General features: G+C 54.1%; 50 protein-coding genes (1 of these 50 cut by a window edge). 18 read left to right on the top strand and 32 right to left on the bottom strand.

Annotated features, from left to right (window positions below):
- Nucleotides 1-213 precede the first annotated feature (213 nt).
- On the top strand, nt 214-1,215 hold the full coding sequence (locus CA264_RS06175; RefSeq protein ID WP_211233382.1) for a cation diffusion facilitator family transporter: 1,002 nt from the start codon (nt 214-216) through the stop codon (nt 1,213-1,215).
- 15 nt (nt 1,216-1,230) lie between these two features.
- Nucleotides 1,231-2,175, top strand: a complete 945-nt coding sequence (locus CA264_RS06170) for a ketopantoate reductase family protein (RefSeq protein WP_025605519.1) — start codon at nt 1,231-1,233, stop codon at nt 2,173-2,175.
- Here CA264_RS06170 and dprA read toward each other — a convergent pair.
- Both dprA and CA264_RS06160 read right to left on the bottom strand, forming a co-directional pair.
- Entirely contained in the window at nt 2,167-3,282 is a 1,116-nt protein-coding gene (gene dprA, locus CA264_RS06165; protein WP_025605517.1) for a DNA-processing protein DprA, read from the bottom strand. The two genes, CA264_RS06170 and dprA, sit on opposite strands and share 9 nt — an antisense overlap.
- Before the next feature lie 23 nt (nt 3,283-3,305).
- On the bottom strand, nt 3,306-3,653 hold the full coding sequence (locus CA264_RS06160; protein ID WP_025605516.1) for a MerR family transcriptional regulator: 348 nt from the start codon (nt 3,651-3,653) through the stop codon (nt 3,306-3,308).
- Between the two features lie 202 nt (nt 3,654-3,855).
- Here CA264_RS06160 and alaS point away from each other — a divergent pair, with 202 nt between their 5' ends.
- The 3 genes from alaS (at nt 3,856) to CA264_RS06145 (ending at nt 9,156) form a co-directional block, all read left to right on the top strand.
- Nucleotides 3,856-6,492, top strand: coding sequence for an alanine--tRNA ligase (alaS, locus tag CA264_RS06155; protein ID WP_025605515.1), 2,637 nt, complete (start codon nt 3,856-3,858; stop codon nt 6,490-6,492).
- 77 nt (nt 6,493-6,569) lie between these two features.
- Nucleotides 6,570-8,027 carry an Asp-tRNA(Asn)/Glu-tRNA(Gln) amidotransferase subunit GatB gene (gene gatB / locus CA264_RS06150; protein ID WP_025605513.1) on the top strand — a complete coding sequence of 486 codons (1,458 nt, stop codon included), beginning with the start codon at nt 6,570-6,572 and terminating at the stop codon, nt 8,025-8,027.
- 10 nt (nt 8,028-8,037) lie between these two features.
- Nucleotides 8,038-9,156, top strand: a complete 1,119-nt coding sequence (locus CA264_RS06145; RefSeq protein WP_025605511.1) for a TlpA disulfide reductase family protein — start codon at nt 8,038-8,040, stop codon at nt 9,154-9,156.
- A 99-nt stretch (nt 9,157-9,255) separates the two neighbouring features.
- On the opposite strand, the gene CA264_RS06140 is transcribed toward CA264_RS06145, so the two are convergent.
- The 4 genes from CA264_RS06140 to CA264_RS06125 all read right to left on the bottom strand — a co-directional run bounded on the left by CA264_RS06140 (nt 9,256) and on the right by CA264_RS06125 (nt 12,423).
- Nucleotides 9,256-9,921 carry a hypothetical protein gene (locus tag CA264_RS06140; RefSeq protein WP_025605510.1) on the bottom strand — a complete coding sequence of 222 codons (666 nt, stop codon included), beginning with the start codon at nt 9,919-9,921 and terminating at the stop codon, nt 9,256-9,258.
- 6 nt (nt 9,922-9,927) lie between these two features.
- On the bottom strand, nt 9,928-10,461 hold the full coding sequence (locus CA264_RS06135) for an acyl-CoA thioesterase (protein ID WP_025605508.1): 534 nt from the start codon (nt 10,459-10,461) through the stop codon (nt 9,928-9,930).
- A 165-nt stretch (nt 10,462-10,626) separates the two neighbouring features.
- Entirely contained in the window at nt 10,627-11,559 is a 933-nt protein-coding gene (locus CA264_RS06130; protein WP_025605507.1) for a gliding motility protein GldB-related protein, read from the bottom strand.
- A 204-nt stretch (nt 11,560-11,763) separates the two neighbouring features.
- Nucleotides 11,764-12,423, bottom strand: coding sequence for a protein-L-isoaspartate(D-aspartate) O-methyltransferase (locus CA264_RS06125; protein ID WP_025605506.1), 660 nt, complete (start codon nt 12,421-12,423; stop codon nt 11,764-11,766).
- 210 nt (nt 12,424-12,633) lie between these two features.
- Here CA264_RS06125 and CA264_RS06120 point away from each other — a divergent pair, with 210 nt between their 5' ends.
- Both CA264_RS06120 and CA264_RS06115 read left to right on the top strand, forming a co-directional pair.
- Nucleotides 12,634-13,218 carry a riboflavin synthase gene (locus CA264_RS06120; RefSeq protein ID WP_025605504.1) on the top strand — a complete coding sequence of 195 codons (585 nt, stop codon included), beginning with the start codon at nt 12,634-12,636 and terminating at the stop codon, nt 13,216-13,218.
- Nucleotides 13,219-13,330: 112 nt separating this feature from the next.
- Nucleotides 13,331-13,636, top strand: coding sequence for a ferritin family protein (locus CA264_RS06115; protein ID WP_025605502.1), 306 nt, complete (start codon nt 13,331-13,333; stop codon nt 13,634-13,636).
- 23 nt (nt 13,637-13,659) lie between these two features.
- Here the strand turns inward: CA264_RS06115 and CA264_RS06110 are convergent, their stop codons facing one another.
- From CA264_RS06110 to CA264_RS06095, 4 genes are all read right to left on the bottom strand, one after another.
- Nucleotides 13,660-14,121: a DoxX family protein gene (locus tag CA264_RS06110; protein WP_025605500.1), complete on the bottom strand. Its 462-nt coding sequence runs from the start codon at nt 14,119-14,121 to the stop codon at nt 13,660-13,662.
- Nucleotides 14,122-14,194: 73 nt separating this feature from the next.
- Nucleotides 14,195-14,812: a trimeric intracellular cation channel family protein gene (locus CA264_RS06105; protein ID WP_025605499.1), complete on the bottom strand. Its 618-nt coding sequence runs from the start codon at nt 14,810-14,812 to the stop codon at nt 14,195-14,197.
- Nucleotides 14,813-15,020: 208 nt separating this feature from the next.
- Nucleotides 15,021-17,297 carry a TonB-dependent receptor gene (locus CA264_RS06100; protein ID WP_036775555.1) on the bottom strand — a complete coding sequence of 759 codons (2,277 nt, stop codon included), beginning with the start codon at nt 17,295-17,297 and terminating at the stop codon, nt 15,021-15,023.
- Nucleotides 17,298-17,484: 187 nt separating this feature from the next.
- Nucleotides 17,485-18,180: an SIR2 family NAD-dependent protein deacylase gene (locus CA264_RS06095; protein ID WP_025605496.1), complete on the bottom strand. Its 696-nt coding sequence runs from the start codon at nt 18,178-18,180 to the stop codon at nt 17,485-17,487.
- Between the two features lie 104 nt (nt 18,181-18,284).
- Here CA264_RS06095 and CA264_RS06090 point away from each other — a divergent pair, with 104 nt between their 5' ends.
- Together CA264_RS06090 and CA264_RS06085 are read left to right on the top strand one after the other, a co-directional pair.
- Nucleotides 18,285-18,740 (top strand): ATP-binding protein, encoded by a 456-nt coding sequence (locus CA264_RS06090; protein ID WP_025605495.1) that lies wholly within the window; start codon nt 18,285-18,287, stop codon nt 18,738-18,740.
- Between the two features lie 84 nt (nt 18,741-18,824).
- Entirely contained in the window at nt 18,825-20,039 is a 1,215-nt protein-coding gene (locus CA264_RS06085) for a pyridoxal phosphate-dependent aminotransferase (protein WP_025605494.1), read from the top strand.
- Nucleotides 20,040-20,177: 138 nt separating this feature from the next.
- Here the strand turns inward: CA264_RS06085 and CA264_RS06080 are convergent, their stop codons facing one another.
- The 3 genes from CA264_RS06080 to CA264_RS06070 form a co-directional block, all read right to left on the bottom strand.
- The gene (locus tag CA264_RS06080; RefSeq protein WP_025605493.1) at nt 20,178-22,007 is read right to left on the bottom strand and encodes a M2 family metallopeptidase; all 1,830 of its coding nucleotides are present in this window, start codon (nt 22,005-22,007) and stop codon (nt 20,178-20,180) included.
- Nucleotides 22,008-22,225: 218 nt separating this feature from the next.
- The gene (locus CA264_RS06075) at nt 22,226-23,551 is read right to left on the bottom strand and encodes a DNA recombination protein RmuC (RefSeq protein ID WP_025605492.1); all 1,326 of its coding nucleotides are present in this window, start codon (nt 23,549-23,551) and stop codon (nt 22,226-22,228) included.
- Between the two features lie 218 nt (nt 23,552-23,769).
- Entirely contained in the window at nt 23,770-25,146 is a 1,377-nt protein-coding gene (locus CA264_RS06070) for a DEAD/DEAH box helicase (protein WP_025605490.1), read from the bottom strand.
- Between the two features lie 136 nt (nt 25,147-25,282).
- Between CA264_RS06070 and CA264_RS06065 the strand changes: the two genes are divergently transcribed.
- Nucleotides 25,283-26,392: an AI-2E family transporter gene (locus CA264_RS06065; protein WP_119570427.1), complete on the top strand. Its 1,110-nt coding sequence runs from the start codon at nt 25,283-25,285 to the stop codon at nt 26,390-26,392.
- 150 nt (nt 26,393-26,542) lie between these two features.
- On the opposite strand, the gene CA264_RS22340 is transcribed toward CA264_RS06065, so the two are convergent.
- Entirely contained in the window at nt 26,543-26,668 is a 126-nt protein-coding gene (locus tag CA264_RS22340) for a hypothetical protein (RefSeq protein WP_119570426.1), read from the bottom strand.
- Nucleotides 26,669-26,696: 28 nt separating this feature from the next.
- On the opposite strand from CA264_RS22340, the gene CA264_RS21790 reads away from it, so the two are divergent.
- Nucleotides 26,697-26,846, top strand: a complete 150-nt coding sequence (locus tag CA264_RS21790) for a hypothetical protein (RefSeq protein WP_257791740.1) — start codon at nt 26,697-26,699, stop codon at nt 26,844-26,846.
- A 97-nt stretch (nt 26,847-26,943) separates the two neighbouring features.
- Here CA264_RS21790 and CA264_RS06055 read toward each other — a convergent pair whose 3' ends face one another.
- Nucleotides 26,944-29,727: an outer membrane beta-barrel protein gene (locus tag CA264_RS06055; protein WP_025605487.1), complete on the bottom strand. Its 2,784-nt coding sequence runs from the start codon at nt 29,725-29,727 to the stop codon at nt 26,944-26,946.
- Between the two features lie 413 nt (nt 29,728-30,140).
- Here CA264_RS06055 and CA264_RS06050 point away from each other — a divergent pair, with 413 nt between their 5' ends.
- The gene (locus CA264_RS06050) at nt 30,141-30,623 is read left to right on the top strand and encodes a DUF2062 domain-containing protein (RefSeq protein ID WP_418313993.1); all 483 of its coding nucleotides are present in this window, start codon (nt 30,141-30,143) and stop codon (nt 30,621-30,623) included.
- A gap of 82 nt (nt 30,624-30,705) precedes the next feature.
- Here the strand turns inward: CA264_RS06050 and CA264_RS06045 are convergent, their stop codons facing one another.
- The 4 genes from CA264_RS06045 to CA264_RS06030 all read right to left on the bottom strand — a co-directional run bounded on the left by CA264_RS06045 (nt 30,706) and on the right by CA264_RS06030 (nt 34,296).
- Nucleotides 30,706-31,584, bottom strand: coding sequence for an OmpA family protein (locus CA264_RS06045; protein WP_025605485.1), 879 nt, complete (start codon nt 31,582-31,584; stop codon nt 30,706-30,708).
- Between the two features lie 157 nt (nt 31,585-31,741).
- Nucleotides 31,742-32,614, bottom strand: coding sequence for a bifunctional transcriptional activator/DNA repair enzyme AdaA (locus CA264_RS06040; protein ID WP_025605483.1), 873 nt, complete (start codon nt 32,612-32,614; stop codon nt 31,742-31,744).
- Nucleotides 32,615-32,717: 103 nt separating this feature from the next.
- Nucleotides 32,718-33,446: a tetratricopeptide repeat protein gene (locus CA264_RS06035; RefSeq protein ID WP_025605481.1), complete on the bottom strand. Its 729-nt coding sequence runs from the start codon at nt 33,444-33,446 to the stop codon at nt 32,718-32,720.
- Nucleotides 33,447-33,567: 121 nt separating this feature from the next.
- Complete coding sequence (locus CA264_RS06030; protein ID WP_025605479.1) at nt 33,568-34,296, bottom strand: tetratricopeptide repeat protein; 729 nt, start codon at nt 34,294-34,296, stop codon at nt 33,568-33,570.
- A gap of 174 nt (nt 34,297-34,470) precedes the next feature.
- On the opposite strand from CA264_RS06030, the gene parS reads away from it, so the two are divergent.
- Nucleotides 34,471-34,899, top strand: coding sequence for a type II RES/Xre toxin-antitoxin system antitoxin (gene parS / locus CA264_RS06025; protein WP_025605477.1), 429 nt, complete (start codon nt 34,471-34,473; stop codon nt 34,897-34,899).
- Nucleotides 34,896-35,360 carry an RES family NAD+ phosphorylase gene (locus CA264_RS06020; protein WP_025605475.1) on the top strand — a complete coding sequence of 155 codons (465 nt, stop codon included), beginning with the start codon at nt 34,896-34,898 and terminating at the stop codon, nt 35,358-35,360. The genes parS and CA264_RS06020 overlap by 4 nt, the downstream gene beginning before the upstream one ends.
- A 112-nt stretch (nt 35,361-35,472) precedes the next feature.
- Here CA264_RS06020 and CA264_RS06015 read toward each other — a convergent pair whose 3' ends face one another.
- Nucleotides 35,473-37,344, bottom strand: a complete 1,872-nt coding sequence (locus CA264_RS06015) for a M1 family metallopeptidase (protein WP_025605473.1) — start codon at nt 37,342-37,344, stop codon at nt 35,473-35,475.
- A gap of 199 nt (nt 37,345-37,543) precedes the next feature.
- On the opposite strand from CA264_RS06015, the gene CA264_RS06010 reads away from it, so the two are divergent.
- The gene (locus CA264_RS06010) at nt 37,544-38,806 is read left to right on the top strand and encodes an alkaline phosphatase family protein (RefSeq protein WP_025605471.1); all 1,263 of its coding nucleotides are present in this window, start codon (nt 37,544-37,546) and stop codon (nt 38,804-38,806) included.
- Between the two features lie 74 nt (nt 38,807-38,880).
- Here the strand turns inward: CA264_RS06010 and CA264_RS06005 are convergent, their stop codons facing one another.
- The 4 genes from CA264_RS06005 to CA264_RS05990 form a co-directional block, all read right to left on the bottom strand.
- On the bottom strand, nt 38,881-39,507 hold the full coding sequence (locus CA264_RS06005) for a hypothetical protein (protein WP_237151182.1): 627 nt from the start codon (nt 39,505-39,507) through the stop codon (nt 38,881-38,883).
- Between the two features lie 293 nt (nt 39,508-39,800).
- The gene (locus CA264_RS06000) at nt 39,801-41,192 is read right to left on the bottom strand and encodes an MBL fold metallo-hydrolase RNA specificity domain-containing protein (RefSeq protein ID WP_025605469.1); all 1,392 of its coding nucleotides are present in this window, start codon (nt 41,190-41,192) and stop codon (nt 39,801-39,803) included.
- A gap of 120 nt (nt 41,193-41,312) precedes the next feature.
- Nucleotides 41,313-42,584: a cytochrome P450 gene (locus CA264_RS05995; protein WP_025605467.1), complete on the bottom strand. Its 1,272-nt coding sequence runs from the start codon at nt 42,582-42,584 to the stop codon at nt 41,313-41,315.
- Nucleotides 42,585-42,791: 207 nt separating this feature from the next.
- Complete coding sequence (locus CA264_RS05990) at nt 42,792-43,205, bottom strand: DUF4625 domain-containing protein (RefSeq protein ID WP_084196166.1); 414 nt, start codon at nt 43,203-43,205, stop codon at nt 42,792-42,794.
- A 268-nt stretch (nt 43,206-43,473) separates the two neighbouring features.
- Here CA264_RS05990 and CA264_RS05985 point away from each other — a divergent pair, with 268 nt between their 5' ends.
- Complete coding sequence (locus CA264_RS05985) at nt 43,474-43,860, top strand: hypothetical protein (RefSeq protein WP_025605464.1); 387 nt, start codon at nt 43,474-43,476, stop codon at nt 43,858-43,860.
- Nucleotides 43,861-43,937: 77 nt separating this feature from the next.
- Here the strand turns inward: CA264_RS05985 and CA264_RS05980 are convergent, their stop codons facing one another.
- Both CA264_RS05980 and CA264_RS05975 read right to left on the bottom strand, forming a co-directional pair.
- Nucleotides 43,938-44,972, bottom strand: a complete 1,035-nt coding sequence (locus CA264_RS05980) for an N-acetylmuramoyl-L-alanine amidase family protein (RefSeq protein ID WP_051364334.1) — start codon at nt 44,970-44,972, stop codon at nt 43,938-43,940.
- A gap of 140 nt (nt 44,973-45,112) precedes the next feature.
- Nucleotides 45,113-46,579 (bottom strand): M48 family metalloprotease, encoded by a 1,467-nt coding sequence (locus CA264_RS05975; RefSeq protein WP_025605460.1) that lies wholly within the window; start codon nt 46,577-46,579, stop codon nt 45,113-45,115.
- Between the two features lie 326 nt (nt 46,580-46,905).
- Here CA264_RS05975 and CA264_RS05970 point away from each other — a divergent pair, with 326 nt between their 5' ends.
- Complete coding sequence (locus CA264_RS05970) at nt 46,906-47,652, top strand: SDR family NAD(P)-dependent oxidoreductase (protein ID WP_025605458.1); 747 nt, start codon at nt 46,906-46,908, stop codon at nt 47,650-47,652.
- Nucleotides 47,653-47,953: 301 nt separating this feature from the next.
- The gene (locus CA264_RS05965) at nt 47,954-48,940 is read left to right on the top strand and encodes an aldo/keto reductase (protein ID WP_025605456.1); all 987 of its coding nucleotides are present in this window, start codon (nt 47,954-47,956) and stop codon (nt 48,938-48,940) included.
- Between the two features lie 94 nt (nt 48,941-49,034).
- Here the strand turns inward: CA264_RS05965 and CA264_RS05960 are convergent, their stop codons facing one another.
- The 6 genes from CA264_RS05960 to CA264_RS05935 form a co-directional block, all read right to left on the bottom strand.
- Nucleotides 49,035-50,120 carry an FUSC family protein gene (locus CA264_RS05960; protein ID WP_025605454.1) on the bottom strand — a complete coding sequence of 362 codons (1,086 nt, stop codon included), beginning with the start codon at nt 50,118-50,120 and terminating at the stop codon, nt 49,035-49,037.
- Nucleotides 50,121-50,353: 233 nt separating this feature from the next.
- Nucleotides 50,354-50,908 carry a hypothetical protein gene (locus CA264_RS05955; protein WP_025605452.1) on the bottom strand — a complete coding sequence of 185 codons (555 nt, stop codon included), beginning with the start codon at nt 50,906-50,908 and terminating at the stop codon, nt 50,354-50,356.
- Between the two features lie 65 nt (nt 50,909-50,973).
- Nucleotides 50,974-53,880, bottom strand: a complete 2,907-nt coding sequence (locus CA264_RS05950) for a PD-(D/E)XK nuclease family protein (RefSeq protein WP_025605450.1) — start codon at nt 53,878-53,880, stop codon at nt 50,974-50,976.
- A gap of 164 nt (nt 53,881-54,044) precedes the next feature.
- A complete protein-coding gene (locus CA264_RS05945; protein WP_025605448.1) occupies nt 54,045-54,479 on the bottom strand; it encodes a VOC family protein in 435 nt (144 codons plus the stop codon).
- 20 nt (nt 54,480-54,499) lie between these two features.
- Nucleotides 54,500-56,728 (bottom strand): ATP-binding protein, encoded by a 2,229-nt coding sequence (locus tag CA264_RS05940; RefSeq protein ID WP_025605446.1) that lies wholly within the window; start codon nt 56,726-56,728, stop codon nt 54,500-54,502.
- A 126-nt stretch (nt 56,729-56,854) separates the two neighbouring features.
- Nucleotides 56,855-57,393 carry the end of a UvrD-helicase domain-containing protein gene (locus CA264_RS05935; protein WP_025605445.1) on the bottom strand. 2,860 nt of this gene lie beyond the right edge of the window, so 539 of the gene's 3,399 nt are visible here — the last part of the coding sequence; its start codon lies off the right edge, out of view — the gene reads right to left on this strand; its stop codon occupies nt 56,855-56,857.

The raw sequence follows: 57,393 nt of genomic DNA, 5'->3' as shown, positions 1-57,393 counted from the left end.
CTGCTGCAGCTTTCCTCAGCTGGGGTTACATTCGCCTGCCAGGTCATAACAAACTCCGGCAAAAACAGCCACAGGGGGAACCCGGCAGCGCCACAATCATGTACAAAGGATACGTAAAGTATAAATTGCCGCCCCGGTTGCGTATCTTTAAGCCTGCGCTACATCCCGGTGCGGCCTCTTTTGTTCATCACGCAGACAAGGAAAGTTTTAAAATTGATCAAGAAGAAAATAAACAGCCTGAGCGATAACATCCGACTGCAGCTCTTTGTGGTGCTGATAGGGGTGCTGTTGCTGGTGGGCAAGTTCACCGCCTTTGTACTTACCAACTCCAACGCCATACTTACCGATGCCCTGGAGTCGATTATAAATGTCGTGGCAGGAGCCTTTTCGCTTTACAGCCTGGTGCTTTCGTCGCGCCCACGGGATGAGAACCACCCCTACGGCCACGGCAAGATCGAGTTTGTTGCAGCTACGCTGGAGGGCTCCCTGATCCTGGTGGCCGGCGGTGCGATTATCATCAAATCAATCTTCAACCTAATCGACCCGGTGCCGCTTGAGCGGCTCGATATCGGTATTATCCTGATTGCCGCCTCCGGTGTTATCAACTATGTGGTGGGCCTGATGACGGAGCGGAAGGGCCGACAGAACAACTCCATGGTGCTGACGGCGGGAGGGAAGCACCTGCAGACAGATGCCTACTCCACCGCCGGTATCCTGATTGGCCTGCTGCTGATTTACCTCACGGGCCTGATCTGGCTGGACAGCGTGGTGGCAATCATCTTTGGGCTAATGATCGGCTACACGGGCTACCGTATCCTGCGGAGCTCTATTGCCGGCATCATGGATGAAGCAGACTATGAGCTCCTGCAGCGTATCGTGAAGGTGCTCAACGAAAACCGGCGCGAAAATTGGATTGACATCCACAACCTGCGGGTGATCAAGTATGGCTCCACGCTGCACATCGACTGCCACCTTACCGTGCCCTGGTACCTCAATGTGCTGGAGGCACACGACGAAGTAGAGGCAGTGGGCAAAGTAGTGCGCGAGAAAATTGACCCCAGTATAGAACTCTTCATCCATACAGACCCCTGCATTGTGGAATCCTGCGCTGTTTGCACGAAGCCGGGCTGCCAGAAGCGCCGAAACGATTTTATTGAGCGGGTGGAATGGGATTTTGACAAGGTAATAGCCGACCGCAAGCACGGCACTTACTAAAAGCAGGTACAGACGATGGAAAAATACCGAATAGCTATAGCAGGCATCGGCGGGATAGGCGGCTACTATGGCGGAAAGCTTGCCCGGCGCTTTGCAGCCGATGCGGCGTATGAGGTTATTTTTATAGCCAGAGGCCCTCACAAAGCAGCCATAGCGCAGCAGGGGCTTAAGCTGGAGCTTGATTCAGAGACACTAGCGGCAAACCCAAGCACAGTTGCAGAAAGTGGCGAGGCCCTCGGAAAGCTGGACCTCATCCTTTTTTGCGTGAAAAGCTACAGCCTGGAGGAGGTGGCAGAGCAATTAGCCGCCAGTATAGGCCCTGACACGGTACTGCTGCCGCTGCTCAATGGCATAGAGGGCATAGAGTACCTGCAAAGGCGCTTCCCGCAGGCACAGGTGCTGTGGGGCTGCGTGTACATTATCTCCAGTGTAAAAGCGCCCGGTGTGGTGTGGGTGCAGGGCAAGTACAACCGGCTGGTCTGGGGCAATCCACAGCTGCCGCCACAAACACGGCAGCACCTGCAAGGGTTGTTCGAAGCAGCAGGCATTAACCAGGAGCCGTATGGCGAGGAAATAAAAGAAAGGGTTTGGGAGAAATTTTCCTTTATCTCACCTGTGGGCAGCCTTACCTCGCTCACCAACAAACCGATGGGGCAGCTCCTGCAGCAGCCGGCTCTAAAGCAACAGCTCGCACAGCTGATACAGGAATTAATGCAGGTGGCACAGGCCAAGAGAGTGGCGCTGCCAGTCGACTTGGTGGAGCGCAACCTGGCTGTGGTCGGGAAGCTACCGCAGGGTGCCACCAGCTCTATGCAGCGCGATTTTGCTGAGGGCAAACTGACCGAGCTGGAAACGCTTACAGGCTATATCGTGCGCGAGGCAGAGAGGCTGCAGGTGGCAGCACCACAATACCGCCAGGTGTATGAGGCGCTAAAAAGCCGGAGATCTCTGCTACAGTAGCATAAAGCGCTTGCCCGGCACTGCTTTCACTATCCCTTTAAACTCGAGCCCTAAGAGCACCGAGGCTAAGGCACTTACCGGCACCTGTGCTTTCCAGCTCAGGTTATCCATGTGCTCCTCCCGGCTCTGCAGCAGCACCTGCAACACCTTCACCTCCTCTTCATTAAACTCAGAAAGGTCTAAGGGCGGTGCCTTCGCCTTCGCGGCGGCTTCGTCCTGCAGGTCCCAGTTGAGGAGCTCCACCAGGTCCTGCACCGAAGTATAGGCAACGGCTTTCAGCGACTTGATCAGGTAATTTGTGCCTTCCGAAACAGGGGAGGTGATGTTGCCGGGTACGGCCATCACCTCTTTGTCGTAGCTGTGCGCGATATCTGCGGTGATAAGGGTGCCGCTCTTCATGGCTGCCTCCACTACGATGGTGCAGTCGCTCATGCCGGCGATAATGCGGTTGCGGGCCGGGAAGCGTGGGGCATCGGGTTTGGTGCCGAAAGGGTTTTCGGTAAGCAGCCCGCCCTGGGTCAGCATGCGGTCGGCATACTTGCGGTGCACCGCGGGGTACACAATATCGGGGCCGCTGGCCATCACGCCGATCGTTGGCAGCCCCGCCTGCAGCGCCGCGCGGTGCGCCACCACATCCACGCCATAGGCCAGGCCACTCACCACCATAACCTTAAACGGCTTCAGTTCCTCTACAATCCGCTCCGTTACCGCCTGGCCATAACTCGTTATCTGCCTGGTGCCTACCATGCTTACGATGCGGTGCTGGTTCAGGTCTGCGTTGCCCCTGTAGTAGAGCAAAGTGGGGGCGTCGGGTATCTGCTTCAGGCGGTCCGGAAACCGGGGCGACGTATAGAAAAGAAGCTGTACCTCCAGCTCCTCGGCACGCTTCACCCACTCCTCTGCCTGCAGTAGTGCCGTACGGGCATTCTCCTGAATGCTCTTGATGAGCTTTGGCCCAACGCCCGGGATCTTCAGCAGCTTGCCAGGGGGAGCCTGGAAAACGGCCCGGGCTGAGCCGCAGTAGCTTACCAGCAGGCGTGTGAGCTGGCTACCCACACCGGGCAGGCGGGTAAGTGCGACTTCGTACAGGTTCTGATCATCTCCCATATGGTACAGAACTTACGAGGTTTTTAGGCTTTGGTGTTCAGTTGGTCCTTAATCCCCTGCAGAAACGCCCTCACTTTCACCAGCGACTCCACCATCTCCATCTTGTCCTTGGCCTGCACCGGCTTGTTCTTCATCACTTCTTTGGCGCCCTGAATCGTATAGCCGCGCTCTTTTACCAGATGGTACACGGTACGCAGCGTTTCAATGTCTTTCGGGGTGTACTGGCGGTTGCCTTTCTTGTTCTTTTTAGGCTTGAGCTGCTCAAATTCAGTCTCCCAGAAGCGGATCAGGGAAGGGGCAACGTCAAACATGCCGGCTACCTCGCCGATGGTATAGTACTGTTTCTCTATCTCTTTTTCTTTGTATGGCATGGTTCAGGTTTCATTGTAGCGCAGTTGCAAGAGTAATTTTCCGGCAAATGCTACTGATTACGGCTAAAAATGCTACTTTTGCCTCTAATGCTTTGATGGAAGTACGCCAAATTTTCAGCGTTTCCGTTTGACAAAAATTCGATATTTTTCTTTCTTAAACAACAAGTATAGCACTAAGTATCTAAAGGCTTAATTCTCATACATGAACTCAGCTGAAATAAGACAAAAGTTCCTGGACTTCTTCGCTTCCAAACAGCACCAGATCGTACCTTCTGCACCCATCGTGGTAAAAGATGACCCCACCCTGATGTTTATCAACTCAGGCATGGCTCCTTTCAAAGATTACTTTCTGGGCAACAAACCTGCGCCCAACAAGCGCGTGGCAGATACACAGAAATGCCTTCGGGTAAGCGGGAAGCACAACGACCTGGAGGAAGTAGGCTACGACACCTACCACCATACCATGTTCGAGATGCTGGGCAACTGGTCTTTTGGCGACTACTTTAAGAAAGAAGCCCTGGAATGGTCGTGGGAGCTGCTGACAGAAGTATACCAGCTGCCGAAAGACAGGCTGTACGTATCCGTGTTCCAGGGAGACCAGTCGGAGAACCTGCCGATGGACCAGGACGCCTTCAACATCTGGAAAAGCATGATTGCCGAAGACCGCATCTTGATGGGCTCCAAGAAGGATAACTTCTGGGAAATGGGTGATACCGGCCCTTGCGGACCCTGCTCTGAAATACACATCGACCTGCGCACCGAGGAGGAACGCGCACAGGTAGACGGCAAGGAGCTGGTGAACAACGACCACCCGCAGGTCGTGGAGATATGGAACAACGTATTCATGGAGTTCAACCGGCTGGCCGACGGCTCGCTGGTGAAACTCCCTGCGCAGCACGTGGATACCGGCATGGGCTTCGAGCGCTTGTGCATGGCGATCCAGGGCAAGCGATCCAACTACGATACCGATGTGTTTCAGCCGTTGATCCAGTTTATCGCCAAAGAAGCAGGCGTAACGTACGGCGAAGACGAGAAGAAGGACATTGCCATCCGTGTTATTGCTGACCACATCCGCGCCATTTCCTTTACCATTGCCGACGGACAGCTGCCGTCTAACAACAAGGCCGGCTACGTCATCCGCCGCATCCTGCGCCGCGCCGTGCGCTACGGCTTTACCTTCCTCGACTTTAAGCAGCCATTCCTGTACAAACTGACGGAGGTGCTGGCTGAGCAGACGGCGCATGTGTTCCCGGAGTTGAAGCAGCAGCTGGGCTTTGTGCAGCGCGTAATCGAGGAAGAGGAGAACGCTTTCCTGCGCACGCTGGAAAACGGCCTGAAGCGCCTGGACGCGCTGGAGGATAGCTTTAAGCAGAACAACAATACCATCGACGGCAAAACGGCCTTCGAACTTTACGATACCTTCGGCTTCCCGCTGGACCTGACGGCGCTGATTGCCCGTGAGAAAGGCCTGAGCGTTGACGAGGCTGGCTTTGGCAAAGAGATGGAGCAGCAGAAAAACCGCTCCCGTAACGCCTCTGCCACCGAGCAGAGCGACTGGGTGATTCTGCAGCCGGACGTGGTAAATGAATTTGTAGGCTACGACTGCGATATTTCTGAGGCGCACATCGTACGCTACCGCCAGGTAAAGGCAAAGAACAAGAGCGAATACCACCTGGTGCTCGACAAAACGCCTTTTTACGCCGAAAGCGGCGGACAGGTGGGAGACACCGGCTACCTCATTTCTGACACAGAGCAGGTAGAGGTGCTGGACACTAAGAAAGAGAACGACCTCATCCTGCACATAACGGCGAAGCTGCCGCAAAACGTGGAGGCTGGCTTTAAGGCTGAGATTGCGGCGGAGCGCCGTAACTTTATCCGGAAAAACCACTCGGCCACGCACTTGCTGCATGCCGCCCTGCGCTCGGTACTGGGAGAGCACGTACAGCAGCGTGGCTCTTTGGTAAACGAGAAGCTGCTGCGCTTCGACTTTTCGCACTTCGCCAAGATAGAGGACGCAGAGCTGCGCCAGATTGAGCACATCGTGAACGAGCGCGTGCGCCAGGCTATCCCGTTGGAAGAGCGCCGCAACGTACCGATTGACGAAGCCAAGAACATGGGCGCCACGGCGCTGTTTGGGGAGAAGTATGGCGAGTTTGTGCGCGTAATCACCTTTGGCAGCGACTACTCGGTGGAGCTTTGCGGCGGCACCCACGTGTTTAACACCGGCAACATCGGCTATTTCAAGATCATCTCCGAAAGCTCTGTTGCAGCCGGCGTTCGCCGGATCGAGGCCATCACGGCCACTGCCGCAGAAGAGTACATGCAGCAACAGCTCAACGAACTGAATGCCGTTCGCGAAGTGCTCAATGCCCAAAGCAATGTATCCGGTGCCGTGCAGAAAATGCAGGACGAGCTGAAGGCCATGCAGAAACAGGTGGAGCAGTTTGAGCTGAAGCAACTCACAGACTTAAAAGAGGAGCTGGCACAGCAAGCCGTTCCGTTGGACGGGGTGAACCTGGTAACCGCCCGCGTAGCGCTTAACTCTGCCGATTACCTGAAGAAATTAGCCTTTGACATGCGCCAGGTAGTGGACAACCTGGTACTCATACTTGCTGCCGAGATTGACGGGAAGCCGCAGATCGCGGTAATGCTATCGGATAACCTGGTGCAGGACAAAAACCTGAACGCACGCCAAATGGTACGCGAGCTCGCCAAGGAAATTAAAGGCGGCGGCGGCGGCCAGCCGTTCTACGCGACTGCCGGCGGTAAAGACGCGGCAGGTTTGGATGCCGTGACGGCAAAGGCACAGGAACTTGTGAAATCTATGATTAACGGATAATGATTAAATAACCGTGAAGGACAGCCTGTAAATACCAACCAGTATTTGTGGACAGTCCTTCATGTTTCATTAAAGAAATGGATAAAGCAATAAGAGATAAGTATCAGGCCATTATTGGCTTAGAGGTACACGCACAGCTGCTTACTAACAGCAAAGCCTATTCATCAGACGCTACGGAGTACGGCATGCTGCCAAACACCAACCTGAGCGAGATTACCCTGGCACACCCCGGCACACTACCGCGCGTAAACAAGCGCGTAGTAGAAATGGCCGTAAAAATGGGATTGGCCACCAACTGCGACATCACGAAGTATAACGTGTACGCCCGTAAGAATTACTTCTACCCGGACCTTCCGAAGGGATACCAGATCACGCAGGACAAAACCCCTATCTGTACCCAAGGGCACCTTCTGATAAAGGATGCAGCCGGCGAAGAGAAACGCATCGGCATTACCCGCATCCACATGGAGGAAGACGCCGGCAAATCCATGCACTTGCCGGGTGAGACAGAAACGCTGGTAGACTTTAACCGTGCCGGTGTTCCGCTGATCGAGATCGTTTCGGAGCCGGATATCCGCGACTCGGAGGAAGCTTACAACTACCTGATCGAAATTAAGCGACTGGTGCGTTACCTCGACATCTGCGACGGCAACATGGAGGAAGGCTCGTTGCGTTGCGACGCCAACATTTCGGTGATGCTGAAAGACTCGCCACTGTGGGGCACCAAGGTGGAGGTGAAGAACATGAACTCCTTCCGTAATGTGCAGCGCGCCATCGAGCACGAGATAGAGCGCCAGATCATGGTGCTGGAGAACGGCGGAAAGGTAGACGGCGAAACACGTAACTTCGATGCCAACACCGGTTCTACCACTGCCATGCGCTCGAAGGAAACGCTGAACGATTACCGCTACTTCCCGGAGCCGGACCTGCCGCCACTGGTAATTGAGCAGGAATGGCTGGATGCGGTGAAGAAAGCGATGCCAAGCCTGCCGCAGGAGCTCTACAACCGTTTTGTTAAGGAGTTTGGCCTGCCGGAGTATGATGCCGCCGTGCTGACCGATGCCAAAGAGATAGCTTTATACTTTGAGCAGCTGGCGCAGCACACCAAGAACTATAAGGCCGCCTCTAACTGGGTGATGGGTCCTGTTAAGTCTTATCTGAATGAACTGCAGCTGCACATCAAGGACTTCCCGCTGAAGCCGGAACAAATTGCGCAGCTGATCGCTTTAGTAGATGAGAACAAGGTGAGCCACTCCGTAGCATCCAAGCAAGTGTTCCCTTACCTGCTGGAGCACCCAAACATGACGGCGCAGCGCGTTGCCGAGGAGCAGAACCTGTTGCAGGAGTCTAACGCCGATGAGCTGGCGCAGATTGTACAGCAAGTGCTGGACGAGAACCCGGCCAAGGTAGAGGAGTACAAAGCCGGTAAACAGTCGCTGATTGGCATGTTTATGGGCGAAATCATGAAGAAGACAAAAGGCAAAGCCGACCCGAAGGTAACGAACCAGTTGCTTCGCGAGAAGTTGAATGCTTAAACCAAACCAGATGAAATTAAGAAACATGCTAGCGGTAGCCTCGGCTGCCGCTTTTCTTGCCAGCTGCCAGGGCAATAAAACGGCCACCAACGGCGAAGACAGCTACACCATTGAGGGCAAGCTGAACAATGCCTCCGAAGGCCAGGTGTACTTATTTGAACTGGCAAAGGAAAACTTCGTGCCACGCGATACAGCAGCACTCGGCAAAGACGGCACCTTTACGTTTGAGGGCAAGGTGGAGGAGCCCACTTTCTACCGTATCACCATGGATCAGCAAAGCGGGCTGATGCTGGTGGTTGACGAAGGAAAGATACAGGTGGAGGCGGATGCAAAAGACATTAACGGCACGGCCAAAATCGAAGGTTCAGAAGACTCCAGGCTGTTCCAGCAGCTCAACAAACTCGTAAACGAGAACCGCCAGAAGCAAATGGCGCTGGAGCAGCAGTTTATCCAGGCGCAGCAGCAAGGCAACGACGCAGAAATGGAAAAACTGCGCCAGCAGTACCTGAACATGCAGCAGGATGTGAAAAACCTGATCGCACAGCATCCTGCCTCTGTTGTTTCAGCGTTTGGCACAGCCAGCCTGATAGACCCTGTGAATGATTTCGCCTTTGCAGACAGTATGGCAACGCTGTTCAACCAGAATATCCCGAACTCAAAGTATACTGCCATGCTCAATGAGCGCCTGCAGCCTTACCGCAGTACAGCCATCGGCCAGCTGGCACCCGACATTACGCTTCCCACACCGTCCGGAGAGACAAAATCTCTGTCGTCGCTGCGCGGAAAGTACGTGCTGGTAGATTTCTGGGCAAGCTGGTGCGGCCCGTGCCGCAAAGAGAACCCGAATGTGGTGAAGATGTACAACAAGTACAAAGACAAGGGAAAGGGCTTTGAGATATTTGGTGTGTCGCTCGACCAGTCGGAAGACAAGTGGTTAGCCGCCATCAAAAAAGACAACCTCACCTGGCCGCATGTTTCCGACCTGAAGGGATGGGAGAGCGCTGCCGCCCAGCTGTACAATGTTACCGCCATTCCGCAGACGGTACTGGTAGACCCGGAAGGAAAAATCATTGCCAAAGGTTTGCGCGGCGAGGAACTGGAAAATAAATTGGAGACACTGCTGAAGTAAGACGCAGCTTGTCCTGTATAAAAGAAGAGGCCCGGCTGGTTAGCGGGGCCTCTTCTTATTTGGTTCTGTTTATACTTACCGGAAACAGTAAGAAGTAGCTTACAGGAAAACCTTCTGCAGCGCTCCCCACAGGTGCTTTTTATGCTCCACATTATTCTCCAGCATAGAGAGGGCCTGCGAAAACACCACCGGCACAGTTCCCACCGTTACCGGGTTATAGAGGGTAAATTTCTCGTGCGGCAGGTCTGTCTCCACGCGGCTGGCAAAGCTGATGATGTAGTTTACCTGTAGCTCCTGCTGCAGATCCTCGAACTGCGCCAGCTCGCCAGACACATTGTTAACGTAGGCTACATCGTCTGGCTTGAGGCCGATGGCTCCCAGTATCTTGTTTAAAAACGTAAGCTGGGGCAGCTGCACAAAATTTGCGTCCGGCAGCGTCACCAGCACCACCACCCCTTTACGGTTCTGGCCGATGACCTTATACTTCTGCTGCACCGGAGCAGCTTCCATTTTAGGAATCTTCGGAAGGGCAGGAGCAACTTTGCGTTCAGGTGCTGCCTCTGGCGCCGGCGGAACCGGGGCAGGTGCAGCTACAGTGGCCGGAGAGGTTGCCGCCGTTTCTCCCGCAGCCGCGCCTTGATCAGGCTCTCCTTCAGCAGGGCTGGCAGAAGAGGGCAGCACCATATCCTCCTCTAACAGATAAACTGTTTCGGGGATAAAGCTTTTCAAAAACTCGTTGTTGATATCTGCCTGTAGTCCTGCCATTTATACTTAGTCCTCTGTGTCTTCTTTAATATCAAAAAGAGAGCGCAACTCGTTTGCCTCGCTTGGCTTCATACGGCCAGCCAGCACCAGGCGCAGCTGGCGACGGCGCAATGCACCTTCATATAGTTTCACCTCTTCTTCAGTTTCAGGAATGGCATCAGGCACATCAATAGGGTTGCCCAGTTGGTCTACAGCCACAAAAGTGAAGAATGCCTGGTTCGACATCATCTTTTTGCCGCTCGGTATGTCTTCGGCGTACACAACGATGTGCACTTCCATAGAGGAGTTAAAGGCACGTGTCACCTTAGCCTCCAGCGTTACCACGTTGCCTAGCTTTATACTTTCTGAGAATGAAACGTTGTCGACTGACGCAGTAACCACGATTCGGTTGGAGTGCTTTTGTGCAGCAATAGCCGAAACAATATCCATCCAGTGCATCATACGGCCGCCCATCAGGTTATGAAGGGTGTTTGTGTCGTTTGGCAACACCAGCTCCGTCATGATAACGTAAGAGTCTTGTACTTTCTTTTGTTTACGCATTGTGTTAGCAATGATTTTGGCGCAAAGATACGCTTCTAGGCCCAAACCGTAAAATATAGTTTCTGACGCCGCAAAAGCATCACCCAAAGGTAACACAGGAAGCACGTACCATTTCTGCCACCGCTACAAGAGCAGCGGCGGAGATCGAGCTGGCTTTTAGCGTCTCTACTGAAACGACAATGCGTAGCCGCTTTGCTCCAGAAAAGCGGCATAGTCCTGGATGTTCAGGATGTCGCGCACGGCTTGCTTCTTGTCGGTGGCCTTGCTGTAGTAGGCCTCGCATATTTTGTAGCCAACATAATAGCCGAGGTCGGCGGGCCTGTCTGGGCTATTTTGCCCGTTGTACAGCCACCTGCTGTAGTCTTGCCCGTGCATCTGGGCTTTAAACTCCTCCCACAACTCGCGCTCGTGCCTGCTGCCGTAGGCGTGTACCTGCTCGTTAACATGGCTGTCGGCGGCAAGTTTGGCAACAAAGTCGGCAGCGCCTTCCCCTATACTTAGCCCCAGCAGGGTGTCCTCTTCCTTAGATCCCTTCTGAAGGATGTGAATCATTTCGTGGATCACGATCAGATCTATCTGCTCCATGGGTTTGAGCACGGCCTTGAGCCAGTCGTTTAGCTCATCCACAGGGGTATTGGGGTACAGGCCAAACATGTCCACGCCTACCACGGGGTCCTGCACGATCGTGCCGCCTGAATTAAGGGCACCCACTACAAAGTACACCCTCGCAATGTTTGTTTCCGGGTAAAGCTCCTGCAGCCGTTGGTAATGGGCCTGCATTTTAGGGACAGCCATTTTGAGTTTACGCGTGTGCGACCGGAGCTGTGTGTAGTACCTGGGGTGCCTGCTAATGACGCGCTGCAAGTACGCGGCACTGCGAATGCGGGAAGGGGTGAATTGCGCCACCCCTGGCGACCCTTTCTGTATGTACTCCTGCTCCAGCACTTGCACGGAGTCCTCTTTGGTAGGGGCTGTTTTCAGTTTGTCAAAGGCCTGCCAGAAAAGATCAACGTCGGAGGTAATCAGCTCAAAGCCGGACTGGCTATAGGAGGCCGTGCTGCAAAGCAAAAGCGACAGAAACAAGAGTGTCTTTTTCATAGGCCGATAAGTGGTGGGGTACATGGCTTCCGTTTACAGTAATCAATATAAATAAAATATTATTTATTGCCACCATAAACACAGAAATGCAGCCGCGCCTACACTGCCTTATACTGGCACAAGAACATTTTATACCAGCTGCCGCAGAAACAGGCAGAGACTAGCCAGTAAAACTAGCGAAGAAAGAAGGGGAGAAGGCTGGCTTTACATACCCCCGTCCCAGCCGGAGCGGCCCAGTAGCGGCACAAACTTAAAATCGGTGAACTCTTCTTTTGTAAACTCCTCCTCGGCCACACGCGTGATGCGCAGCATTTTCTGGCTCTGCTCATTACCCACCGGTATCACCAGAATACCACCCACTGCCAATTGGCGCAGAAGCTCCTTCGGCACGATGGGGGCGCCGGCAGTTACAATAATCTTATCGTACGGGGCATAGGTAGGCAAGCCCTGAGAGCCGTCGCCATGAAAGGTGTGCGGGTTAAGGCCGTGCTTCTTAAAGAAGATGCGCGCCTTTTCGTACAGCGCCCGCTTATACTCGATGGTGAAAACATTAGGCGTAAGCTGCAGCAGCACAGTGCACTGGTAACCGGATCCGGTTCCGATCTCCAGCACTTTATCCGTGGGCCTGAGCTGCAGCAGCTCCGACTGAAACGCCACGGTATAGGGCTGGGAGATGGTTTGGCCTTCGCCAATGGGAAAAGCCTTATCCTGGTAGGCCTGCTCCAGAAAGGCCTTATCAAAAAAGTAATGACGTGGTACAGTTTCGATTGCCGCCAGCACACGTTCATCGCGGATACCTTTCTCGCGCAGTTGCTTTACAAGTGCCCGGCGCATGCCTTTGTGTCTGTACGTGTCTGTTTGCATCAGTTGTAAGTAAGTAGTGACGGTCTTTATGGTAGCTGTACTGTCCAAGTGAGGGGCAGGTTTGCGAAAATAAGCATCTGTGGGCAAAAAGCCGCTATTTTTATACTTTACCGGTTAAATTTAGCTTCTGCAGCAAAAAACGCGCAAAGCTGTTAACTTTGGTCTTAAATCACAGCCGGTTAATTTCGGTTTAACCATTCGCAGAACCATATGTTTACAGGAATTATAGAGGCCCTGGGCCGTGTCACAGACATCCGGGAGGAGCAGTCCAACAAGCACTTCACCCTCACGTCCCCTTTCACCCATGAGCTACAGATAGACCAGAGCGTGGCGCACAACGGCGTGTGCCTGACGGTGGTAAGTATAAACGGAGACGAGTTCACCGTGACGGCCATTGATGAGACACTGAAAAAAACCAACCTGAACAGCCTGAAGGCCGGCGATGCGGTGAACCTGGAGCGGTGCATGGTGGCTAACGGGCGCTTTGACGGCCATGTGGTGCAGGGCCATGTGGACCAGACCGCCGTGTGCGAGGACGTCAGAGACGAAAACGGCAGCTGGGTCTTCACCTTCCGCTACGATCCCGTGCCCGGAAACGTGACCGTGGAGAAAGGCTCTATCTGCGTGAACGGCATCAGCCTGACCTGCTTTAACTCACAGCCGGACCGCTTTTCGGTGGCCATTATCCCGTACACGTACGAGCACACCAACCTGCACCAGGTAAAGCAGGGCGATACGGTAAACCTCGAGTTCGACATCATCGGCAAGTACGTAGCGCGGCTGTTAGGCAAGTAGAGAACCCTGCTGTAGGCAAAACGGCGGCTGCAGCCACAGTTGCTGCTTTTTTGCAAACTCTGCTGCTGCGCCTGCGTTACACATGGTATTGTCAAACAAAAAACATGATACCATGCCTACTGAGCAGTACCACGAGCCCGCACAGGAGCTATCGCAGGAAACCCGCACTTTCGCCCGCATGATCACCTCCGTTATAGAGGAGGCAGAAGCCATCAGCTGGTATGAACAGCGCATTTCCATAGAGAAGGACGAGCAGGCCAAAGCCATTATGCAGAATGCCCAGAACGAGGAGTTCAAGCACTTTGGAATGGACCTGGAGTTCCTGCTCCGTAAAAAGCCGAAGTGGCGCGAAATGATGCAGAAGATCCTCTTTACCGAGGGAGACATCGTAGAAAAAGGAGAGGAAGCGGAAGATTAAACGTCTTCCGTTTTTTTTTGCCGCTAAAACCGGCGCTCCTGGCTGGCCATGCTATGGTCTATGCTCAGGCGCCCGGCCCCGCCAACCACCAGTGCCCAGGCCATACCTATCACAAGCAAGTGGTACTCAAAGCCTTCCCCGGCCTTGTCACCGTTCCAGTTCATAAAAAAGCCGTAGGGGAGATGCACCGTCAGGATGATGCCGACAAAGAGGCAGATATAGCAGAAAGCCCAAATGCGGGTCCAGAAACCCAGCACCAGGCAAATACCGCCAATAAACTCCAGAATGATGACCAGCCACCCTAACCAGCCCGGCATGCCCGACATTTGTTCAAAGGCCTGCATAAAGCCTGCGGGGCCGTGCCCGCCAAACCAGCCAAGCAGTTTTTGTGCGCCATGCGGAAAAATCACCAGGCCCAGAAAGATGCGTACGATCGTCAGGCTCCAGGTGTCGTGGGTGTAGAGTACTCTGTCTTTAAAAGTCATCGCTTATACTTTTCACTTGCTGATACCTACCACTACGAGAAGTACAGCCCATATGATAAAGCAGGAGCGGGACTTACCGCAGGCGATTGAACTTTGGCAGGCTCAGGTTATAGCGCACCGCCACGAGGCGAATCACGATAATCAGCGAAACAGAAGCGATGAAATTGACGTTCCGCTCCACCTCAAGGTACTCCAGCCCAAGGTAGAAACCAGCCCCGAGCAGACAGGCACTGGCATAGATTTCCTGGCGGAACAGCACCGGCACTTCATTGGTCAGCATATCCCGGATCACACCGCCCATCACTGCCGAAAACATCCCCATGATAGCTGCAATTTCGGGGCTGGCCCCCAGGCTAAGCGCTTTTTCCATGCCTACGATGGTAAAAATGGAAATGCCCAGCGTATCGAACAGCAGGAACGTACGGCGCAGCTGCAGCATCCATTTATAAAACAGACCGCTGCAGACAATGGCCGCGATAATCGTATAAAGCACGGTCACGTCCTGTATCCAGACCAGCGGATAGCTGCCTAACATGATATCGCGGAGGCTACCGCCGCCGATGGCCGTTACAAAGCCAGTGAAGCCGGCCCCAAACCAGTCCTGTTCCTTGTCTTTTTCACTCACTGCCAGCGCCCCGGACATGGCAAAAACTACTGTCCCAATTAACTCTAAGATGTATTGTATACTCACGTGTGCCTGTTCTAATCCGGCAAGATAAGGCTCTTCCGGCTCAGAAGAAAATATTCCTCCACCTGGCCCTTAACTTTAGCGCTGTAGCATCCAGATAGCGAAGTCAATCCCCTTTTTCCATAGCGCAGAAAGCCGTTTGGCATGTATAGTCCGCCGATGCGGCGCAGAAGCGCAACCACAACTGCACGGCCTTTACACCTGCCTGCCGTTACATCAGCCCGAACTTAAGGCCGACGAAAAAGGTGCGGGGCCTTGCCGGGCCATACACGTAGTTGCTGTCGCGGTACTTGCTGGTGTCGAAATCGCGCTGATAAGCCTCCAGGATGTTCTGCACCCCGGCGCTTATCTGCAGGTCGTTTTGAATACTGGGGAGGGTAAAGCGATAGGCCAGCTTCAGGTTGTTCTCCACGAATGTTGGCGAAGTATACAGCACGTCCTCCACCACACCTGGCGCACCGGCAAAATGCGGTACTTGCATCGGGCCCGTCACCACGCCGCTCAGCGCCATGGTGAAGCGGCGCTCAGGCCACAGCGTAAGCACATAGTACCCGTAGGCCTCAGGGGTTCGGAGGTAGTTGCTTGTGCCCGCAATATCCGTGGACCAGGCCACCGGCTCATCGTACCTCGACTGCTGTACCGTCAGCCCCGTCTCCAGCTGAAAAAGCTGATCATAGTTTAGCCGCCCCTCCAGCGTAAGCCCCTTTACAGTAGAGTTGCTCCCGTTTTTGCGCAGCAGCTGCTGGTTTCCCTGTTGGTCGGCACCGATTTCTTCCAGCACAAAGGCATCATATAAACGGGTATGGAAGGCATCCAGCGTAAAGCCGAAGATCATGTGCTCACTGGCTTTATTAAAGTCTACAGAGGCATTAAAGGCATCGGAGGTTTCTTCCTGCAGGCTGGGGCTCAGTTGCACAAGCGATACGCCACCACCCGCAAAGGCAATGTGCAGGTCTGCCTCAAACGCCTGCGGTGCCTTAAAGCCACGGGCGTAGGAGGCACGAAGCTGCGTGGTGGCCCCCAGCTTGTACAGCGCGCTTAGCCGCGGCGTCAGGATCAGCTTGTTTACATTACTGTGCTTGTTGGCCCGCACCCCGGTTAGCAGTGTCAGGTTGGGGTTAAGCTCCCAGTCGCTTTGCAGGAACAGGCCTGTGAGGTGTGTTTTCTGGTCTACAAGGTAAGCGTAGGCTTCAATGGCATCAAAGGTATTGTCGTACTGATGTTCTGCACCAGCTGTAAGGGTGTTGGTGCCCCCCAGAAAGTTTCGCAGGCTGTAGTTAAACTGAAAGCCCCCCTGCAGGGTATGGCTCTTTGTTTTTCCCCAACCATCCGACTGGTCCAGGCCGGTGTAGTGCGTGCGCCCGGTATGCTGGCCGGAGCCGTACAGGCTATAGGAGGCCCGGCTGTTCTTTAGGCGATGATCCCAGTTAAAGCCGCCCACCAGGATATTATGCAAGCGGTACTCCGATTGATCTGCCTGGTCGGCAGGTTTATCCAGCTTATTCCCGCCCTGGCGCTCTTCATAGATACTCCAGCCGTTTATGTCCACTTTATCCTGTTCTGTTGGCGTAAAGAAGGCGCTAAAGCCGAAGGAGTTGTTCTTTAGCCGGGCCATTTCAGAAAAACCGTCCCCGTTGGCATCGTAGGCCTGCCTATCACGGTGCGAAGCGAAGAAGGAAGCACCGGCGCGCCGCTCAGGGTTAACTGCGTTTACGTTGGCGTTGGAAAAGCTGTCCCAGGCCTCTCCGCCGATAAGGGATGTGTTAGAGGCAAGCGTAAAAGAGCTTTCCTCCGGCTCCTTGGTAATGATGTTGACCGTGCCGGCTATGGCGCTGGAGCCATAAAGCACGGAGCCGCCACCCCGCACCACTTCCACACGGTCCACCATGTTTACCGGTATCTGCTCCAGCCCATACAGGCTCATGATGGACGTAAAGATTGGGCGGCTGTTAACGAGCACCTGCGAGTAAGAGCCCCCCAGGCCATTCATACGCAGCTGCGAATAGTTACAGGTTTGGCAGTCGGTTTCCATGCGCAGGCCAGGCTGAAAGCAAAGCCCCTCCGCCAGCGTGTTCGATTGGGTGAGGTTAAACGTGCGGCTGTCCAGCACATTTACGGCAACCGGGCTCTCCAGCCTGCGCCGCTCCAGGCGTGTGCCGGTTACCACCACCTCGTTTAGGGCTTCATTCCGGCTTTCGAGCGTAATCAGCAGCGAGAGGACCATGCCATCCTTAACAACTATTGTTCGGGTGGCGGGCCTGTAACCTATCGCCGAAACAACTAGCTCATACCTGCCAGGCTCCAGCCCTGTAAGCTCGAAGCCGCCCGATTCATCGGTAGGTGTACCGTGGGCGATGTTTTTAAGTACGACGCTGGCGTAAGGCACCGGCAGTTGAGCTGCGTAAACACTGCCTTTTATTCCTGTTTGCTGCGCCAGGGCAGTAAGCGTGAGAGCCAAAAGAGTCCAGGTAAGTAATAAATGCTGCATAGTTTCAGTTTTTGTACCGTTATTAACATGACGCAAATTATATTTTAGGTTTATCTAAACAACATATATATACTAGTCTTGTTAATTTATATCATATATCTAAATCATGAATTTAAGAGCAGCCTAAAATAAAAAGCCCCAGCAGGCGCAAAGGCTGCTGGGGCTTTTTGTTTACTTGTAAACAGAATCAGCGGTACGTCTCCCTTAGGATCTGCGCGACTTTCTGCATACCTGTGCTGGCTTTCTCTTCAAAGCGGTGGATGTTGTCTCCCTTCCTCATGCTGGGCAGGTTCGGGTCCACTACAAAAACAGGGACACCAGCCCCTACCACATCTACCAGCCCAGCAGCAGGGTATACCATCAGGGAAGTGCCTACCACCAAAAAAATATCGGCCTGCATGGTCTCTTCCAACGCTTTTTCCATCATAGGCACGGGCTCGCCAAACCAGACAATGTTCGGGCGCAGTTGAGAGCCTTTTTCACACTTGTCCCCGATATTCAGTTCCCAGCCCTCCATGTGGTACACCAGCTTGGGGTCCAGCGTGCTGCGGCTTTCGAACAGCTTGCCGTGCAGGTGGATTACCTGGCTGCTGCCGGCTCGCTCGTGCAGGTCGTCCACGTTCTGCGTGATAATGCGCACGTCAAAATCGCTCTCCAGCTCCGCCAGTATTTTGTGCCCCTGATTCGGCTGCACGTTAAAAGCGTTTTTGCGGCGCTCGTTGTAAAAATCCAGCACCACCTTCGGGTTTCTGGCCCAGCCCTGCGGCGAAGCCACCTCCATCACATCGTGCCCTTCCCAGAGGCCGTTGGCATCTCGAAAGGTGGCAATACCACTTTCTGCGCTTATACCGGCACCTGTCAGCACCACCAGTTTCTTTTTCATAGTTAACCTTTCTGTTTGCTTTGTTTAAGACGGAAGGCCCCGTGCGTCCTTACCCGGGAACCATTCTTCCGTTTTATACTTATACCTGCTAAAAGAGAGTATCCATGCACGCCATTATTTTCTGCGGCATCCAGGCCAGCGGCAAGTCTACGTTTTACAGAGAACACTTTTTTAACACGCACATGCGCATCAGCCTTGATCTCCTGCGTACGCGCAACCGCGAAAACCGGTTCCTGGAGCTCTGCCTCCAGACACAGCTACCGTTTGTGGTGGACAACACGAACCCAACAGCGGCAGAAAGAGCCCGTTACATTGCCCTGGCAAAGGCAGCCAGGTATAAAGTTACCTGTTATTTTTTTGAGTCAAGTTCAAAAGACGCACTGCTTCGCAACAGCACGCGCACCGGACGCTTCCTGGTGCCGCCGAAAGGCATCTTCGGTACGCATAAAAAGCTGCAAACACCCCAGCTAGAAGAAGGCTACGACAGCCTGTACAGGGTAAAGCTGTTGCCTAGCGGCAATTATGAGGTCGACCTGATTGCCACGCAGGAAGCTTTGTAAGGAGCAGGGCGGGGCAATACAAAAACAGCCTGGGCCGGTGTACAAGCAAACCTCCTGCGGGCTATATTCGCTAAATTTTTTTAGATGATACAAAGAAGCGAACGCCTCAACAACGTGTCTTACGACCTGTTCGGGCCACTGTATGAGCGGGCAAAGGAGCTGGAGCAGGAGGGGCACCCTATCATGAAGCTAAACATCGGCAATCCTGCGCCCTTCGGTTTTCAGGCGCCGCCGGAAGTTGTGCAGCACGTTATTTCAAATCTGTCAAACGCACAGGGCTACTCCGATCACCGCGGGCTTTTAAGCGCACGCGAAGCAGTAAAAAGGCACTATACCACCAAAGGGGTGGCGCATGTCCATACCGATGATATTTTCCTGGGCAACGGCCTGAGCGAGCTGATTATGTATGCCGTGGAGGCCCTGCTGAATGAGGGCGACGAGGTGCTGGTACCGATGCCGGATTACCCGCTGTGGACAGCAGCCGTGCGTTTCTCCGGTGGCAAGGCGGTGCATTACCTTTGCGACGAAGAGGCCGACTGGTACCCTGATGTGCAGGATATCAAGCGCAAACTTACGCCCCGAACCCGTGCGCTGGTACTCATCAACCCTAACAACCCCACCGGGGCGGTATACTCCAGAGAGGTGCTGCAGGAGCTGGTAAAACTGGCGGAAGAGCACCAGCTTGTGATTTTTTCAGACGAAATCTATGATAAGATTCTCTATGATGCCACAGCCTTTACCTCTGCCGCCACACTCTCCGACAGCGTACTTTGCGTAACGTTCAGCGGGTTGTCGAAGAATTACCTGGCGGCTGGGTACAGGGCTGGGTGGATGCTGGTGAGCGGGGCAAAGCATAAGGCGCAGTCGTACATCGGCGGCTTAAACACACTGGCGAGCCTGCGTGTGTGCAGCAACGTTCCGGCGCAGTTTGCCATAGAAGCCGCCCTAAACGGGCAGCAGAGCATTCACGAACTGACCAAACCTGATGGCAGGCTAGGGCAGCAGCGGGCAATCTGCTACGAAAAACTAACGGCAATACCCGGGATAACCTGCGTGAAGCCGAAAGGCGCGTTTTATATGTTCCCTAAGCTGGATGTAAAGAAATTCAACATAAAGGATGACCAGCAGTTTGCGCTGGACCTGTTAGCAAACCAGCACGTGTTGCTGGTTCAGGGCAGCGGCTTTAACTGGCATCAGCCAGACCACTTCCGGGTAGTATACCTGCCGGAGAAGCTGGAGCTTAGCCGCACGTTAGACAAAATAGCTGCTTTCCTGCAAAGCTACAGGCAGGTTGTTTAACAGGAGGCTGGTAAAAGAGCAAGTATAAACTCCTGCCCATCCGAGCTGCCAAGTATAAAAAAAGCCGCTGCGATAATCGCAGCGGCTTTTTTTATACTTGCCGAACCACCCCTGTAATTCAGCTTTCAAAATGTTAGCCTAAAGCGTGTACTTTCTTCCTTTGTTCTGCTCTTTCAGGTAGTCCATCAGCGGCTGAAAATAGGCTACCATGGCACGGGCACTAAGCTCCTCGCCGGTTTTCTCTTTCAGCATTTCGCGCCAGTCGGCAGACGCGCCCGGATACATGATATCGCGGAGGAAATTGCCTACCTCTTTGCTGCCGTAATAATTGGTGGCATGCGGGTCCTGCTTCAGGATGTTTCTGGCGATGTGGTCGTGCAGCTGGAACAGGATGACATAGCTCATGGCGTAGTCGTAGTACTGGGCCGCGTCGTCGTTGATGTGCGTCTTGGTGGCCGGGTCCAGGTAGTTCTCGCCGCGGTCCGTTGGCGGCACAATGCCCTGATACTGCTTTTTAAGCTCCCACCAGCGCTTGTTCAGCTGGTCTGCCGGGAGGTTGTTGGCATAAAAGTCGTTTTCCCACTCACTCATCACACCGGAAGAGAAAGGAATAAACACCACGTAATTCAGCGCTTCCTTCAGCAGTGTCTGCACCTCGTCTGTCTGGGTGTTCTTGTCGATCAGGTTCAGCTCAGCCAGAAACGGCTTTTGTGTGGCAGCCAATCCCATCAACGAGCCAATAGCCTCATGGTAGGCACGGTTTGCGCCCTCCCGCAGCAGCACCGGCACATCGGGGTTGGTGTAGGTCATGTAGTAGTAAATGTGGCCCAGCTCATGATGCGTTGTTTCGTACCATTCCGAGTTCGGCTCCACGCTCATCAGGCTGCGCACGTCCTTGTCCAGGTCCATGTGCCAGGCAGAGGCATGGTTGTTCTTTTTATAGTTGGCGTTAGCCGGAAGCGGGTAGAGGCTGGACTTTGTGTAGAATGTCTGCGGGAGGCTCGGGAAACCAAGGCTGGTGTAAAAGCGCTCCCCCTGCTGCACGAGCCACTCCGCGCCCTTTGGCTTCAGGGCCGCATCCAGGTCAATGCCCTCCACGTTTACCATCGAGCTCCAGTCCTGGCCCCAGCGGTTTGGCAGCCAGTGCGCCGGCAGGTAGTCAGGCACCTCTTTGGCCCCGTACTTCTTCGCAAGCTCATAGCGGGCGTAGGTGTGCAGCTCGCGGTAAAGAGGCCGAAGCTCCTTGTTTATCTGCTGCATCAGCTCCATCATTTCGGGGCGCGACATGCCGTAGTCGGAGGCCTGGTAGGTAAAGTAGTCATCGTAGCCCAGGCTCTGCACCGTTTTGTTGCGCAGCTCGCGCAGGTCCAGCAGGCCTTCTTTTAAGCCGGGGCCAACCTCCTTGCTCGCCTGCCATGCATCCAGGCGCTTCTTCAGGTCCTTTTCATCTTTCAGGATATTGTCGATATCATTGGTGCTGACCGACTTCTCATAAATGCGGTAGTCAAAGCCGTAAAGCTTCTCCGTCTGCTCCGTTTCGGCCTTGATGCGAGCCTTCACCACTTCCGGTATAATCTGCGGGTTATTGGCGCCGGCGTAAAGTATGGCTTCAAACTGCTTTACCTGTAGCGGCGTCAGCTGGTCTTTTTTCTTCAGCATCGCCTTCGCCTTCTCAATATTCTCGGCGCTTCCGGTAAAGGCAGCAAAGGCTTCGTTGGCGCGGCGGGTAGCAGCGGCGTTGGTGGTGTCGCCTTCTACAATGCGGGTGTTAGAGGCCCACTCTGCCTCTGCAGACTTGGTGTAGAGGTCCTGATAGGTTTGGGAGTACTGGTCCAGGAAAGTCTGTGCCTCCTGCTGCACTTCCGTCATTACGGCAGTGGCCTCTGTTCCAGCGCCCTCCGTTTTCTGGCTGGAGCAGGAGGAGAGGAGCACCGCGGCTGTCAGGCCGGTAAAGATTAGTTTTTTCATGGGTTTAGGTTAGTAATGATCCTCCTAATATACTATTCTGCCGGAGCAGAAGCAAGCGCCTTGCTGGCGCAGCACGTATGGAGCGGCCTAAAACAGGGAAGCACCATCGCTTGACGGTGCCTCCCTGTTATTCCTATAATCTCTAGCTGTAAGAGCTCTCTCACGGATTCTTTTCCGGTGAGGCTTGCCCTTTCGGCAACGACAGCGAAGAAGAAATCTTATTCCGTCTCCTCTGTCAGCTGTGCCTCCTGCAGCAGGTTTTCGTCTAGCGTTTTGCTTGTTTTAGCCCCTAATTCGCGCAGAATCTCTACCCGGCGAATCAGATTCCCGCGCCCCTCGGTCAATTTGTTCATAGCGCTGTTGTAGGAGCTTTGGCTGTTTTCGAGGTGCTTGCCCACGGTTTTCAGATCATCCACAAAACCGACGAACTTATCGTACAGTTTCCCGCTTTCCTCGGCAATCTTCAGCACGTTTCGCTTTTGGTCCTCCTGGCGCCACACACCGGCAACCGTGCGCAGCGTGGCCAGCAGGGTAGAGGTGGTTACCAGAACGATGTTCTTATCAAAGGCATCTATAAAGAGATCGTGGTCGTGCTGCACCGCCAGGTTGAAGGCCGGCTCAATCGGAATGTACATCAGCACGAAGTCCGGTGAGTTGATGCCGTTCAGGCGGTGATAGTTTTTGCGGCCGAGGTCTGAAAAGTGGGTGCGCACCGAGTTAATGTGGCCACGCAGGTATACTTCCTGCTGGTGCTCGTCCTCGCAGCTGCAATACGCCTCATAAGCCACCAAAGACATCTTCGAGTCGATGATAAGGTGCTTTCCTTCGGGCAAGCGAATGATCACATCCGGGCGGTATACTTTGCTTTCGTCGTTCTGGCGCACCTCCTCGCGCTCGTAGTGAACGCCCTTACGGAGCCCCGACTTCTCCAGCAGGCTCTCCAGCAGATATTCTCCCCAGTTGCCCTGTGTCTTGCTTTCGCCTTTCAGTGCTTTGGTCAGGTTGATGGCATCCTGGCTCATCTGCTGGTTCAGGGCCGCCAGTTGCGTAATCTGCTCTTTAAGTGAAACACTGTCTTTCAAGCTCTTCTCATAGGTCTGCTCCACCTTTACCTCAAACTCTTTGATGCGGTCTTTTAAAGGGGAAAGGATGCGCTCCAGGTTTTCTGAAGAGGCCTTGTTGAAGTGCTCGGCATTGGTCATCAGCACCTGGTTAGAGATGCTCTGAAACTGCTGCAGAAACTTCTCCCGGAGCAACTCCAACTCGCGCCCCTGCTCCTGCAGGCGGCTCTTCAGGTGCTCGTAATCGGTTTCTGTTTTGGTGAGGGCATTGGTCAGCTCCAGTGTTTCGGTCTGTGCCTCCCGCAGGAGAGACTTTAGCTGTTCTGCCTCCTGCGAGCGCTGCTTTGCCTGCCCCTCCAGCACACCCTGCATAACAGCGGCCTGGTTGGCAACTTGTTGCAAGGAGTTCAGCTTCCCCCTCAGCGCCAGAAAGGCCACCACAAGGCCACCCAAAAAGGCGGCTATACCTACAATTATCTCCATAGGGTAAAGGTAAAGGATTTTAGCAATGGCACCAATGCTTTTGCTAATGAAATTAGTTTAAGAATAGACCAGATCTCCAGGATAAGGGGTGGCTACAGCTGCAGCTACCTCAGTTGGCTGAGGCTATACTTGCGCTTTTACCGCAAAGCCTTCTTCGCTAGTAGTACCGCAAAAGCAGGAAAGATGTCCACTCGGCCTGCTATACTTTGAGCAGCGGCTTACTTGACGTAGCTTACCTTGTAGCGCCGGCCTTTTATCTTTGCGTCGTTCAGTTTGCGCACGGCGCGGCTGGCGGCGCCTTCGGGCACGGCAACAAAGCTGTGGCGGTCCTGAATTTCGATTTTACCGATGTCAGTAGCAGCAAGTCCCACTTCCGCAATAAGGGCACCCACAATATCGCGCGGGCTGAGCTTGTCTTTGCGGCCTCCGCTGATGTGCAATGTTGTAAGGGCAGAGGCAGCTACAGCGGGAGCCGAAGTCGCCGGCGCCATGTCTTTCTGGTTAAGCCATTTATCTACCTGCACCTCCTGCCACTGCTCCAGTTTCTGGGCTTCGCGGGAGTTTACGAAGGTATACACCGTTCCCGATTTTCCGGCCCGGCCAGTTCGGCCGCTGCGGTGCAGGTAAGCATCTTCGTGTTGAGGCAGCTCGTAGTGCACAATCTGCTGCAGCACATCTATATCCAGCCCACGGGCAGCCAGGTCGGTAGCGACCAGCACGGAGGTGGTGCCGTTGCGGAAGAGCGTCATGGTTTTATCCCGCTCCATCTGGTCCAGTTTTCCGTGCAGGGCCCTGGCCGCAAAGCCGTACTGCTGCAGGTAGTCAGCAATCTCCTCAGTGGTCAGGCGGGCGTTGACGAAGACCACCGTTCCGGCCGCGTCTATACTTTGGAGCAACTGTGCAAGCGCCTGCTTTTTTTGCTCGTCCTGTACCTGCACCCCATAGTAGGTGATGCGGTCAGGCAAAGCCGTAGCGGTAGCCTGTACAAATTTCGGATCCTTCAGGGAGTTTGCGATCAGCTGCTTGACATCGTCGGCCATGGTAGCAGAGAACAGCACGGTCTGTCGGTTGCGCGGCAATGCCCGCAGCAGCTCGTCCAGCTCCTCCTCAAAGCCCATCTCCAGCAGTTTATCCGCCTCATCTAAAACCACTTGAGCCGTGTTGCTTAAACGCAGGGTTTTGCGGCTCAGGTGATCGGTCAGGCGGCCCGGGGTACCCACCAGCACCTGCGGCGGATGCTCCAGCGAGGCTTCCTCCATTCTAAAGGAGTGGCCACCGTAAAAAGCGCTGATCTTCAGGTTCGGGATGTGGCGGGCATACTGCTTTAGCTCCTGGCGCACCTGCACAGCCAGCTCGCGCGTAGGCACCACCACCAGGGCCTGCACCTGCTGTAGCTCCGGTTTAATGCGCTGCAAAAGCGGCAGGCCGAAGGCCGCCGTTTTACCGCTTCCGGTTTCTGCCTGCCCCGCCACGTCTAGGCCTTGCAACAGCAGCGGAATGGCCTGCTCCTGTATCGGGGTAGGTGAGGTATAGTGCAGGTCGTGCAGGCTCTGCAGGAGAGCGGCGGATAGGTTCAGGTCTTTGAAAGTTGCCATGTCTGGATGTACGTAAGCCACAAAGGTAGGGTAATTCCACGTCTTAACGGCCTCACCCGTGGGTATTGCGCGTTTTCAGAAGCAGTTTAGCACCATTTTTATAACATAAACAGGTAAAACAGCAGTAGTAGGAAGTATGGGAAAAAAAACCAAAGAACTGCAACGCCTCACTTTCATACTTCTTTTTTTTATCCTGCTGGTATTTGTGCTGGTAAAGGCACGCGACTTTTTGTACCCGATCTCTATGGCGGTGCTTTTCGCCTACCTGCTTTACCCGGTCGAGAAGAAGCTGGAGCAGTGGGGGGTGCCGCGCATCCTGGCCAACTTCATCACCATCATTACGGCAGTGGGCGTCTTTTCAGGGCTGCTGATCCTGCTGTACATGCAGCTGTCCTCTTTCCTGACGGATTTCCCGGCCATGCAGGACAAAGCCTTGTCCAACCTCGACCGCCTGCAGCGAACCATCGACCAGCGCTTCGGGGACAGCAGCCCGCAAAACAAGCACTGGCTGCGGACACAGGTGGTAGAGGGGCTGGAGCTGAGCAGCAGCTTTCTCAGTGAGTTGCTCATGGCCACCACCAACACTCTGGTAAAATTCGGGCTGATGCCGGTTTACGTTTTTCTGGCCCTCTACTACCGCAACAAGGTCGAGAACTTTATTTACCGGCAGCTGCCCTCGTACCAGCATTCCAAGGCACAGCAGGAGATAAACGAGATTTCGAACGTGACCAAGCATTACATGGCCGGCGTCGTCATCGTTATACTTATACTTTGCGTGATCAATACCACAGGCTTGCTGTTGATAGGCGTGGAGTATGCCATTTTGCTGGGCATCCTGTCAGCCTTCATGAACTTTATTCCCTATTTCGGCACGCTTATCGGCGGGGCCATTCCCTTGCTGTACACGTTTGTCATTCAGGGCGACCCGAACAAGGCACTGGCGGTACTGGGCTTTTTCCTGGTGGTGCAGTTCACGGAAAACAACATCCTTACGCCCAACATTACGGGCGGCAAGGTAAACATCAACCCCATGTTCACCATACTAAGTATAATTGTGGGCGGGATGATCTGGGGGTTGCCGGGCATGTTTGTGGCAGTGCCGTACCTGGGCATGTTCAAGATCTACTGCGACCACAACCCAGACCTCTCCTCCTGGTCTTTCATGCTGGGCACCGAGGGCACAGAGGAACACGCCTTAACCTTTGGCAAAATCAAAGACGCGCTGGGCTTTGGCAAAAAAAAGTAAAGGCTGATACTCCTGCAACAACCGCAACCGCATTGGACGCTATCCCTTTGGTTTGCAGCTACCTGCTACTGCGTATAGCAGGTAGTACTCGCACTGCGCCAGCTAAACTTTTGTGGTTGCGCTCAAGCCGTTTTATACTTTATTCTGCTCCTAAATTATGTTCCAGAAGCTGGTACTGTACGTTTCGCCTACCGGTGTGGACGTTTGACCGATGTAGACTGTGTTGCCATCCACCATACTTACTTTGTCAATGGAGATGATGCTGGAGCGGTGCATGCGGTAAAAAGGCGGTTATAACCGCAACATCAGGATGTGCCCAAACCTGCAGCGCCTCCCCGAGAAAAACGCCCATACTTTGGTATTGGTGGGAGCAGGGCCGGTGCCTATACTAAAGCACCTGCTGGAAAATGCACCTGACATGAAAATGCGCCGGCTGGATGAGATTGTAAAGTAGGCGAATCAAAAGCGTAACATTGTAGCATGCCTCATCAAAGTATAAAAGCCCGCAGCTTAAATTAGCTGCGGGCTTTTATACTTTGAAACGAAGAATGCTAGTTGCGGCGCGGGCCTCCCCAGTTGCCTCTTTGCTCTTCCGTGGCCGGAGCCTCCCCGCCGTTAAACTTGCGGAGGTTGTAGCTAAAGGTCAGCATAAAGAAACGCTGCAGTACCGACGACTGTACGTCCTCCACATAATCGGAGGCAATGTTACGCTGGATGCTCACATTCTGCTGCAGCAGGTCGTTCACGCTCAGGCTAATCTCGCCTTGCTGGTTCTTGAACACCTTCTTGCCGATGCTCATATTCCAAAGCAGGAAGCTTTTGTCTACGCCAGCCGAAAGGCCGCCATTGTACTGGTGGTTAAGCTCCGTGCGGTAAACCAGCCCCTTCCACAGCGTCCAGTTATAGCGCAGGCTGGTGCTCTGGGTAAAGTAATTGTTGCTCTGGTTACCGGCCTGGTTACGTGTATTGTCTACGATGTTGTAGTTAGAGTGGGTAGAGACGTTAAAGTCTACCTTCTCGCTGATGTTGCTGCTGATGTTAAGGCCGCCCCCAAAGTTGGTGGTGTTGGCATAGTTTACCTGGTCGTTTATCATACCCGGTATTCTGGTGTAGCCAACACCAGCAAACACGTTAAAGTTAGAGCTGATAAAATTCAGTGGCTGGCCGTAGTTCATGAACGAGCGCACGCTCCAGTAACCATCCAGGTTTACCGGACGGGAGAAACGGGCACCCGGCTGCAGCTCGTATCCCTCAGGCAGCGCCACAGGCACCGTACCGTTGGTGTACACGCTGTTGGCAATGTAGTTCTGGGTCATTGTACCGAAAACACCCATAAAGAACACCCGGTTAGTTTCTGCATTGAAGTTTCTGTAGCGCAGGTTCAGCCTGTTCTGGTAGGCCTGGTTCAAATCCGGGTTTCCGGTCGCGAGCTGCAGCGGGTTAGATATGTCCAGCACTTGCTGCAGCTGCCCCACGCTAGGCACATCCGTGTTAGTTCGGAAATTAATGCGCAGGTTCTGAGAGCGGGAGAACTTGTACTCATACTCTAAAGATGGCAGCACATTGGAGAAACTGCGCTTCAGCGAATACGGCTTCGGGTACTCGTTGTCGCTCTCCAGGGTGGCATACTGGTAACGGGCGCCAAACTGCAGGCTGGTGTTCTCTGTTTTATACTGGTAGCTGGGACCCACGCGCTGAGACAGGTAATCGCTCTGGAAGGTGTTGCTCAGCGGCGCAATCAAGTCGGCAAAGGTGCCGGTGCTTTCCACAAAATCATAGGTCCTGCGGTCAGCGTCGTTGTTCTGGTTGCCGATGTTGTACTCCAGCTGCAGGCGCGAGTTCTCGCCAAGCCGCTGCGAGTAATCCAGGTTACCGGACCAGGCAAAGTTATCGTTGTCCTGGCTGACGTATTGGTTTCGGTACAGGTCACGCGCCGGGTTCACCAGGTTATCGGTGTTCTGCAGTTGGTACGTGTCACCGTCGGTGCTGCTGTAGCTGGTGTTCAGGTCAGCCGTTAAGATGCGGCCGGAGTCGCCAAAGCGGTGGGAGTAGAGGATGTTGTTGGAGATGTTCAGCGTTGTTTTATCCGCAGCGGTAGAGTTCAGGGAGCGGGTCAGTGTATCGGCGCCGGCGACGGTGTTGGCGTAGCGCTGCACAAAGTCATTGCTCTGCTGCAGCGTAATGCTGGGTGTAACCAGCAAGCGGTTGTTTTCATTCATGTTGTACTGCAACCTGAAGTTAAAGCGGTGGTTGTCTTCCTTGCTGCGGTTGTTGCTGTTCTCAACATAAGTCGTGTCGCTGTTCACGTAATCCCGGAAAACGTACTGGTCGTTTACGATATCCCGGTTAGAGTACGTGTAGTTTCCGCTTACCTCCACCTTTTTGCCCCACATATCGTTGTAGTTCAGGCTGAAGGTGTTCGTGTTAATGATGCCGGTCGGATTGCTGCGGCCCCAGCCGCCCCTGCGGCCACGCATGCCGCCACCCGGTGTTTCGCCCACCGAGAAGTCAAACATGTTGATGTTGTTGGTCAGCCCCGTCACGGTGATCCGCCTGCTGTTGTTGAAGTAGTTCAGCGCAGCGCCAACCATGTAGCGCTCATCCGTGCCGTAGCCAGCGGAGGCTTTGCCCGTGTAGCCCTGGCGCGCTTCTTTCTTGGTGATAAAGTTGATGGTTTTCACCCGGTTGCCGTCATCAAAGCCGCTGAAGGCAGCACGGTCGCTTTGCCCGTCGAATACCTGCACGCTCTCCACCATGTCGGAAGAGATGTTGCGCATGGCCGAGCTCACGTCCTCCCCGGTATAGCGCTTGCCGTCGATCATCACCTGCTTCACATCCTCTCCCTGGGCCTGTACCTTGCCATCCTGAATGGTTACGCCCGGCATTTTCGTCACCAGGTCTTCTGCGCTGGCATCGGGTGCTGTTTTAAAGGCCTTGGCATTAAACTGGGAGGTATCGCCTTTCTGCTCGCCAAGCGGCGCGCGCCCCACGATCTGCACTTCTTTTATAGCCGTGCTGGCATCCTGCAGTTGCAGCGCCCCCAGGTTTACCGGGCCGTCCTGCACCTGAAAGGATCTGGAAAACTTCTCAAAGCCCAGGTAGTTGATCTCCACCTTATACTGCCCCTTTGCCACCCGCTCAAAGCGAAAGCGCCCCTCTGTGTCGGTTACGGTAGCGGTCTGGAAGGAGTCGGTGGTACGGGAAAGCACCACGTTGGCGCCCGGGAGGGGTGTTTTATCACTGTTGCTTTGCACGGTGCCGAAAATGGCCGGCGTCTGGGCAAAGGCCTGCACCACTGCCACCAGTAGCAGGAGTGCCGAAAGTAAGCTCTTCATGTTTCTCTATGGAATATATTTTATATCTGGAATTAGACATCCTTCTGCTGCCATAGTTTAAAACTGGGTATAAATTTTCTTTGGCAGCTACCCCGGTGAAATTCACCTGTTGCCGGGCGGCAACTAATTGGCAGCCAACGCTGTTCTCACCAAGCAGGCAAAACCCCTGGGAGGCAGGTGCAATAAACCAGCTGCTCTGGCGATACAGGTAAAACAAACTTGCGTTTGGCAGGTTACTTTGCTGCTGTTTTACGTATTAAAGTTACTACAAAGAAACAGTTCGACTTAGCCCGCCAGGCATTGCCTAGCCTTCCGGTTTTCGCCTTGTCGCAACACATCATACTTTAGCCAGGATCAACTTGTCAGCGATTCGTGTCATATCTTCCTTCTTCAGGCGCAGGCTCTTACAGCCAGTGCTAAACCTGCTGCGGCAGGGCATGACACCGCGCAGCCTGTCGGCAACAGTGGCCGTTGGCGGTGTGATCGGCGTGGTGCCGGCCATCGGCGTTACCACCATTCTAAGCACGGCCGTTGCTGCGCGCTTCCGGCTGAACATTGCAGCGACAGTGCTGGTAAGTTACCTGGTGCAGCCATTGCAGCTATTGCTGGCGATACCGTTCATCCGTTTGGGCATTTCCCTGTTTGGGCTAGGGGAGTTGCGCCTGTCGCTGGGGGAGATGCAGCGCATGTTCAAGGCCGACTGGCTGGACGCGCTGAACAAGCTCTGGCTGGCCAACCTGGCCGGCATAGCCGCTTGGGCCATGCTTGCCATCCCTGCGGGTGTTTTACTTTATTTTGTGCTGATTCCCCTCCTCGGCAAGGTGCTGCCGCGGCCGCGCGTAGATGCCGGAGTCGCGCAGGGTACTCCCGTAGAAATATCAACCGGCAAAGAATAAAAGCATGAGCCGGAAATAATTAAGCAGCAGAGCCAGCCCCTTACCGAGGCTGGCTCTGCTGCTTAAATGCACTAGCTGTTTATCAGGTCGTCTCCAGAATCTGGAAGAGCTCATCCAGCTTTGGCGTCAGGATGATTTCGGTGCGGCGGTTTTTCTGACGCGCCTCCTTCGTTTTTGACTCATCCAGCGGCACATACTTTGAGCGGCCTGATGGGGTAACCCGGGTCGGATCTACACCGGCATTTGCCAGGATACGCGTGATCTCAGTGGCACGGAGCACACTCAGGTCCCAGTTATCCTGCATGCCAACCGTTCCTTTTGCGATCGGCACATCGTCCGTGTGTCCCTCCACCAGCACGTTCACGTCCTGTTGCTCCTTCAGCACAGAGGCGAGCTTGCGCAGGGCCTCCACACCTTTGGGGTCAACTTTGGTAGAGCCAGAGTTAAACAGCAGCTGCTCTGCCAGCGACACGTATACTTTGCCGTTGCGCACATCAATGGTCAGGTCCTTATCGTTGAAGCCGAGCAGGGCGTTGCTCACGCGGTTACGCAGGTTAGCCACGGCCGCTTCCTTTTCGTCCAGCACGCGCTGCAGCTCAGCCAGGCGCGCCTCACGTGCCTTCAGGTCAGCGTTCAGGCGCTCAATCTGCGATTTGCTCATGTTTAGGTTCTCGCCAAGGGCTTTGCCTTCTTTCAGGGCTTTTGCCAGGCTCTCCTCATAGGCACGCTTCTGCTGCTCCAGCTGGGCGCGCTCCTGCTCCAGGTCAGCCTTCGCTGATTCCAGGGCGGCTTTTTGCTGCTCCAGTGTTGCCTTATCTTCCTCCAAGCCTGCCTTGTCTACCTCCAGGGCATTCTTGCGGGCCATCAGGTCGTCATACTTCTTTTTGGATACCACGCAGGATGAGAGCGCCATGCTGCCAGCCAGCAAAAACACAGAGGCTCTTACCAATTGTTTTTTCATATGCTTAAGCTAAATTTTAATTGCAAAGGGTGTCTAGCAAATATAGCAAAATTGAAAGATTATCAACTCCCGGCACAGCAATTCACAGATAATTAGCGTCAGCTCTTGCTAAAGTAATAACCTGCAGCTAACACGCACCCCGCTAAGGCTTTATGTGCTACCGCTGCTGAAAGAGCGGCAAGTCACGTGCCGAATCTGGTTCAGCGTTGGCCGCCTGGGCCGCCTCCCAACCGATCATGGCCATTTTGCGCGCGCTTCCCCAGCGGTATTCGCCTATGCCGCCCACACTTTTTATAACACGGTGGCAGGGGATCAGGAAACCGACAGGGTTGCTACCGATAGCCGTGCCCACGGCTCTGCTGGCCGTGGGCTGCCCAATGCGGTGGGCCAGCGTGGCATAAGACGTCAGCTGCCCCTCGGGGATACGCAGCAGCGCCTCCCACACTTTGAGTTGAAAGGGGGTGCCGCGCAGGTGCAGCTTTAGCTTCGGCGCGTCCGGCTTAAGCCTGTTGTGCAGAAAATCGGCAACCTGCGCATGCAACTCATCAGGTGCCAGCGCCAGGGTTGCCTTTGGCCAGCTCTGCTGTACCTCCTGCAGCGCGGCCGCGGCCTCCTCGTAAAAATGCAGGTGGCAGATGCCCCGGTCCGTAGAGGCAACAAGGTAGTTGCCAAACACGCAGCTCCCGAAGCTATAGTTCAGCTGCAGCTGCTCTCCCTGCTTTTTAAACTCGCCGGGCGTCATTCCTTCCAGGCTCAGAAACAGGTCGTGCAACCGGCTCGCGCCGCTAAGGCCTGTGTGAAAGGCCGCATCGGCAAGGCTGCTGTTTCGGGCCAGCACGGCTTTGGCATGGTTCAGGGTGAGGTACTGCAGAAACTTTTTAGGGCTCACACCGGCCCACTCGGTAAACAAACGCTGAAAGTGAAAGGGGCTCATGTGCACATGCGCCGCCACCTCCTCAAGCGCCGGCTGCTGCTGCACGTGGTTCCGGATGTAGGCCAGGGCCTTTGCCACAGTTTCGTAATGGTTCATACTTCAAAAAACAGCAAAAGCCCCTGTACTACCAACCCGAATCTTGCGGTTTTGTGTGGGGGCGAATAAAAAAATCCCCCGCAGGAAGGGCGGGGGACAGTGCTTAATTTTGGGCGGTATCTGTGTTGACGTCCGGGGCCATTTGCTTAAAGAAGCCCTGCGGGTCCGGCATCTGGGCGACCAGCTCCATGATATACCCATAGTCGATCTGCGTCATGTTGATGGCGCGGCTCCGGTGCAGGTAGTCCCAAGCCTCGCCGTATTTCTTCTCATAGAACTTCACCAGCGACGTGTTGTACAGCGCATAGGCATTGCCGGCGTCCGCGGCAGTGGCTGTATTAACATAGCCGGCGGCTTTTTTCAGGTACTTTTTCTTTTTGTTCTCTTTATAGACAGCCAGGTAGGCAGCAGCCACATCCGAGAGCAGGAGCGAGTTTTTAGGGTCCAGCTCCAGTGCTTTTTCGTACAGGCTAATGGCCTCCTCGCTTTGGCCCTTTGCTGATGTAACCAGGCCGAAGGCCCAGTAGGTGTCTTTGTTGCCCGGGTTGAGGAGCCAGGCCAGGTTAAAGCGGTACATGGCCGTGTCGGTCTGCCCTTCGTTCAGGTACTCCCAGCCACGCTCCATAAAGAACTTACTAGCCTCCACACGGGTACTGAAGTTCTTGTCGCAGCTGGTCAGGAACTTCTCATCCTGCTTCTGCTCCGTTTCCGTCTTTTGCTTGCCCCCGAACATCGGGAGCACTTTCACGCTGGTTTCGCTCGTTTGCTCCTGCGCAAAGCTAAAGGTGGTGGCACAAAAAAAGGCCAGTATAGCGATAAGTCTCTTCTTCATAAAAGGTGGATAAGGCGATGTATGTTTCAGGCTGTTCCCTGACTTGCACCGGACAAAGATATTCTTTTCTGCCAAATGCCAAAGTATAAAAATAAGGCCGCGCGGTTATACTTGCAAGCCACTACTGCACCTGTTGATCGGAATAAACGCCCTGCGGGTCCTGTTCCTTTTCCAGCAAAGCGGCAATAAAGGTCTTGTCCTCCTTGTTCTTATCCTGGCGGATACTCTGGTGCAGGTAATCCCAGGCATCGGCGTACTTGCGCAGGTAGTAGCTGTTCACGGCCAGCTTGTAGTAGGTGTCCGCGGCATTTTCCGGCTCCAGTTTCAGGGCCTGCTCCAGGAGCTTCTTACTCTGCCGCAGATCGTCCAGGCTGCTGTGCTGGTAAAAGCGCGCCAGGTGGGTTGTGGCCACATCAGTGAGCAGGCGCGGGTTTTGGCTGTCTTTCTCCAGGGCGCGGTAAAGGATAAACAGGGACTTGTCATACTGCTCCTGTTTCCCGAACACCAGCCCATAGCCCCAGTACACATCGTTGTTGGTGCTGTCCATCAGCCAGGCGCGGTTAAAGAAAAGGGTGGCAGAGTCAAGTTTGTCCTCGTTGAAGATGCGCCGGGCCTGCAGCACATAAAAATCGCTGGCCAGTTTACGGTTCTTAAACCTGCTCATGTTTTCCTTCAGAAACTTCCGCTGCTTGGCTTTGGCCTCCACCGTTTTAGGGGCCATGGCAGGAACCACATCCTGTAGCGTAAGCTTTTGCTGCTGCAGCTCCTGTGCTTCCATAACGGAGTTCTGGCTGCTGCAAGCGCTCAGCCCCGCCATCAGCACAGCCGCCGCTGCTATATAATATCGCATGTTATCTTCTTACTGGTTTCTGGTACTAACGCCTGCGGCAGTTGTTTAGTGCACCTTGTACATAACAGCACCTTGTATAGCGCTACTTTCGGCGGCTCAGAAAACTATTGCACGACATTTGACGTTTTATTATAGACAACTTTCGTATATTTGAAAGTATAAAAGACAGCAACCATGGGAGAGGCCTTAAAGATCGACAATAGCTTAACGTACAAGCTCATAGACGATAAAGACGTGTTTATGCTTATCAGCACGGTGCGCGAAGGCATAAAGTATTCGTTGTTCCAAAGTATAGCCGACGTGATTCCGTTTAACCTGACGGAGTGGTCTAACTTTTTGCACCTGTCTGAGCGCACGTTCCAGCGCTATAAAAAGGAAAAGCGCACTTTCGACCCGCTCCACTCGGAAAAGATACTGGAGATCACGCTCATCTATAACAAGGGCATAGACGTGTTCGGCGACCCGGCAAACTTTGATGCCTGGCTCAATGCCAAGAACGTGGCGCTGGGAGGCGTTAAACCGAAAGAGCTTCTCGACAGCACCTTTGGTATCGGTTTGCTGCGCGATGAGTTAACCCGCATTGAACACGGCGTATTGGCATGATCGTATACCGCCTCAGCAGAGGGCCATATAAAAACGACTTATCAGGCAAAGGCGCAGAACTGGCTGGCGGCCGCTGGAACAGCAAGGGCACTGCTCTCCTTTACACGAGCGAGTCCATTGCCTTGTGTACCGTGGAGATTGCGGTGCACATGCCACTGGGCATCATTCCGAAAGATTACTTTCTTGTAAAAATTGACATCCCGGACAACACAAGTATGAAAGAGCTCAGCGAGGCGGAGCTGCCGGCTGATTGGAAGTCGTTTCCGCACGCGAACAGCACCCAAATGATAGGAGACGCCTTTGTGCAGGAGTACGAGCACCTGGTTCTAAAAGTACCGTCCGCCACCGTGCAAGGCAACTATAACTACCTCCTCAACCCACGCCACCAAGATTTCCGGCAGGTGCGTATTGTGGAGACGGTGCTGTTTGAGTTCGATAAACGGCTTTTCGTAAAGGACTAGGCAAAGCCGAGGCATACAGCAGAGGAAAAGCACCGCTTGCTGGAAAGATTAAAGCAAAACAGCCACACCAGGAGACTCCGGTGTGGCTGTTTTGCTTTGTGAAGAAGTATGGCTACTTCACCAGGTATACATTATCCGCTTTGTTGCTGTCCGGCACGTGGGTGCCTTTTAGCTCCAGTTGCTTTACCTGCTGCTTTGGTTTAAAGCTAAGGCTTGTGGTTTTGTTGCCCTTTTCCCAAACCGACACATCCTTGTGCAGTTTCTCTATTGAGCCATCTGCATACGTGATCACCAAATCAACCGGAACAGGCTTAGTGCCTTTGGCTTCCACTGTAACCTGGTACTCGTTGTTCTGCTGTTTCACATCGGCAATGGCCAGATCAGGATAGCCGTTATCGAAGAACCAGCGCTGCCAGAACCAGTTCATGTTGCGGCCGGCTCCCGTGTTCATCGCGTTGAAGAAGTCGTAAGGCTGCGGGTGTTTTCCGTTCCATTGCGCTATGTAATTATGCAGTGCTTTGGTAAACAGCTCATCACCCAGCATATCTTTCACATACAGGTAACCGAGCGCAGGCTTCGGGTAAGAGTTCAGGAACATGCTGGTGCCTGATTGCTGTGTTGTAAGCGTGTTGATCGGCAAGTCTACCTCCGTTCCGGCCAGTGCGCCGTAAGGAGCTACACCATAGTCATCGGTGATGCTTGGGTCGATGATCGGGGTCACGATCCACTCGCCGATGGTGGCCCAGCCTTCGTCCATCCAGCCATACTTGGTTTCGTTGATGCCCATGTAGAAAGGGAACATGGTGTGGAAGATCTCGTGGTCGGTGAGCATGATCACGTCTTCGCGGTTTTCCAGCGGGTTGTCGTTCACCATCATCGGGTACTCCATCTGGTCAAGGCCATCAAACACGCTGATGTGGCTGTACGGGAAGGGCCATTTCGGGAAAGTATAGCTCATGGCCTCCACCGTTTTGCGGCCAAAGCTGGCTACTTCCTCAAAATCCTTGTGCTTGGGGTTAAAGGCAACGTCCACGCGGGTGCGGCGCTTGGTCTTTGGATCTACCACCAGGCTGGTGGCTTTCCAGAGGTAGTGGTCGCTGGTGGCAAAGGCAAAGTCCACCACGTTCTTTGCATCGAACTTCCATGTGTTCGTGGCCTGCTGCGCAGTGATACCGCCCTTCTTCAGGTCTGTGGAGTCCACCACATACACGATGGCGTCTTTCTTGCCGGCCTGCTCCAGGCGCTTCGCATACTTTTTCTGCAGCACTTCATGGGCATTTGTCAGGTCGCCTGTCGCCCACACAACAAAGTCCTTCGGCACCGTGATCTCCGTGTGGAAATCGCTGAAGTCGTTATAGAACTCCTGGGAGCCATTGTACGGATTGCGGTTCCAGCCGTCAATGTCGTCGTACACGGCTACGCGCGGAAAGAAGTAGGCAATAAAGGTCGCGCCTTCTTCGTCTACCTGACCGGTACGGTTATGGGAACCTTCATTTAAAGTATAGCTGTAGGCAATGGAGATGTTCGCCTTTCCTTTGGGTGCCAGCGGCTGAATGCGCACCGGCAGGTTAGTGCCGCTCACGCGCAGCTTGCTTACATCCTGCGCGGCATTGTTTATACTTAGCTTCGAGAGCTGCACACCCTCTGAGGCATCGGCAGGGTCTATGCTGCTGGCACGGGCGGCGCCTTTCTGGTACACGTTCGGGTAAAGCTTGAACAGGATCTGCTTCAGCGTATCGGGGCTGTTGTTGGTGTAGGCAATGTCTACGGTACCGTTCAGTAGGCGCGTTTCCGGGTTATAGGCCACTTTAATGTTATAGTCGGCCGTGTTCTGCCAGTAGTTCTGGCCGGGGCGTCCGTCGGCAGAGCGGGTGCCGGAGGCGTAGGCCTGCTCAATGTTGCGCGGCATCGGCAGTTGCTGAGCAAAGCCGCCGAATCCGGTGGCAAGCAGGGCCGCTGTTAGTATAAGTTTTTGTTTGAACATGTAGATTGGATAGGTTTCGCTGCAAATCTAATATTTTATATGTAGCCAGCTACGCTAATATCATGCCTGGTTGCTGCTGCGGAACAGCCAAGGCAGGAGGGTAGCTGCGTAAGCGCCTGTGGGCAAGGCAACCGGTGGCTTAACATTAAAATAAAAGCCGCCGCCATACTTTTTGGGCCGAGCCCCTTATATTAGCGGCATGAAACGTTTGAAAACCTTTTTACTTGCCCTGCTTTTGGCCGCACCGGCCTGGGCACAGGTAGACACCACCCAGCACGTGGTGGAGGGACGCCGCAACAGCCCGGAGCAAATGCAGAAGCCCTATGTCATCATGATCTCGGCGGATGGCTTCCGTTACGATTATGCTGATAAGTATAACGCCAAAACGCTGCAGGCACTGCGGGCGCAGGGCGTGGAGGCAGCCTCGATGGTTCCGTCCTTCCCGTCAAAGACCTTCCCAAACCACTACACGCTGGTAACCGGCATGTACCCGGCGAGCCACGGCCTCATCAACAACTATTTCTACGACCCGCAGCGCCAGGAAAGCTACTCCATGCGCAACAGAGACAATGTGGAGGATGGCAGCTGGTACGGCGGTGTGCCCCTGTGGTTGCTGGCGGAGCAGAACCAGATGCTTTCAGCAAGCTTTTACTGGGTAGGCTCCGAGGCCCCCATCCAGAACACGCTCCCGACGTACTGGTACACCTACAATGAAAAGATTCCTTTTGAGGAACGCCTGCAGACGGTGGTGGATTGGCTGCGCCTGCCCGAGGAAAAGCGCCCGCACCTGATCACCTTCTACCTGCCTGAAGTAGACCACGCCGGCCATAGCTTTGGCCCCGATGCGCCTGAAACAAAGCAGGCAGTGCTTGAGCTGGATGCACAGCTGAAAGCGCTGACAGAGGCCGTTGCCAAAACGGGATTACCGGTAAACTACATCTTTGTGTCGGACCACGGCATGACCCAGGTTGACCAGGAAAATACCCTGCCGTTGCCTGCCGCCATTGATACAGCAAAGTTCCGTGTCTCTGGCCCGGGCATGATTGTAGAGCTGCACGCCAAGGACAAGAGCGCCATCAAAAGCACCTACAAAAAGCTAAAGAAAGAGGCAAACGGAGCCTACGAGGTGTACACGAAGCACAACCTGCCCAAGCACCTGCACTATGGCACCAAAGACGACGCCTTTAACAGGGTAGGAGACATCCTGCTTTTGACAAAGGCTCCAAAGATCTTCCATTTCTCCGGCCGCAAGCCTGCTCCCGGCATGCACGGGTACGACCCTGCCGCCGTAAAGGACATGCACGCGACCTTCTACGCCTGGGGACCGGCTTTTAAACCTGGCGTTAAGATTCCATCCTTTCAGAATATACACGTGTACCCGGTAGTAACCGAGATACTGGACTTGCCTTACAGCCACACAATCAATGGTGACGGCAGCATCGCTAAAAGTATTCTGAAGTAGCCTATGCTAAAGGGCAAAAGAAAAGGGAGTTGCTGTACAGCAACTCCCTTTTCTTTTGTATATGGTTTCTATGCTTACTGATTGCCTCTGCCTGGCAGGTATATCTGCAGTCCTACTGCTAACGACAGTCCAGTCGAAGCGCTGTCGTCAATGTCGATGTTGGCGCTGCTTCTGATTAGGTTAAGCGTACCTTCCAGGGCTACGTTCTGTGCCACAAAGTGGGCATAACCTGCACGTACGCCATATACTCTGGAAACGACTGCATCGCCATCGCTGTCTTCTTCGGAGCTACCGGCAAACCCTAGTAGCGCCTCACCAAACCATCTGTGCGTAGATGCTGCTCCTTCCGGGAAATAGTAACGAACGAATGGCGTTACACCATAGCGCCAGGATTCCCCGCCGTCGTAGATCGATACGCCAAGCTGAGCAGAAGCACCAACTACAGCGTTGTCGCTCACAAAGTAACCGGCTCTCGGTTCGATATCGAAGTTAAACGTTTCGGATTTAAAGTTGTGGCCGATATTACCGATGCTGGCACCGACAAGCCAGTTGCCTTTCTGCACGGCATCATCTGCCACTGGAGCCGTGGTTTGTGGTCTGCGATCCATGATCTCTTCGTCGATCTGGGCCGAAGCACTGAAAGATAAAATCGATAAAAAAGCCGAAAGTAAAAATATGCGTTTCATAGTCATCGTTCTCATAGGTTAAGTTTTTTAATCAATTGTACTAATTATAAATCCTAAGCTCTCTCTTATTAACGCTTAGTTTCTGTGCGGGTTTTAAAATATGGTAAAATGATCAAATGAAGAGGTGTTAATATAATTAAGAAGGGTATAGGCTGAAACATGGGAGACACTGAGCAAATTGCACTTTAGCACAGGGACTTAGCTCACCAGTGCCGTCTAACAGTTGCCGCGACTAATGGTGCAGCTGTGGCAAATCACCAGCGGGGTAAAAAGTGGCTCAGCACGTCTTAATTATACGCTACCGGCCCCTATAAATGGTACACTTTATCCATTTTTGCGATGGACACAGGCCACCCATACTGCTGCTCAATTTTCTCCTTCAGGGCTACAGTGGCGTCCTGCTCCCCATGGTTCAGGAACACGCGCTCAGGGGCGGCACGCATGGCACTCAAACACCACAGCAGGTCTTCCTGATCGGCGTGGGCAGAGAGGGAGCCAATCTGCCGTATGTCGGCTCTCACCGGGAAGCGCTGACCATCAATCTTGATTTCGCTGGCCCCTTTGCTAAGTTTGTTCCCCCGGGTGCCCTTTGCCTGGTGGCCAACAAGCAGTATAGTGTTTTTCTCATCGCCAACCAGCTTTTTGAGATAGTAGAGCACACGCCCGCCTGTTGCCATGCCGCTGCCTGCGATAATAATCTTCTGCTTAGGGCTGTCCTCATCCAGCACGTGCAGGGTATCCTCAAAGCTTTTGATGATATGCACATTATCTGTCAGATCCTCGGCTTCTGCGTCGCTCAGGTTGTGCCAGCCTTTGTATTTCTGAAATAGTTCGGTGATGTTGATACCCATCGGGGAGTCCAGGTAAATAGGGATAGCGGGAATGCTCTTTTCACGCCTCAAATCGTTGAGCAGCATAATTATCTCCTGGGCCCGCTCCACCGCAAAACTAGGGATAACCACTGAGCCTCCTTTCTCAAAGGTGCTGTTCACCACTTCCTGCAGCGCCTGGAAAGGAGAGTTGGATTTATCATGCAGCTTATCGCCGTAAGTAGACTCCAGCACTACGTAGTCGGCGCGCACGCAACGGGTAGGGGAGTCCAGGATCAGTGGTTCCTGCTGCCCGATATCTCCGGAGAACAAATAGGTCTTGCCGTCGCACACCAGCTCAATGCTGGCCGAGCCCAAGATGTGCCCGCTCTTCAGGAACCGGAATTTAACGCCCTCTTTTAGTGTCACCCACTCCTGGTCAGTATACGTTTGGAACAGCTCCATGGTGCGCCGCACATGCTTGGGCCGGTAGAGCGGCTTTACCGGCTTTTTGCCGGCCTCGGCGCGTCGCTGGTTCAGGTCTTTGGCGTCCTCCTGCTGTATGTGTGCGCTGTCGGTAAGTATAACCTCCGTGATGTCTTTTGTCGGGGCCGTGGCGTAAATAGGGCCGCTGTAGCCTTTCTTTACCAGCACCGGCAGGTAGCCGCTGTGGTCCAGGTGGCCGTGCGTCAGCAGAATAGCATCCAGTTCAGAGGGTTTGAACGGGAACCGTTTCGCTTTATTCAGCTTGCGCTCTTTTTTGTTACCCTGGAACAGACCGCAGTCCACCAGTAGTTTAAGGTCGCCTATCTGCAGTAATGTCCTGGAGCCTGTTACGACTCCTGCCGCACCTAAAAACTGCAGCTGTACAGGACCTGATTGTTGTGCCATGAAATGATATCTTGAATAGGGTATAAGGGCCCGCGTAACGTTTGTGCCGAGGGTCAGAAAGGAGAGCTGCCACGCAGGCTGGCTCTCCTTTCTGGTTGTGTGATTATGGCTATACGCGTACTAAACTTCGGCGTAGACGTTGCTGCCGGTGTACTGTACGTCACTTATTTCGAAGCCGCTCTTTGGGAGTGTCGGCATTTTATGGATGTCCACCTCCAGGTCCTGCTCCGGCACTATATACTTTACCTCCTGCGTCAGGAACTGCAGTGCTACCTTCATCGCCTTTATCGTGATCCATTCCCCGGCGCAGCGGTGGCCAGTGTAGTGGTCTCCGCCGCCCTGGGGGATAAAGTCGAAGGGACTGCCGGACCACTCCGTGAACCGCTCCGGCTTAAAGGCATACGGATCGGGCCACATCTCCGGGTCATGCAGCATCCCGAAAACATCCAGCAGCACTAAGGTGCCTTCCTTAAACTGGTGCCCCTTCCACTCGAAGTCCCGGTGCGGGCGCGCGCCCAGAAAAGGTGTGAAAGGGTAGAAGCGGCGCACTTCCTGCACAAACAGCTGGGCGTACTTCTCCTCGCCTGTCCTGATCTTCTCCACCTGCTCGGGGTGTTCGTGCAGCGCCAGTGCCGAAAAGGCCACATAGGTTGCAATAGCGACAATAGGCCGCACCACGTTCATCAGCTCCACCGTGGCTACGTGGAGGTCCAGCAGCTCCCCGTCAAGGTCGCGGAACCAGGCAATCTGGTAAGCAGCAGAGTTCTCCGGCACCTCCAGTTTACGGCTGCGGATGTCCTCGATAATCTTCTTGTTCCACTTCTCCGACACGTTGCGGGCGTGTATGCCACGCCAGTAGCGCGTGGTGGCGCCGCCAAAGCCGTAAATCATTTCGATATATTCCTGGGCATGCTCGCGCACCTCGGTCGGCTTCAGCGGAACACCCGCCCACTCACAGGCAGCCAGGCATAGCACCTCTCGGGCTTCGTCGAAGAGCACGACACGCTCCATTTTCTCCCATTTCCGGGCGTAGGCACGCCAGTAACGCAGCATCAGGCCCATGAGGTCATCAATGCGATCCCTGGACATGAACGACATGAACAAGGCCTTACGGTGCCTGTGCGCCTCCCCGTCCAGCATCTGAACACCGTTTTTCCCCATCAGTGTCTGCTGTACGCGTTTGGGCAGCACGCCTTCTCGCCAGAAGTACGCATTGTCATAAAAGAGCGCGGCCGCTTCTTTCCCGTGGATGCAAATCACCTTTTCGCCCAGCAGGCGGGTCTGGAATATATCGGTCTGATGATCCTCCATGCGCTTTTTCAGAAAAGGGTAGCCTTCCAGGAGTAAGGAGATTGAGCTGTCGAGCGTGTTGTCGTGCGGGATGTTTTTCATAGGTACAGGTGTGTTTGATGTACGTTGAGTGAAAGAAACTGAAATCTGTGTTTCGGTTTTAAACTACGCGTAGAAGGGGTGCGGGTTGTTTGAAAGAGCTGAAACAGCGCCTCCAGCTGCAGCGGAGGCGGCAAAGGGCTAAAAAAGAGAGGCCCCGCTAGCTAGCGGGGCCTCTCTTTTACTCACTAAAAAATTTTATTCCGGCGCTTACATAGCCACACTAAAGGTAACCGTTTCCTGTGCCGTGTTGTCTTGCTCATCCACTGCTTCAAATCGAAGCATGTAAGCACCCACAGGTTGGTTGGCGTCCAGGTTAACATCGAAGTCTACTTCGGCCTCCGTGTTATCGTTCAGGAAATCGCGGATGGAGTCGTCGTTCAGAACTGTCTCTGTCCCGTCCGGGCGCATCAGCACTACCCTCACTTCGTCCAGCCCCAGGTTATCCTCAATATCGGCACGTACCGGCACTACATCACCAGGTGCATACGTAGTGTTGGCAACAGGTGAGATAACGGTAATTGTTGGCGCAGTTGCATCCAGATCCACATCATCATCGTCGTCGTCGCAGGCAATAAATGCAAAAGAGAACAATAACAGGAATAGCCAATTTAACTTCTTCATAGCTTGTTGTATTAAGTTGTAGATAAATAAATAACTGTATACCAATATAGTAGTAAGGTAAGCATACAGCGTTTGGAAGTACAGCCCTTTTAACGCCCCTCAGAGAATAAGGTTTTCCATCGCAAAATTCGTCCAACTTTAATTGCACCTCTCCTTAGCCCATTTTCTGGCGTCGCTAAAAAAAGACCCTCATCCACCCGATAGCAGGAACCAAGCTAACATCGTGTCGTAACCATGCTTGTATTCAGAACTTTAAGAACAATCAGGTATGAATAATTACGTATTGCTGTACTATTTTGACAAGGAAGACCAACAAAAGCAGTTTGAGGAAGGAATAAGGAAAACATTTGACCGGCACCGGGAGGAAACGAACGGCGAGTACAAGTATTTTGGCTTCGCTGACCGGGAAGAGCCAGGCGTGGTGGATAAGCTGAACAGCATTTTAACGGCGATGGGCATGGGCCGCGACGGGTACTTTGGCCCGAGAGACTATGTAGCGCTGTACTTTTCGCGCGAGAAGGACCCGGACAACATAAAGCGCCAGCTACTGATCGGCACTGCCGACATGGTGAACAAAGGCGCGGAAACCACGGGAAACGATGCGCACCAGAGCAATATACAGAACCTGCTGGTGTATGATTACCTCAAAGCATAGAACACAAAAGCCCATAAATCAGGAAAGCAGGTGCTGTAACACCTGCTTTCCTGATTTATGGGCTCACTAGCTAACGTTTACTTCTCTTTGCTGGCTTTATAGTCTGCCATAATACCGTCGCAGATCCAGTTGGCAAGGGCCTGGCGGTTGTTCGGGATAACGAAGCGGCGTTGGTCTTTGTCGTTTCGGATGTTCCCCAACTCTACGAACACAGTGGGCGGGTTGCTGTACTTAACCACATACAGGCTGCTGCGCGGAGATACGCTGCCGTAGTAATCGCGGTTTGGCTGGTAGCGGTTATACTTGTTGGTAAACACCTCATGGATGCGCTCGGCCAATGCCTGGCCGGACGGGCTGTTTTCGTGGTGGTAAAAGAAAACATCGATATTCTGGCTCTTACTGCGGCTATCGACGTGCACGGAGAGCATGCGCTGGTAATCGTTTTGGTGCTGCAGGTAGAGTTTGTTTACCTCATTTACACGCTGCCGCAGGCGTTTATTGTGGTCGTAGGGGATAGGCTTGCCGGAGTAGCTGAGCTCATCCCTGTCCATCTTAAGGATATTCTCATCCCGGATGCCATCGTCGGGGTCCTGTATGATCATGTAAACGGTGGCGCCGTGCTCCATCAGGCGGCGGGCCAGGCGAACGGTGACATCATAGGCATACTCATCCTCGCTGAGCATGTACGGGCCATACTTGCCAACTGCCCCCGGGTCCGGGCCACTGTGGCCAGCCATCAGGTAGTATACAGCCCCCTGCAGCTCGCGGTCAAGAATCTCTACGCGCGCATAGTCTTCACCAAAGAGGGGCACCTCCAGCACGGAGGGAGCCGTGGCAGCTTTAACAGTAGTTTTTTCTGCTGCACCGGCTGAGCCAGAGGGCAGAAAATAGGTTCTGCCGGCATAGAGGCTGTTATCTTGCCCGATATTCTTCTTGTTGAGCTCCATAAATGCCTGCAGGTGCTGCGTGGGGTCCAGGCCGTGGCGGCGCAGAAGCAGGTAAATACCGTCGCCGGCTTTGGCAACTACTTTGGAGTTGCTTTGGCTAAAGGCGAAGGAGGCGGTCAGGGAAAGTATACAGGAGAGTATAAGGGTGCGCAAAGTATTAAACATTATCATCTCACTATCTCTTACGAAGCGATAGTATAAAAAATTTTGCAGGTATAAAAGTTATTCGCCAGATAGTGTCGCCTAACACGCGACCTATCTGGCGTAACAGTAGCAGGAACAACCTGTCTCCCAGGCTCCTCCCTTTATATCTTTTCGTAACTGCTGAGCAGCTTGATCATAGTGCCCTGCTCCACGCGGTCGTCCAGTTCCAGCCCGTTCAGGATTGCCAGTTCTTCCATACGGTCCTGCGGTACCTGGTAGCGCTGGAAAACCTGCCGCACAGAGCCACCCTGCTGCACCGTCTCGACGCGAAGGCGCACAGGCTGCTTGTTCAGCTTTGCCGCCTCGGTAAGCGGGCTGAAGTTCTGCATCGTATTCGTAAACTCGTTGAAATAGTTACTGAAGTTATTGACGGTGGAAATACCCATTAAGCTGTAGATGTTGCCGTTGTACTTGATGAGGTAAGTGAGCGTGCGAATGGCCTGCTGCTGCTGTTGCTGTTGCTGCTGCTGTTGCTGATCTGCGACAATGGCCAGTGCCGGAAGCCCGTTTACGGTGGTGCTCTTCGACTCAACCACCTGCAGGCTGTACTGCTGAACCATTTGCTGGGCGGCAGCCTCCAGTGTTTCGCCGGGCGCAAGGGTCAGGTTCATGATTGCCTTGCCGTCCTTGGGCGCCATTTGAAACGCCTGTGGTGTGTTTTGGTAGGCCCAGGAATTAGGGATCGGAAACTTAAACTTCAGCTCCGGGTGGTAGAAAACATTATTCTCCACAAAGCCTTGCCGCGGGTCCTCGCCGTACACCAGGCCGTCAATCATTTTCAGGTAACTGTTGCGGTTTACCTTGGCCACGGTCAGGTTGAGCTTTTGCTTCCAGTCGAAGGCCAGCTTGTTTACCGCCTCGTAGCGGTCTGCCGGGTTGGGGTGTGTCGAAAGGAAGTTGGGCACGGCTTCTCCGCTCTCTCCCTGTTGCCGCTGCAGCGTCATGAAGAAGTCCGCCATTTCCTCGGCATCGTACCCAATTTTAGAGGAGTACTCCACCCCAAGCCTATCCGACTCCCGCTCATCATCCCTGCCGAATTTCAGGAACAGCAGCCCCAGGCCCTGCGAAGCGGCATCGCCGAACTGCGCAAACTCAGGCGAGAGCACGCTACCGGCAATCAAACCCACCTGCGCCAGGGTGGACTTTGTTTGCTGCTGCACCGAGTGGCGCGCAGCCACGTGCCCAATCTCATGCCCCAGCACACCGGCAAACTGCGCCTCGTTGTTAAAGTGCGCCAGGATGCCGCGGGTAAAGTACACATACCCGCCGGGCAGGGCAAAGGCGTTCACCACCGGCGAGTCCACCACCTTAAACTCATAGTTCAGGTTGGGGCGGTGCGAAATGGCCGCCATGGCCTTGCCTTTTTCCTGGATAAAGTTCTGCAGCTGCTGGTTTTCGTAGACGCCGAACTGGGCGAGCACGGCCGGGTCAGACTGCTGTCCCAGGGCAATTTCCTGCTCCTCCGACATCAGCACCAGGTCCTTCTTACCTGTTACCGGGTTGGTTGCGCAGGAATTAAACAGCATGGTTACTGCCGTTGCAAGTATGTAAACGCTATGTCTCTTCATATCAGTTATGAGCTTATTCCCCTATACGGAGAGGCTTTGAGTGATCAAAATATTAGGATAATGTAATCTTTTGTATCAACGCAGGGCTAAAATGAATAGTTACAGCCGGAGGAGCCGACCCTGTGCAGCGCCTGTGCCTGTCGCACAAAAGCGATGAACACACGAGGTGCTGCGACCAGTCTGGAGCCCATCGGCCTTGTCTAGTGACCGTTGCCGCTGCTGCCGGGGCTGCTTTGTAGGTGGGGTGACTTTTTCTACCCCCTGCAGCTACAATCCCCGTATCACTTTACATGTACTTTAATTTAACAACCACTATTACATAACCTATGAAGCGACTTGAAGACAAAGTAGTATTTATCACCGGGGGCAACTCCGGCATCGGGAAAGCATGTGCACTGGAGGCAGCGCGGGAAGGCGCCAACGTGGTTATAGCTGACCTCGCGAAAGCGGAACACCAGGGCACCATTAACGAGCTACAGGAAATGGGAGCGGACGCGATGTTTGTGCCTATAGATGTGGCTGATGTGGAGAGCGTAAAAAGCGCCATCCAAGCAACTGTCGAGAAATACGGGAAGCTGGATGTGGCCCTGAACAACGCAGGCATCGGCGGGCCCTACTCAGGCATCCACGACATGGACGATAAAGTGTGGGAGAAAATTATCCAGATAAACCTGAATGGGCAGTTTTACTGCGTGAAGTATGAGCTACAGCAGTTTCTGAAGCAGGGCGGTGGCGTTATCGTGAACATGTCGTCTCTGGCTGGCCTTGTGGCAGAGCACGGGCTGGCTCCTTACACCGCGGCAAAGCACGGCCTGCTGGGCCTCACCAAGAACATTGCAGTGCAGTATGCGGAGAAAAACATCAGAGCCAACGCCATTTGCCCGTATTACATCGATACGCCGCTGCTGGACGCCGTGCCCCAGGACGTTCACCAGCTGTGGATTGCCGGCACCCCGGCCAGGCGCCTGGGTAAATCCGAGGAAGTTGCAAAGGCATTCATCTTCTTTGCCTCCGACGACTCCAGCTACTGTAACGGCACCCATTTGGCCGTGGACGGAGGTGCCCTGGCTTAAGTTTCCCTAGCTAAAAAGTAGCGTGATAAGCAGCAGCTTAGCGAAGTCTGTAACTGCACAGAACGCATTCATCAGCTGTACACGTTGGGCGTTTGTTTACTGCTGCATACGCACCTCCCGAACAGCCCTTGAGCTGGCAAAGGCTCTTAACCAGCAACACGGGCCAAAGGCTGCTACGGGCTGTGGCGTTTTATCTTAATATCAAGCAGGCGCACAGGCACAAATTTTATACTTAGGGCTACCCTGGCTGAGACTTCAGCAGCGCAACCCATATCAAACCACCACATTAACCAGTTATATTATGAACAAGCGAAAATTAGGACAACAAGGACTGGAAGTTTCCGCCCTGGGCTTAGGCTGCATGGGCATGTCTGACTTTTACAGCAACCGCGACGACAAAGAGTCTGTCGCCACCATACACCGTGCGCTGGAGCTCGGCGTAAACTTTCTGGACACCGCTGACATGTACGGCGTAGGCGCAAACGAGGAACTGGTCGGCCGAGCTATCGCTGACAGGCGGGACCAGGTGATTCTGGCCACCAAGTTCGGGAATGTCAGGGCCAAGGACGGCAGCTTTTTGGGCGTCAACGGAAAACCAGACTATGTAAAGCAGTCCTGCGAAGCCAGCCTGAAACGCTTAGGGGTAGACCACATTGACTTATACTATCAGCACCGGGTAGATAAAGACACCCCGATTGAAGACACCGTGGGCGCCATGGCAGAGCTGGTGAAAGAGGGGAAGGTGCGGTACCTGGGGCTCTCTGAGGCAAGTGTGGAGACAATCCGAAAAGCACATAAAGTACATCCCATCACAGCCCTGCAAACAGAATACTCGCTCTGGAGCCGCGATGTGGAAGACGAAATTCTGCCTGCATGCCGCCAAATGGGCATCGGCTTTGTACCGTACAGCCCGCTCGGCCGAGGCTTCCTAACGGGGCAGATAAAGAAGTTTGAGGACCTGGCCGAGGACGACTACAGGCGGCAGTCGCCGCGTTTCCAGGGCGACAATTTCCAAAAGAACCTGGACCTGGTGCAGAAGATAGAGGAGATGGCCTCGCAGAAAGGCTGCACCCCTTCACAGCTGGCCCTGGCCTGGCTGCTGGCTCAGGGTGACGATGTGGTGCCAATTCCGGGCACCAAGCGCCGCAAATACCTGGAAGAAAACGTTGGTGCGCTGGATGTGTCGCTATCGCAGGAGGAGTTACAGCAGATTGATGCCATAGCCCCAAAAGGCGTAGCAGCAGGCGGCAGATACCGGGAAGAGCAGATGAAGGCCATAAACGGTTAGCCTGCCCCTTTAGCACAGAAGCCCGTGGCACAGAGGAGGCCACGGGCTTTTCTGTTTCCGTTGGTTTTTTTTCTGCTACATCCAAGGCTGCAGCTCACGCTACTTTCGGGATATCCTCTTTCTCCGTTTCCGGCCGCTCTGTTTCCGCTACAATGCGGCTGAGGTCCGTCAGGATGCTGCCCATATCCTGCAGAATGGCCAGGGAGGAGACATTGGCCAGGCTTTCCAGGCATCGGGCCTGTTCCTGCCGCGCCAGCCGGATGGCCCCGCCCAGGGCAGCCGCCTTGCTATCGGAAGGGGCAACAATTGTTTGCCCGAACGCCTCTACACACGTGGCCGTCGCTCCCAGGGCATTTTCCAACTGCTCTTTACTATAGTCCGTTTGAAAGGCGCTGTTTTGCTGCAGGTCCGCCAGGCTTCTCCTGATACCCCTGATCTGGATCATAATGCTGTGCAGCAGCCTGGTATCAGCCGCCAAACGGGCAAGTCTGGCGCGTTTGTGGGTAAGCAAGGGGTTGTACTTCAGGCTTTGCTCTGCCAGCTCAAGCGATTTGCGGCACTCCATGGCTACTTTGGTGAGCGCCTCCACTTCGGAACGGCCTGTTCTCCGGCGGCCTCCGCTTTCTATCAACAGGGCGCTTAAGCCTTTTAGTGTACTGGCAGCCAGTTTGCTGTAGGACACAATGCTCCTTTCCACTTCAGGGATAGCATCCTGCGGAACAATCAGGGCGTTGATCAGGACAGCGATGCCGGAGCCCAGAATGGTTTCGATGATGCGCTCATAGGCATACCCGGCCTTGGTTTGGCCAAAAGCCAGCACCAGCAGCGAGCTAATGGCCACCTGCGAAATGATCTGGGGATTCATTCGGAAGGCTTTGGCGATCCCCATCCCAATCAAAATAATGAAGAAGATGGAAATAGCCCCGATCTCAAACCAGTGCCCCAGCAGCATGCTGATCAGAACGCCGCCAATAATACCGATAATACGTTGCGAAGCTTTATTAACGGAGTCTGCCACCGTAACCTGCACGGTAATAATGGCCGCCACCGCCGCAAAGTAAGGATAAGGAGAGTGGAGCAGGCTGGAGGCGATAAACCAGGAAAGTGCAGCAGCAAAGGCAGTTTTTATGATCTGTAGCGTCAGCCCGAGCTTGCTTAATATTCTTAGTATCCTGTTCACAGGAGGTACATACTTATACTATGGCTTTAAGTTAGCTTTTACAGATAGGGTAGGGGTACGCCGGCGATTCCCTGAGAGGCTTGATTGTTTGAGATAGGAGTTTAGATAAAGATGAACCGGAACCACAACCCACCTACGCGAACAATAACAGTTAAAAAGCCCCAGGACGTATCGCTGACACAGAGAAGCCATCAGCAGAAACGAAACGTTTTAGTAAGCTCAGTTGAATTGCTTCAAAGCTCATTCTGGAGCGATTTTAGTCTTTCCGCCTGAAGATGTTTTTGCAGCTCCTCTTGAATTGAAAGAGATGTAATAAAGACATGCACTTTTTGGGGTGCTGTCTCGGACATGATCATTTCCACTTTGTCCCCCCTCCAATAGTATTCAGCTCCTGAACTAAGCTCAATTTTGCCGTTAGGTTTTCCATACACAGTAGAAAGTATTTCAAAGAGCTTGTACCCGTGGATAGCGTCAGCAACGAACATTACCCTGTAAAAACGTTCATTAAAGCTCTCATAGGCGAGGTAATCTAATGCTACGTCTCCAATTTGCAGGTTGTCTGTAGAGCGCCTGTACTCTTTCCATGCACTGTGCGGCTGGCTACTTAATGCATGCTTGTACTCTTGCATACCTACGATAGCGTTTAGCTGATCTCCAAAGTGTACATCTCGAAAGCCATACTTTTTATCCAAGTCTTGCACTGTTTGGGCAGAAGATTGGTGCGGAGAGACTACAAAAACAGCAAGAAGCAAAGCTACAAGCGAGAGCATGTGTTTCAGTTTAGCCATATAGTTGTTACTGTAACTTAAAGGGTAGAAGTAAAAGTAAGAAAACCATTAACTCATGCTTTTTTTTACCGCGCACAAATTCCCCTGTAGGCGCACCACTGGCACACATCCAGGTCCTGCGTTTTTCTGATTGGCTCCTCGGGGTCCAGCATGCGGCGCACGAAGTCTCCCAGCAGCTCTTCGGAGGCCGCCACAAAATCCTTTGGAGTGGCACCGTCCGCCTCTGTAAAGTTAAACTCCGACGACAGCACGCCCGGCTCCAGGTTTCGGAAGGAGAGGATGCCCGACTTCGGCTGTATACTTTGTGGGGAGATGTGGCCGGCACGGCGAAGTATAGTTTCGGGCTGCTCCTCCAGCACCCGCTTCAGCACGTACTCATACAGCCAGAGCTGGCGGGCTTTGCCATACTTCTGGTCGGTTAGGAAGTGCAGCGAAACATCCTCAGGCTTTACGCGCAGCTGGTTCTGCTCCACTTTGCCTGTTTTATAGTCAATCACGCGCAGTTCAGGGCCCGTGAGGTCGATGCGGTCTGCTTTGCCGGCGATACGCACGTTTACCACCTCGTTGCCCACCTGCACCGGAAGCGTGGTGGCCAGCGTTTGCTCGAGGCGCAGCACGTAGAGGGGCAGCTCGTCAGAATCCTTCAGCTTCTGCAGGTATTTCTCCAGCACCTCCACCGCCACTTTGTAGAGCAGGTAGTTCATGCCGCGCTCCGGCTTGGCCCCCAGGGTCACTTTGCTGAACTCGCGCTTTACTTTATCGGGCAGCGCCTGCAGCATCTGCTCCACATGCCCGGCAAGCAGGGGGTCGCCGCTTTGCTCATGCGGCCGGAAAAAGTCCTCCAGCACCTGGTGCACAATGGTACCGAACTGGTCGGCGCCAAGCTGCTCCTCCACCTCATCCACCTCCTGCATTTTGGCGATGCGGGTAAAGTAATACTGCAACGAGCAGTTGATGTACATGTTCAGGTGCGAAGGGTAAAGCCCCCGCTCCAGCTCCGCGCGAAGCGCAGTAAGCGTTTCGGGTGTCTTTTCAATAATGATATCTTCGCTGTACTTGCGCGTTTCCTGCAACTCTACGGAGGCCGTCAGGTCGCGGAACGTGATGTTGGGGTTGCGCAGGGCCAGGTCGTTTTGCAGCTGCAGTATGAAACGGCTTTTCTCGCCGGAGCCGTAGGTGTCGGAGGGAAGCACGTAAAGCAGGTTTATCTTCTTGGCGCGCTGCAGCAGGCGGTAAAAGTTATAGGCCATGGTCCCCTCGGTTTCGGCATACGTCGGCAGGCCGAACTCCCGCAGCACATCATAGGGCATCAGCGACTCCTGGCGCTTGGGCGCAGGCAGCACGTTCTCGTTTACCGACAGGATGATCAGGTTCTCAAAGTCCAGCGCACGCGTTTCCAGCATACCCATGATCTGCACCTCCGAGATTGGCTCCCCGCTGAAGGGCAGGCGCGTCTGGGAAATCAACTCGTAGAGAAACTTCCGGAAGCTGCGCACGGAGATCTTGTGCTCGCGGCAGTCGAAGATGGTATCGAGGCGCTTCACCAAGGTATAGAAGATGTACAGGTACTCCGTTTCGATGCTGTTGCGGCCGTGGGTGTATACTTCGCGCAGCAGCTCGATCAGCTCATACATCGCCACGATAATGTCGTCGCAGTCGCGCCAGGTGCGGAAAAGCGTCTCGAAGAGCGGGTGGTGCTGGCTCAGCTCAATAAGCTCCTGCGCCGTAATCAACACTTTGTTCTCCTGCACCATCTTGTCGAGCACCTGCTGGATCATGCCATGGTACCGGGCCTTCTCCGGCTGGTCGCCGAGGTAAAGCTCGTACCGGCGGATGAAAGGGTGCGTCAGCAGCTTCGTGACGCTCAGGTGGTGGTACTGGTATACTTTGTAGCCGGAGGCCTGCAGCTGCGTTACCCCCGTCAGGTGTACTTCAAAAAGCAGGTCGATGAGGTTAAACAGCGGGGTGCCCCTAAAGCTGAGGCCCATGGTAACGTTATAGGTAGGCACGTCCTCCGGGATGGAGTGCAGCACGGGCAGCAGCAGCGTTTCGTCGGGCAGCACGATGGCCGTCTGCGCGTGCTTGTCCTGCTGCCGTATCTCCTGTAGCAGCTGCCCGGCCAGCTTGCCCTGCATGCTGGCGTTGGCCACGCCGATAACGTTTATCTCTTTTGTATCTGTCTGCAGTAGGTTCTGCTGCCAGCGCCACTCCGGCATGCCCCAGGTGCTTTTGTAGCTGCGCAAAAAGCCACCGGCACGGTTAGGCGAATCGCCCTCCATGTAGAAATCATCAGAATCGAAGAGCACCTCGGCCTTCTCATACTTGAGCAGCGTCCGGATGATCTTCTCCTCGGAGCGGGTAAGGCTGTTCAGGCCGATAAAAATGAACTGGTGGCACTCGCTCGTCCTGGCAATCTGCTCAATGGTTTCGGCCACTTTGCGAAAAGCCATACCTGTGTAGGCCTGCTTTTTATCCAGCAAGCGCCGCTGCAGGTTGTGGTAGGTCTTCTCGATGTTATCCCAAAGGCTGAAGTACTTTTTAAGGGTAGGAGAGAGCTCTTTGCCCAGGAACTTCGGGTCCCAGCGCTCCAGCGCCTTCGCCTCCCCCAGGTACTCAAACAGCTTGTCCGTGGCCACCAGGTTCTGGTCGATGCGACTGAAGTCCTCCAGCAGGGTGCCCGCCCAGGTCACGAAGTTGTCGAAATCGAGCTTCGGGTCCTGCTCGCGCATCAGGTCGAACAGCTCCAGCTGCAGGTTTATCGGCTCCAGCACATCGGTTTTGGAGAGACTGCGGATAAAGTCCTCCATGGCATACACCTCCGGCGACCAGATCGGGTCCGGGGCCGCCTGGGCCAGGGCTGTTTTAAAGAAAAAGCTCGCACGGCGCGAGGGCAGCACCACGCACAGGTCGCTGATGTTTTCTTTATACTTCTCGTAAACGTATTTGGCCGTTAGCTCCAGAAAGGTTTGCACGTGGGTAAGTTTTGAATAACTGTATGTTGAATGACTGAATGTTTAACTTCAGAGTGAGTGATTGCGTGATGGAGCGCTTTTCTCTTTGCCAGCATCATTAGGATGGAGGTGCCTGTAAGTATAGGCCGCCCCTGTGCATCCTCTCATCCTTTTAACCCCGATACTTAATGTATAGAGTCCTGCCTGTGCCCGCTTGGGTCATCCGGCAGCAGGAATGGATTGTAGGCGATCTCCCACAGGTTGTCGTCCGGGTCTGCAATGTAGCTGCTGTAGCCTCCCCAGAACACTTTCTCCGGGCGTTTCAGCACAGTGGCGCCCTTCTGCTCCAGCTGCGCCACCAGCTCATCCACCTGCTGCTCAGAGGCCACGTTGTGCGCCAGCGAAAAACGCTTAAAGCCGCTGCCCTCGGCCGGAACACCGGCATCATCGGCTAAGGACTCCTGCGGAAAAAGAGCCAGCTGCATGCCGTTCAACTGAAAAAAGACAATGCTGTCGTTGCTGCTCTCGCTGGGCTGCCACCCGAACACGTGCTGGTAAAACTCCTTCGCCCGTTGCAGGTTTCTCACGCCTAAGGTGATCAGTGTTAATCTTGGTTCCATATATTTTGCCTTGTTTATTGCTAATGCCTTGGGAGCTGTACCGTAAAGGTAGTGCCTTTCTCCGGTGCGCTCTCTACGCTGATCTTTCCGCCCAGGCCCTCTACCTGCATGCGTGTTAAGTATAAGCCCAGCCCTTTTGCGTCTTTTTTGCGGTGGAAGGTATTGTAGAGGCCAAACAGTTTCGGCCCAACCTTGCCCAGGTCCATGCCTAAGCCATTGTCAGCCACGGAGAGGTAGATGTTATGCTCCTCCTGCCAGCTTCTCACGGTGATGAGCGGCGGCCGGTCGCCTCTGTACTTTAGCGCGTTGGAAAGCAGGTTGTGCATGATGCTCTCCAAATACACCTTTGGCATATTCAGCGCGGGCACCTGCAGGTCGGTACAGATCTTCGCGTCGGTCTGCTTTATCTCAGCCTGCAGGTTCTCAATTTCCTTCTCAATGATGTCGTGGAGCTGCACATTGCACTGCGGCAACTGCTGCTCAATGGCCGCCTTCAGAATCAGGTTCAGGTCATCGATGGTCGCCGAGATGTTATCCGTCATTTTGGAGATGTGCTCCATTATCTCTGCGGCGCTCTCGTTTGTAGGCTCTGCCAGGTATAAGCTGTGCAGGCCTTTGATGTTCTTTAACGGTGACCGCAGGTTATGCGTGATGATATGGGCAAAATCCTCCAGGCGGCTGTTTTTAACGTGCAGGTCCTGGGTGTAGAGCTTTAGCTCCTGGTTTAGCTGCTTCAGCTGGCTGGCCTGGTTGCGCAGTATGATCGCCGTAATGTCTTTCAGCAGCATCTGCGTGATCTCCAGCTCGTTCACCGTCCAGGGCTCAGACTTCCCTTTGATCACTTCCGTCCAGTTCTGGAAAGACTTGCGCGGGTGTATCCGCATGTCTCCGCCGGGGAGTGGCTTATCGGGGTTACCTGCCCATATCCGGGTCTCCTTTATCTCCGGCTTAAAGTATAGAATGTACTCTTTGTTGTAGCGGGAGATCTCCAGGGCAAGCAGCCCGCTGGCGTTTGCCCGAAAAGCCTCCGCACCCGGCATGTGGCTCGAAAGCTGCCTGGTGCTGAACACCCGGCTGGTGTTGTTCTCCGAGAGCCAGTCTATGATCTGCATGACCTGGCTTTCATCAGGCCCTTGCCCCGAGGCAATCAGCTCGTGGTTGAAGTACAGGGCTGCCGCGGAGCAGCCGGTGAGGTGCAGAAGGTTAACCTCGCCCTCGAAAAGCTCTTTGCCGATATGGCTGGCCCCGCTAAGGCGCTGGATCAGTTCTTCCTCCAGCTTTTTGCTTTGCGCCAGTGTTTGCACATCGCGCTGCTCGCTGTCAGACAGGATGGCATTGGAAAAAGCCTTGGCTATCAGGTAGCAGAGCTGCCGTTTCCAGTAGTCTTTGAACACCGGCGTAAGATGCTGGCACGTGATCAGGCCCCACAGCTTGCCCTTCACCATAATGGAGAAAGACAGGGTAGCGCTCACGTCCATGTTCCGCAGGTACTCCAGGTGAATCTCGGAGGGGTTCCGCAGCTCCGACAGGATGATGTTGGAAGGGCTTCCGGTGGCAGGATTGAGGTACGGCACGATATCCACCGCCTGGGCCTGCACATCCGGAATCTGCCGCACCTGCTTCTTCTCGAGCAGGGCTCTGGCCGGTGCCGGGATGTCGGAGGCCGGGAAGTGGTGGTGCAGGTACGAGTGCACGCCCGGCTTCACCCTGTCTGCTATTACCTCGCCGTTCCAGTCCTCATCAAATTTGTAGAGCATGACCCTGTCGTAATCCAGCACGCGCTGCACGTAGTCCACCACCAGCTGCGACTGCCCGGCCATGGTATCCAGCTCGTTCAGATCAGTCTGGAACTGGGCGAACTGGTAAGCGTTCTCCAGGCGCTGCTGTTCGGCTGTGGGCACGGCAGGCTCGCACTCCAGCACCAGCTTGCCCGCCGACAGGTGAACAAAGCCGAAGTATACCTGCTCCTGCATCAGGAGCAGCTGCGGGTTCAGCTTCACGGCATTTCGCAACTGCTGCTCCAGCAGCATGTAGCCTTCCCCGGAGCACAGCACCTCCAGCGACTGACCGATCAAACTGCTGGCCTCTATCCCCAGAAAGCCTGCCACGTTCTCGCTGGCCTGCTCCACGAGCAGCGAGTCATGGTCAAGTATAAGCATAAAGCCGTGCGGCTGAATCCGGCCGATGATGTGGATGGGCTCTTTGTCACAGTTGGAAAGGTCAACTTTCAGGTTTTTGTAATTCTGCATGAAGATGCTCGTATTGAATAATCTGCTTTTTAAGAGATTGCTTTAACGTTTGATGCCGTATTCGAGATGTCGTCTCCCGCTGCAAGTACAGCCTGTGCTGCGAACTAACGGCTACAGCCTGCTTTGCTACAGCTCCAGGCCCAGTTGCCCGGCGGTTTTAGCGCCGTATTGCCACTCCATCACCTCCTCGGTTTCGAAGTAGTACAGCACGCACGTTACCTGCTCGTAGCCCAGTTGCCGGAAGCGCACCGCGTAGTGGTCCAGCCGGTAGCGGTGCGCCGGCTCCGGTGGCGGCGTTTTAAACTCCAGCAGCACCACCGCCTCGCCGTCGAACACAATGCGGTCGGGCTTATAGAGGTAGGCACGGGCGTCCAGCACCTCCTTTTCATGCTCCACCACCACCTGATTGGTGAAGTAACGGCCCAGCTTAGGGTGGTTCAGCACCTGCGTCAGCTTCTGCTTTACCTCCGGCTTCTCCCGTTCGCTGATGATGCCCTCGTACACCATCTGGCGCAGCACCTTGTCAAGTTCCGGGGCAAAGGCAAGGCGGGCCAGGGCATAGTGCAGCTTCCTGTTCTGCTGCCGCTGCACTGTTTGCGTCTCAAAATCGAACACGTTGTTGGCGTGCTGCTTTATTTTCAGGCGCTGCTCCCAGTCAGTGGATG

The organism is Pontibacter actiniarum, assembly GCF_003585765.1.
In the GTDB taxonomy this organism is placed as follows: domain Bacteria; phylum Bacteroidota; class Bacteroidia; order Cytophagales; family Hymenobacteraceae; genus Pontibacter; species Pontibacter actiniarum.
The sequence above is the reverse complement of the archived record's forward strand: the minus strand, read 5'-3'. Positions and strand labels throughout refer to the sequence as shown.

Bases quoted from the DNA above. Each gene is read 5' to 3' on its own strand.
- CA264_RS05945 (WP_025605448.1), bottom strand. From the start codon at position 54,479: ATGGAACCAAGATTAACACTGATCACCTTAGGCGTGAGAAACCTGCAA.
- CA264_RS22340 (WP_119570426.1), bottom strand. From the start codon at position 26,668: ATGCACCGCTCCAGCATCATCTCCATTGACAAAGTAAGTATGGTGGAT.
- CA264_RS06110 (WP_025605500.1), bottom strand. From the start codon at position 14,121: ATGACTTTTAAAGACAGAGTACTCTACACCCACGACACCTGGAGCCTG.
- CA264_RS05975 (WP_025605460.1), bottom strand. From the start codon at position 46,579: ATGAAGAGACATAGCGTTTACATACTTGCAACGGCAGTAACCATGCTG.
- CA264_RS05955 (WP_025605452.1), bottom strand. From the start codon at position 50,908: ATGGCTAAACTGAAACACATGCTCTCGCTTGTAGCTTTGCTTCTTGCT.
- CA264_RS05940 (WP_025605446.1), bottom strand. From the start codon at position 56,728: ATGCAGAATTACAAAAACCTGAAAGTTGACCTTTCCAACTGTGACAAA.
- CA264_RS06115 (WP_025605502.1), top strand. From the start codon at position 13,331: ATGCCTACTGAGCAGTACCACGAGCCCGCACAGGAGCTATCGCAGGAA.
- CA264_RS06055 (WP_025605487.1), bottom strand. From the start codon at position 29,727: ATGAAGAGCTTACTTTCGGCACTCCTGCTACTGGTGGCAGTGGTGCAG.
- CA264_RS05970 (WP_025605458.1), top strand. From the start codon at position 46,906: ATGAAGCGACTTGAAGACAAAGTAGTATTTATCACCGGGGGCAACTCC.
- CA264_RS06135 (WP_025605508.1), bottom strand. From the start codon at position 10,461: ATGCGTAAACAAAAGAAAGTACAAGACTCTTACGTTATCATGACGGAG.
- CA264_RS06170 (WP_025605519.1), top strand. From the start codon at position 1,231: ATGGAAAAATACCGAATAGCTATAGCAGGCATCGGCGGGATAGGCGGC.
- CA264_RS06015 (WP_025605473.1), bottom strand. From the start codon at position 37,344: ATGTTCAAACAAAAACTTATACTAACAGCGGCCCTGCTTGCCACCGGA.
- CA264_RS06010 (WP_025605471.1), top strand. From the start codon at position 37,544: ATGAAACGTTTGAAAACCTTTTTACTTGCCCTGCTTTTGGCCGCACCG.
- CA264_RS06085 (WP_025605494.1), top strand. From the start codon at position 18,825: ATGATACAAAGAAGCGAACGCCTCAACAACGTGTCTTACGACCTGTTC.
- CA264_RS06160 (WP_025605516.1), bottom strand. From the start codon at position 3,653: ATGCCATACAAAGAAAAAGAGATAGAGAAACAGTACTATACCATCGGC.
- alaS (WP_025605515.1), top strand. From the start codon at position 3,856: ATGAACTCAGCTGAAATAAGACAAAAGTTCCTGGACTTCTTCGCTTCC.
- CA264_RS06145 (WP_025605511.1), top strand. From the start codon at position 8,038: ATGAAATTAAGAAACATGCTAGCGGTAGCCTCGGCTGCCGCTTTTCTT.
- CA264_RS05995 (WP_025605467.1), bottom strand. From the start codon at position 42,584: ATGAAAAACATCCCGCACGACAACACGCTCGACAGCTCAATCTCCTTA.
- CA264_RS06100 (WP_036775555.1), bottom strand. From the start codon at position 17,297: ATGCAGCATTTATTACTTACCTGGACTCTTTTGGCTCTCACGCTTACT.
- CA264_RS05965 (WP_025605456.1), top strand. From the start codon at position 47,954: ATGAACAAGCGAAAATTAGGACAACAAGGACTGGAAGTTTCCGCCCTG.
- CA264_RS06000 (WP_025605469.1), bottom strand. From the start codon at position 41,192: ATGGCACAACAATCAGGTCCTGTACAGCTGCAGTTTTTAGGTGCGGCA.
- CA264_RS06140 (WP_025605510.1), bottom strand. From the start codon at position 9,921: ATGGCAGGACTACAGGCAGATATCAACAACGAGTTTTTGAAAAGCTTT.
- CA264_RS06075 (WP_025605492.1), bottom strand. From the start codon at position 23,551: ATGGAGATAATTGTAGGTATAGCCGCCTTTTTGGGTGGCCTTGTGGTG.
- CA264_RS06070 (WP_025605490.1), bottom strand. From the start codon at position 25,146: ATGGCAACTTTCAAAGACCTGAACCTATCCGCCGCTCTCCTGCAGAGC.
- parS (WP_025605477.1), top strand. From the start codon at position 34,471: ATGGGAGAGGCCTTAAAGATCGACAATAGCTTAACGTACAAGCTCATA.
- CA264_RS06120 (WP_025605504.1), top strand. From the start codon at position 12,634: ATGTTTACAGGAATTATAGAGGCCCTGGGCCGTGTCACAGACATCCGG.
- CA264_RS06130 (WP_025605507.1), bottom strand. From the start codon at position 11,559: ATGAAAAAGACACTCTTGTTTCTGTCGCTTTTGCTTTGCAGCACGGCC.
- CA264_RS06040 (WP_025605483.1), bottom strand. From the start codon at position 32,614: ATGAACCATTACGAAACTGTGGCAAAGGCCCTGGCCTACATCCGGAAC.
- CA264_RS06125 (WP_025605506.1), bottom strand. From the start codon at position 12,423: ATGCAAACAGACACGTACAGACACAAAGGCATGCGCCGGGCACTTGTA.
- CA264_RS05985 (WP_025605464.1), top strand. From the start codon at position 43,474: ATGAATAATTACGTATTGCTGTACTATTTTGACAAGGAAGACCAACAA.
- dprA (WP_025605517.1), bottom strand. From the start codon at position 3,282: ATGGGAGATGATCAGAACCTGTACGAAGTCGCACTTACCCGCCTGCCC.
- CA264_RS06035 (WP_025605481.1), bottom strand. From the start codon at position 33,446: ATGAAGAAGAGACTTATCGCTATACTGGCCTTTTTTTGTGCCACCACC.
- CA264_RS06045 (WP_025605485.1), bottom strand. From the start codon at position 31,584: ATGAAAAAACAATTGGTAAGAGCCTCTGTGTTTTTGCTGGCTGGCAGC.
- CA264_RS06030 (WP_025605479.1), bottom strand. From the start codon at position 34,296: ATGCGATATTATATAGCAGCGGCGGCTGTGCTGATGGCGGGGCTGAGC.
- gatB (WP_025605513.1), top strand. From the start codon at position 6,570: ATGGATAAAGCAATAAGAGATAAGTATCAGGCCATTATTGGCTTAGAG.
- CA264_RS06005 (WP_237151182.1), bottom strand. From the start codon at position 39,507: ATGAGAACGATGACTATGAAACGCATATTTTTACTTTCGGCTTTTTTA.
- CA264_RS05980 (WP_051364334.1), bottom strand. From the start codon at position 44,972: ATGTTTAATACTTTGCGCACCCTTATACTCTCCTGTATACTTTCCCTG.
- CA264_RS05990 (WP_084196166.1), bottom strand. From the start codon at position 43,205: ATGAAGAAGTTAAATTGGCTATTCCTGTTATTGTTCTCTTTTGCATTT.
- CA264_RS06090 (WP_025605495.1), top strand. From the start codon at position 18,285: ATGCACGCCATTATTTTCTGCGGCATCCAGGCCAGCGGCAAGTCTACG.
- CA264_RS06095 (WP_025605496.1), bottom strand. From the start codon at position 18,180: ATGAAAAAGAAACTGGTGGTGCTGACAGGTGCCGGTATAAGCGCAGAA.
- CA264_RS06080 (WP_025605493.1), bottom strand. From the start codon at position 22,007: ATGAAAAAACTAATCTTTACCGGCCTGACAGCCGCGGTGCTCCTCTCC.
- CA264_RS06020 (WP_025605475.1), top strand. From the start codon at position 34,896: ATGATCGTATACCGCCTCAGCAGAGGGCCATATAAAAACGACTTATCA.
- CA264_RS06065 (WP_119570427.1), top strand. From the start codon at position 25,283: ATGGGAAAAAAAACCAAAGAACTGCAACGCCTCACTTTCATACTTCTT.